The following is a 56,483-nucleotide window of genomic DNA, read 5'->3' as shown; positions in this document are numbered from 1 at the left end:
TCCTGGAAGGCGGCGGCCTTGTCGCCCAGCGGCGCCAGCGATTCGGCCAGGTCCCAGCCCAGCGCGTCCTTGCCGGCCGGGGCGCCGTAGCCGAACACCAGGTCGGCCTGCTCCAGGCTGGCCGGCAGCTGCGCCTTCATCACGCCCAGCTTCATGGTGTTGGAGCGCGGCTCCAGCACCGCCAGGATGCGGGCATCGCCGACGCGGCGGCGCAGCCCGTCCAGCGTGGTCTGGATCGCGGTCGGATGGTGGGCGAAGTCGTCATAAACGGTCACGCCACCCGCCACGCCGCGCACTTCCATGCGGCGCTTGACGTTGGCAAAGCGGGACAGCGATTCGATCGCCTGCGCGGCCGGCACGCCCACATGGCGCGCGGCGGCAATCGCGGCCAGCGCATTCATGCGGTTATGGGTGCCCTGCAGGTCCCACACCACGGTGCCCTGGACGGCATCGCCAAACCAGACGTCGAAGGCATCCTTGCCGGGCGCCGCAGTGGCGGCAGCATCGCTCTCGCGCCAGTCGCCCACGCCGAACTGCTCGACCTCGCTCCAGCAGCCGCGCTCCAGCACGCGTGCCAGGCTTTCTTCCACGCCGTTGACGACGATCCGGCCCTGGCCGGGCACGGTGCGCACCAGATGGTGGAACTGGGTCTCGATCGCCGCCAGATCCGGGAAGATGTCGGCGTGATCGTATTCCAGGTTGTTCAGGATCGCGGTGCGCGGGCGGTAGTGGACAAACTTGCTGCGCTTGTCGAAGAAGGCGGTGTCGTACTCGTCGGCCTCGATCACGAAGAAGTCCGATTCGGTCACGCGCGCCGAGATGCCGAAGTTCTGCGGCACCCCGCCCACCAGGAAGCCGGGGTTGTAGCCGGCATCCTCCAGGATCCAGGCCAGCATCGACGTGGTGGTGGTCTTGCCGTGCGTGCCGGCCACCGCCAGCACCCACTTGCGCGCCAGCACGTGCTCGCCCAGCCATTGCGGACCGGACACATAGGGCAGGTTGCGGTCGAGGATGGCCTCCATCAGCGGATTGCCGCGCGAGACCACGTTGCCGATCACGAACAGGTCCGGCTCCAGCGACAGCTGGGCGGGGTCGAAGCCCCCGATCAGCTCGATCCCCTGGGCCTCGAGCTGGGTGCTCATCGGCGGGTAGACATTGGCATCGCAGCCGGTGACGCGGTGGCCGGCCTCTTTGGCCAGCACCGCCAGGCCGCCCATGAAGGTGCCGCAGATGCCAAGGATATGAATATGCATGGGTTCCCGGAAAGACTTGAAGCCCGCAGGCGTGGGGATTCGGCACCCGGCGTGGCGCTGCGGCACGGCGGCTGTTTCAGGCCGTGTCTTGCGGTGCGGTGGCCGGGCAGGAAGCCTTCGATTGTACCCGAGCGCCCGCGGCCTTCGCTGCACTGCGGCAGCGCGTGCGCCGGTTGCGCGGGAGCCTCCGGTATCATGGGGCATGACCCGACGCACTGCCCCCGATCCCACCCGCCTGCGCGAGGAAATCGCCCAGGCTGCCGCCCGGATGATTGCCGAGGACGGTGCCGACTACGCCACCGCCAAGCGCAAGGCCGCCCGCCAGGTGCTGGGCGAGCAGCGCGTGCCCGGCGAATGGCTGCCCGACAACGAACAGGTCGAAGCCGAGGTGCGCGCCTACCAGGCGCTGTTCCACGCCGACAGCCAGCCCCGCGTGCTGGCGCTGCTGCGCCGGCTGGCGGTGCTGGCCATGGAAGACCTGGCGCCGTTCCGGCCTTACCTGGCCGGCGCAGTGCTCAACGGCACCGCCACCGAGCACTCCGATATCTATCTGCAGTGCTTCTGCGACAGCGCCAAGGATGCGACGCTGCACCTGATCAACGCCGGCGTGGACTTCGAGACCAGCGAGAGCCGGCATTTTGGCGGCCGCGGCGAGGTCGAGACCCTCAGCTTCCTGTGGAAGGGCCAGTGGCCCGACCGCCGCGAGGCCCGGCTGCTCGCCGGCGAGGTGCGCGCGGAACTGGGTGCCCCAGTCGGCATTCATATAGCACTGTATGATGCCGTCGACGAACGCGGCGCCGTGCGTGCCGACGCCTCGGGGCGCCCGGCCCGCGCCGACGTGCAGGCGGTACGGGCGCTGATGGACGCGCCCGGCGATGCCGACCCGGCCTGACGCCCGCCCCCTAATTCACTGGTCCAAGCCATCCCCATGACTGAAACCGTTTCCTCGCCCGCCCGCCGCTCCCGCCTCTGGCTGTGGATCGCCGTGGCCGTGGTCGCCTGCGCCACCGGCGCACTGGCCGGCCATTTCGTGTTCTCGCCCAAGCCCGCCAGCGACCAGGCGGTGGAAACCTTCTTCCAGACACGCCTGCCCGACGCCACCGGCGCCGACCTGGACCTGGGGAAGTTGCGCGGCAAGACCGTGGTGATCAACTTCTGGGCACCCTGGTGCGGGCCGTGTGTCGAGGAAATGCCGGAGCTGACCGCGCTGCATGAGGAATACAAGAGCCGCCAGGTGGAGTTTGTCGGCATCGGCATCGATTCAGCCGCCAATATCCAGCAGTTCACCACGAAGGTCCCGGTGGCTTACCCGCTGGCCGTGGCCGGTTTTGCCGGCACCGAGCTGTCGCGCAACTTCGGCAACAGCGCCGGCGGCCTGCCCTATACGGTGGTGATCAACCCGGACGGATCGGTGAAGTATCGCAAGATGGGACGGGTGACGGCCGAGGAACTGCGGGCCGTGCTGCCACGCGCCTGAGCGTATTCTTCCGCCAAATTCGCTGAATTTCGGTTTTCTTCAGCGATTTGTTTCATCGGGGCATCAAAACGGCCAGAAAGTGCTCAAAGGGCCGCCAGAGCGTCGCACAAGGTCGCCAAGCCTTGTATCGCGCGCTAGACAAATCCCTCTAAGCTACGGTAATCTCCGCGCAATTTCGTTGATCTGGTCGAGCCGCCGTGACTGCAACCCGCTCCATCCGTCGCTCAGCCCGCTACCGCAAGGTGCTGGTCCTGCATGGGCCGAACCTGAACCTGCTGGGCACGCGCGAGCCGGAAACCTATGGGCACACGACGCTTGCCGATATTGACGCGGCCCTGGCCGAACGCGCGGCAAAAGCCGGCGTTTCGCTGGATACGTTCCAGTCCAACCATGAGGGGGCACTGGTCGACCGCATCCACGCCGCACGCGCGGAAGGGGTCGAGTTCATCATCATCAACCCGGCTGCCTACACGCATACCAGCGTGGCGCTGCGCGATGCCCTGGCCGGCGTGGCGATCCCGTTCGTCGAGGTGCACCTGTCCAACGTGCACCGGCGCGAAAGCTTTCGCCACCACTCCTACTTCTCCGACGTGGCAGTCGGGGTGATCTGCGGGCTTGGCTGGCAGGGTTACCTGCTGGCGCTGGACTATGTGCTGGGCCAGGAGCAGCCGCCACCCGAGAGTTCGGGGAGCTGAACTCCCAAGATTTTTTCGACAACCTGCGCGCGCCGCCCGGCGGCCTGCGCCCGTTGGCGTGCCTCGGCACGGCGGGCGTGGATTTCCGGTGGCCGGCAACACGATTCTTCCGCCGCGGCCCGTCCCGGGCAGCGGCCGGATAACCCGATTCAGGAGGATAAAAAGATGGACCTGCGCAAGCTGAAGACGCTTATCGACCTGGTGGCCGAATCCGGCATCTCCGAGCTGGAAGTCACCGAAGGCGACGGCAAGGTACGCATCGTCAAGCAACCGCCGCAAATCATCGCCGCGCCGATGGCCATGCCGCAGATGCAGGCGCTGCCGCCCGCTGCGGCCNGCGGGGGCCGCCGCACCGGCTGGTGCCGCGGCACCGGCTGCAGAGCCCGCCGCCCAACTGCCCGTCGGCCATGTGGTGACCTCGCCGATGGTAGGCACGTTCTACCGTGCGCCGTCGCCGGGCGCCGCCCCGTTCGTCAACGTCGGCGACTCGGTCAAGGAAGGCCAGACCGTCTGCATCATCGAAGCCATGAAGCTGCTCAACGAAATCGAGTGCGACAAGGCCGGCGTCATCAAGGAAATCCTGGTCGAGAACGGCCAGGCTGTCGAATACGGCCAGCCGCTGTTCGTCATCGGCTGATCCTGACCGGCATGCCACGCCGCATGCTGCCACCGGCCACGCAAGTGGCCCCCGCAGCAGCACCCGCGCGGCATGCCATGGCGTTGTTTGGCGCCAGGGACGTTGTGGGCTTCGCGGCCCGTTCCGTGCAGTTCCATGCAGTTCCGCGCAGTATGGCGGCCACGGCGGCGACAGCCCCCGGGCCGCGCGCCCGGCGTGCCGTTGCGGCGCGCAGCGGGACCGCTACTGTTCTCGCAGAGAGAGACCATGTTTGAAAAAATTCTGATCGCGAACCGCGGCGAAATCGCTCTTCGCATCCAGCGCGCCTGCCGCGAACTGGGCATCAAGACGGTCGTGGTGTATTCCGAGGCCGACAAAGAGGCCAAGTACGTACGCCTGGCAGACGAAGCCGTCTGCATCGGCCCGGCCCCGTCGCCGCTGTCGTACCTGAACATGCCGGCCATCATCTCGGCCGCCGAAGTGACCGACGCGCAAGCCATCCACCCCGGCTACGGCTTCCTGTCCGAGAACGCCGACTTTGCCGAGCGCGTGGAGAAATCCGGCTTCGTCTTTATCGGCCCGACCGCCGACAGCATCCGCCTGATGGGCGACAAGGTGTCGGCCAAGCAGTCCATGATCAAGGCCGGCGTGCCGTGCGTGCCCGGCTCCGACGGCGCCCTGCCCGACGACCCCAAGGAAATCCTGGCGACCGCGCGCCGCGTGGGCTACCCGGTGATCATCAAGGCCGCAGGCGGCGGCGGTGGCCGCGGCATGCGCGTGGTGCACACCGAAGCCGCGCTGATCAACGCCGTCAACATGACGCGTGAAGAAGCCGGCCGCGCCTTCGGCAATCCCGAGGTCTACATGGAGAAGTTCCTCGAGAACCCGCGCCATGTGGAAATCCAGATCCTCGCCGACCAGCACCGCCAGGCGATCTGGCTGGGCGAGCGCGACTGCTCGATGCAGCGCCGCCACCAGAAGGTGATCGAGGAAGCGCCCGCACCGCACATTCCGCGCCGCCTGATCGAGCGCATCGGCGATCGCTGCGCCGAGGCCTGCAAGAAGATGGGCTACCGCGGCGCCGGCACGTTCGAGTTCCTGTACGAGAACAACGAGTTCTACTTCATCGAGATGAACACGCGCGTGCAGGTCGAGCACCCGGTCACCGAGATGATCACCGGCATCGACATCGTGCAGGAGCAGATCCGCATCGCCTTTGGCGAGAAGCTGCGCTTGCGCCAGAAGGATGTGCAGTTCCGTGGCCACGCGATCGAATGCCGCGTGAACGCCGAGGACCCGTTCAAGTTCACGCCGTCGCCGGGCCGCATCACCGCCTGGCACATGCCCGGCGGCCCGGGTGTGCGGGTCGACTCGCACGCGTATGATGGTTACTTCGTCCCGCCCAACTACGATTCGATGATCGGCAAGATCATCACTTACGGCGCCACGCGCGAGCAGGCCATTGCCCGCATGCGTATCGCGCTGTCGGAAATGGTGGTGGACGGAATCCAGACCAACGTGCCGCTGCACCGCGAGCTGATGATGGATGCCAACTTCGTTGAAGGCGGCACCAGCATCCACTATCTCGAGCATCGCCTGGCGGAGCGCGCGAAGGCCTGACGCAACGTTACCCGCAATACACAAGCAGCAAGCAAGGAAGCCCGTGGCATTTCAGGAATGTGTGATCGAAGTGGCGCAGGACCAGGCCGAAGCCTGGTCTGATGCCCTGTTCGACCTCGGCGCGCTGTCGGTCTCGGTGGAAGACGCCGATGCCGACACGCCCGACGAGCAGCCGCTCTTTGGCGAGCCCGGGCTGGAACCGAAGCAACTCGCGTGGAACCGCTCGCGCGTGGTGGCGCTGTTCGGCGACGATGCCGATCCGGCCGTGGTGGTGGCGGCAGCCGCCAACCAGCTGGGCATCGACCCGGTGCCGGCCTACCAGCTGCGCGCGGTCGAGGACCAGGACTGGGTGCGGCTGACGCAATCCCAGTTCGAGCCGATCCGCATCGGCGAGCGCATCTGGGTGGTGCCGTCGTGGCACGACGCGCCCGAACCCGATGCCGTGGTGCTGGAGCTCGACCCGGGCCTGGCCTTCGGCACCGGCAGCCATCCCACCACGCGGCTGTGCATGCAGTGGCTGGAGCAGAACCTGAAGCCGGGCGAAACCGTGCTCGACTACGGCTGCGGCTCCGGCATCCTGGCCATCGTGGCGCGCAAGCTGGGCGCGGGCGACACCGTCGGCATCGACATCGATCCCAACGCGGTGGAAGCATCGCGCTACAACGCCGAGCGCAACCGGGTGGACGCCTCGTTCGCGCTGCCCGAATCGGTGTCCGAGGCCAGCTACGACCTGGTGGTCGCCAATATCCTGTCCAATCCGCTCAAGCTGATGGCCGCCATGCTGAGCGCGCGCGTGCGCGCCGGCGGACGGCTGGTGCTGTCCGGCGTGCTGGAGCGCCAGGCGGATGAAGTCGCCGCGGCCTACGCGCCCTGGCTGCCGCTGACGGTGTGGCGCAGCGAGGAAGGCTGGGTGTGCCTGCATGGCACCCGCGGCACCCGTCCCTGATTCACACCGATGGTCGCCGTCAAGCTAGTCACGCGCTGCCCGGCCTGCCGCACCGCCTTCCGGCTGGTCGCCGACCAGCTGCGCCTGCGCCAGGGCCTGGTGCGTTGCGGCCAGTGCGAAACGGTGTTCGACGCGCGCGAGCACCTGATCGAGATTCCGCTGCCTGCCGACGCTGCGTCATCGGCATCATCGGCGCCGTCTGCGGCAACTTCACCGGCCGCCCCTCCCGCCCCCTCGGCGCCGCCCGCATCGGCTGAAGCCGCGCCTGCGCCGCAGCCTGCCTTCACCCCGACCATCGACCCCGGCTATGACGTGCCGGCGCTGGATGCGCCGACGATGCTGATGTCGTCGCCGGAGGACATGGCCATGCCGGCACCCGCCGGCATGGAAGACGCCGAGATCGAGCAGGCGCTGCGCGAAGCCAACGACGCCGTCGCCCATCGCGATGCACGCGAGGCGGAACGCCAGGCTGCCGGCCCGGATGCGGCCGAGCCCGCCCCCGTCACGGCACCGGAGCAAACCGAGGATACGCCGGCACAGCCGGCCCCCGCGTCCGCCTGGCCGGCACTCGATCACGGCGCGCTCGATACCCCCGCCGTACCGGCGGCACCCCCGGCCGCTGCGGCGACACCGGCAGCGTCGCAACCCGCTGATGTTGACGCTGACGCCGATGCCAAGCCCGCGCCAGTGGCACCCGCTGCCAGCATCCCCAGCGCAAGCGAGTTCCTGCGCGCGGCGTCATCCGATGCCGGGTCCGAGCCGACCGCGTGGCCGGATCAGGCACCGGCCCGCCCCGCCGCCTCGCCCGCCTCGTCCGCCTCACCCACCGTTGGCGACGACGACAACGCCCCCGGCCCCGACACCGGCCAGCCCTCCAGCGTCACCGGCGGCGCCGTCGCGCGCGAGCAGACCACGCGCCGCTGGGCGCGCACCGAAGCACCGGCCGGCCCGGTCTTCGCCCCCGACTTCCTGCGCCATGCGCGTGAGCGCGAGCGCGAACGCCAGCCCCGCAAGCCAGTAGCCGTGCCCCGCTCCGCCTGGCGCGTGGCCGCCGTGGTGCTTGCCATCGCCGCGGCCGTGCAAGTGGTCTACCTGGCACGCAGCCAGCTGGCCGGCCAGTTCCCGATGCTGCGCCCGGCACTCGAGGCCGCCTGCGCACCGCTGGGCTGCGACGTGCCGCCGTGGCGCGACATCGATGCGTTGCGCATCGAGACCTCGCAGCTGCAGCGCCAGGATGAAGACGGCGACACCTACCTGCTGGCGGTCACGCTGCGCAACCTAGGCCGCGCCAGCACCGCCCTGCCCGCGATCGAGCTGGTGATGACCGACCTGCAGGATCAGCTGCTGCTGCGCCGGGTGCTGCAGCCCGCGGAGTACCTAGAGCCGTCGCAAAAGGCCTTTGCCGCGCAGGGTCTTCGCGCGGGCATGGAGCTGCCGGTTCGGGTACGATTCCGGACGCAGCAGGCGCCAGCCAACTATCGCGTGCTGATTTTTTACCCCTGAATCCCTGGCCCGCCGCCGGACCGAATCCGAGTCCGGCGGCAGGCCGCGCCCCCCGCTCCGGACACGAACCGGAAATCCATCAGACAACAAGGAGTAGACATGAGCAACGTCACCCTCGGCGGCAACGCCATCGAAGTCGCAGGCAAGTTCCCGCAAGCCGGCGACAAGGCCCCCGCCTTCTCGCTGGTCGGCAAGGACCTGAAGGACGTCACGCTGGCCGACTTCGCCGGCAAGCGCAAGGTGCTGAACATCGTCCCGAGCCTGGACACCCCGGTGTGCCAGGCCTCAGCGCGCAAGTTCAATGAAGCCGCCAGCGGCCTCGCCAACACCGTGGTGCTGACGATCTCGGCCGACCTGCCGTTCGCCATGGGCCGCTTCTGCACCGCTGAAGGCCTGGCCAACGTGGTGCCGCTGTCGACCATGCGCGGCGCCGAGTTCAAGGGCAACTACGGCGTGGACATCAAGACCGGCCCGCTGGCCGGCGTGACCGCCCGCGCCGTGGTGGTGCTCGACGAGAACGACACCGTCAAGTACAGCCAGCTGGTGCCGGAAATCAAGAGCGAGCCGGACTACGACGCCGCCCTGGCCGCGCTGAAGTAATCAGCGGCACGCCCGGGAACCCGCGGGTTCCCGGACGGCAGCGGCCGCCCGCATCCCGGGGCGGCCGCTTTTTGTTTTCTGCCCGACCGATACTGCCCGCAAGGGCTCCGTTTCACCCAATCATCCCAACACCTGGAGAGAGCATGGCCAGCCTGATCTGCGGCTCCGTCGCCTACGACACCATCATGACGTTCGACGGACGCTTCCGTGAACACATCCTGCCGGACCAGATCCACATGCTGAACGTCTCGTTCCTGGTGCCCGGCATGCGCCGCGAGTTCGGCGGCTGCGCCGGCAACATCGCCTACACGCTGAAGATGCTGGGCGGCGATCCCGTGGTGATGGCCACCGTCGGCGCCGATGCCGAACCCTACCTGGACTACCTGCGCAAGCTGGAGATCGCCACCGGCCACATCCGCGTGCTGCCGGAGACCTTCACGGCGCAGGCCATGATCACCACCGACCTGGACAACAACCAGATCACCGCCTTCCACCCTGGCGCAATGAGCCAGTCGCAGCTGAACCACGTCAAGGATGCGCTGGGCGGCGCCAGCGCGCCGGGCCTGGGCATCGTCGCGCCCGACAGCCGCGAGGGCATGCTGCACCATGCGCGCCAGTTCGCCGAGGCCGGCGTGCCGTTCATCTTTGATCTGGGTCAGGCCATGCCCCTGTTCAACGGGGAAGACCTGCGCGAGTTCGTTGAACTCGCCAGTTACGTGACAGTCAATGACTACGAGGCACAGGTCCTGCTGTCCCGCACCGCATGGACCAGCGCCGAGGTTGCCGCCAAGGTTCGTGCCTTCATCGTCACGCACGGCGAGCGCGGCGCCAGCATCTTTGCCGATGGTCGCCAGTACGCGATTCCGGCGGTTGCGGCCGAGCGCATCGTGGACCCGACCGGGTGTGGCGACGCCTTCCGTGGCGGCCTGCTCTACGGCATTGAAAACGGATTAGACTGGGAAACGACTGGCCGCCTGGCATCGCTGATGGGTTCGGTCAAGATCGCGCAACAGGGTCCGCAGAACCACTGGTTGTCGCGCGAGGAAATCGGCAACCGGTTCCAGTCTGCATTCGGGTACCGCTACGCCTGACCTGCGGCCGGCGCGTGGCTTCTTTTCGGGAAACGACATGAACAACAAGCTACGTGGCGGTGCCGTTGCCGTCCTTGCCGTCACCGCCCTGGTTGCCGGCTGCGCTACGCAATCCAACTCCAACAGCGTCTATGGCACAGGCCAGGCGCAGCGCGAACAGACCGTGCGCTACGGCGTGGTCGAAGGCATCCGCGAGGTCACCATCCAGGGTAACCAGAGCGGCGCCGGCACGCTCGCGGGCGGTGCCATCGGCGGCGTTGCCGCCGGCAGCACCATCGGCGGCGGCAACGGCGCGGTGGCGGCCGGGATCCTTGGCGCGGTGCTCGGCGGCATTGCCGGCAGCGCGGCCGAGAACAAGATCAACCAGCGCCGCGGGCTGGAAATCACCGTGCGCCTGGACAACGGCGAGATGCGCGCGATCACGCAGGAGGCCGACGAAGCCTTCCGCCCTGGCGAGCGCGTGCGGCTGCTGTCCTCGGGCGGCGTGACCCGGGTCACGCACTGAGCCCTCGCGGCCCCGCAGGGCCGCGCCAGGGCGCAGCAAAGCGCGCCGCACCCGCAAGGGTCGCGGCGCTTTTTCTTTTCGGCTTTGCAATTCCGTAACATTGCGGCGGACCGCTCCCGCGTGGGCGCGCGCCCATGAAAAAACCCGCCGGGCGGATGCCATCGGCGGGTCGGCAAGACCTGGTGTCTTGCGGACCGGATACGCAGTATCCGGTCATGCAGGCACGCGCTGCGTGCCGGTGCGGTTCCTTGCGGAACGTGTAAGGTCCACTCCGTGGCGGAGCAGCTTACGGACGGTTGCCCGTCGGGAACGGCCAGGCAGCAGCCGGGTTCAGCGCGGTCTTGGCAGCCGAAGCGGGAGCAACGGCAGGGGCCGCGGCAGGCTTGGCGGCAGCCTTCTTGGCAGCCGGCTTCTTGGCAGCAGCCTTCTTGGCCGGGGCCTTCTTGGCAGCCGGCTTCTTGGCGGCAGCCTTCTTGGCCGGTGCAGCCTTCTTGGCAGCAACCTTCTTCACTGCAGCCTTCTTGGCCGGAGCCTTCTTGGCGACAGCCTTCTTGGCCACGACCTTCTTGGCGGCTACCTTCTTCACTGCGGCCTTCTTGGCCGGAGCCTTCTTGGCTGCAACCTTCTTGGTCGCGACCTTCTTGGCGGCTACCTTCTTCACCGCGGCCTTCTTGGCCGGGGCCTTCTTGGCGGCTGCCTTCTTGGCCGGTGCTGCCTTCTTGGCTGCGACCTTCTTCACAGCGGCCTTCTTGGCCGGTGCCTTCTTGGCGGCCGGTGCTGCCTTCTTGGCGGCTACCTTCTTCACAGCAGCCTTCTTGGCGGCCGGCTTGGCGGCCTTCTTAGCCGCCGGCTTTTTCTTTGCAGCAGTTGCCATGGATAACTCCTTCACTAGAGAGTGAATATCGAATGACCTAAGTTGGCGACCCGACCGACCCGAGGCGCACTACAGCAGCGCGGCCCCAGTCGAGCGAGCGATTCATCGGCGTGCGGCCCGACCACTGCTGCACGCTAATGAATTTGGTTGCAGGCGCACCGCCCCTGGCGGTGACTTGGCGGCCGGAGCGAGCCCGCAAGCGGGTCTCGGGCACGTGCCGCGCCCTGGAATATTCGATCAGCCCGCACCGCCCGTTGAGCCGGCGCACGGCCAGAAATGAGGAGATATCGGACAGCTGGCCTGCGGTGCGGGCTTGGCCTCGCGCACGGCAGGCGGCATTCATTCGGTGGTAGCGGGTCCAACCCGTTAATGGACCAAGGGAGACTGCACGCGTTTTAAGAAGCCGATCCGGCCTGGTCTGCGTCAAAGTTCTCGTGCTCCTCAGCTACTACCTTCGTCACTGCATCGAAGCGCGCATCGCGCTCGTCGTTCCATCTTGCTTCCTGCTTCTCTGCAATGAAGTGAGACTCTTGTCAAGGCGAATCATAATTCGTTTGCACGATGATGTTAAGAAAAAAGTGCAAAAAAACTTGCCTGCGTATATCGCTCGAACTAGTTCTCACGCGCAGTGTCACGACGACGTTGCCGATGGCATCGCAACGCGTCGCTCGCACGCCGGTGCCGATGCTCGTTTCGCACGCTCGCGCACGCCGCGCGACACCCCATCGCACGCACCGCGCATCGCAGCTTTTACACACCGCGACAGACCCTGACGACCAGCATCGCAACGCGCGCCTGACGACTGCGCAATGCCGCTGCGCGCGTCATCGCGTTTTCCGAAAAGCCGCATGGACAAAGGCTTTGCGGGCGATGCACCGATACGCGTGCGGCTGCCGTCGACTGGCGCGGACACGTTCCTGATCGCGCGCGCGCCGCGCTGCGCGACACTCGCCCTGCATGCTTTACACAGTCGGCAGCGCACGCACGCGCCGCCATGCGAGCAAGCCTCGGCCATGCTCGCTTCGCGCTTCGCGCGCCACCGTCGCACACACCGTCCAAGAGTGATGCGTGCACGCAACGGTTTGCATCGACGCAACAGCGCGAAGGCATCGCGAGGTCATCAAAGCGTTGCGATCGAGCCAAGCCACGACGCTCGCGAAGCATCGCGGCAACACTTCGGCAGACGCTTCGATCAAGCCATCGGCATGGGTGTTCGATCCGCGCGCTTGCCGTGCGATCCGGATCGCGCGCGCCGTGCCTCACGTGTTCGCGCTCTCACCCTCGCCACTCTCCGCACCACTCGCCTCGCCCTGCCGGCAGCGCGTCGTACGTCCGCTTAGAGGATTGCTTCAGCGCCCGTCCGCCGGCGCCTTTTGCTGCATCACAATAACCCGCAAACGGCGGCTGCATGCGGCTTTCCGGGTAGCAGGCGATGGCGGCGGAAAGGCGCGCGCCGCGCCGCGCCGGATTGCGGCGCGCTCCCGGCGCCAGTAGATTGGCGTGGCTACGAACCTCAAAGGAGACATCATGCGCATCCATTCCCCCCTTGCTTCGACCCTGCGCGCCGCCGTGCTTGCCGCCACCCTGCTCGGCAGCGCCGCGGCGATGGCGCAGGCCACGCCCAGCGGCATTTGGAAGACCATCGACGACAACACCGGCAAGCCGCGCGGGCTGGTGGAGATCACCGAGAAGAACGGCGTCTTCAGCGGACGCCTGGTCAAGACCTTCGTCGAGAGCGACGGCAAGCCGCGCGTGTGCGACAAGTGCACCGACGCACGCAAGGACCAGCCCGTCATCGGCATGACCATCCTCTCCGGCCTGCGCAAGACCGGCGACAACGAGTGGAGCGGTGGCGAGATCCTCGATCCGGAGAACGGCAAGGTCTACAAGAGCAAGATGTCGCTGGCCGAGGACGGCAACAAGCTCAGCGTGCGCGGCTTCATCGGCATCAGCCTGATCGGCCGCACCCAGACCTGGGAGCGCGACCACTGACCCTGCCGGCACGGCGCGGGACTCAGGGTTTCTCCGGGGCATGCCGTTGCGTGTGCTCAGCCGAAGCAGAAACGGCAGTCGAAAAAAAACCGGGCGGTTCATCACCGCCCGGTTTTTTTGTCCACGATGCTGCGCTTTACATCCGGTAGCGCAGGGTGGCCATCACGCTGCGCGGGGCACCCGGCATGTTCAGGTTGGGGCTGGTGCCATGCGCGGACACGACGTAGCCCTTGTCGAACAGGTTGTACAGGTTCAGCTGCGCCTCGAAGGCGCCGCGGCGGTACCAGGCCATCGCATCGGCGGTGACATAGCCGGGCAGTGTCACGGTGTTCAGCGGGTCGGCATAGCGCGCGCCCACCAGGTTCAGGCCAGCGCCAACGCCGAAGCCGTGGCCCAGGTCCTTGGTCAGCCAAGCGTTGCCGGAGTGGCGCGGCGTGATGGTGGCGCGCTTGCCCTGCAGCGCGGCGGTGGACTTGGTGACGGTGGCATCCAGGTAGGCGTAGCCGGCCAGCATGCGCCAGCCGCCGCCGAGTTCAGCCGCGCCGGAGATCTCGATGCCGTCGGTGCGCTGTTCGCCGATCGGCAGCAGCGCCGTGTTGGTGGCGTTGGCGATCTTGATATTGCTGCGCTCCAGCCTGAACACCGAGATCGTCGTGCTCGCCTTGCCGTTCAGCCAGTCGTACTTGGCGCCCACCTCGGTGTTGTTGGTGGTCTCCGGTGCCAGGTCGGCATTGTTGGCCGCCAGCGCGAAAGCCTCGCCGGAGGGCTGGAACGACTTGCTCCACGACACGTAGTACGACTGCGCCTTCGACGGCTGCCACACCAGGCCGGCGCGCGGGCTCCAGGCGGTGTCGGTGCGCGACAGGTTGCGCTGGCCGGCGATGCGGTTCTGCGTCTCCTGCTGGAAGTTGTCGTAGCGCACGCCCAGCAGCGCCTTCCACTGCTCGCTGAAGGTGATCATGTCCTGGGTGTAGAACGCCAGGGTATTGAACACGCCAAGGTTCGACGTGCCCGGCGTGCCGGGTGCCTGGCGCGGCAGCGCCACCAACACCGGGTTGAACAGGTCGAAAGCGATCGGCAGGCCGTTGGCCCCGACCACCGGCTTGGTGTTGTTGACCTGGTCCTTGTTCTGCTGGCCGATCTCCATGCCGTACAGGATCTCGTGCTTCATGCCCAGGAAGGTGGCCTTCTGGGTCAGGTCGGTCTGGTTGAACCAGCCATGTTCCTCGCGGCGGACATTGCCGTGGTTCATGGTGAGGGTGCGCGCCGCCTCGTTCACCGTGTTGGTCAGCGTGTTGTTGCGGTCCAGCGAGTAGTGGTAGTAGCGCGTGGCGTTGCGGATCGACCAGTTCTCATTGAAGCGATGGTTGACCGTGGCGGTGCCGGAGAACACGCGCGACTGCGAATAGTCGGCATCGCGCGCATTGGCCGCGCCGTAGTAGCGCGAGGCCGGCACGTCCACCGGGCGCCCCTTGTAGGCCGGGATGCCGAAGTCGGTCACGCGGCGGTCTTCCAGGTAGTCTGCCTGGAACAGCACGGTGGTTTCGGGCGCGATGCGCAGCTCCAGCGACGGCGCGATCGCCGAGCGGTCCAGGAACTGCTGCGAGCGGTAGCTGTTGGCCTTCTCCACCGCGCCGGTCACGCGGAAGGCGGCGGCGCCATCGGCAAACACGCGGCCCACGTCGGCTTCGGCGCGGCGGTCGGCCCACATGCCGTAGCTGAGCGCAAAGTCGGTGACGTCGATGCCCGGCTTCTTGCTCACGCGGTTGATCAGGCCGCCCGACGAGCCGCGCCCGTACAGCACCGCCGCCGGTCCCTTGATGACTTCGACGCGGTCGACATTGGACATGTCGCGGAAGTACAGCGCATCGTCGCGGATGCCGTCGACGAACTGGTCGGCAATGGCGGAAAAGCCGCGGATCGACACCTGGTCGCGCTGGCCGTCGCCGTGGGAGAACGACACGCCCGGCACGTTCTTCAGCGCATCCTGCATCGAAGTGGCGTGCTGGTCGCGCATGACATCGGCGGTAACCACGTTGACGGTCTGCGGGATGTCGCGCAGCGGCGCCTCGGTCTTGGTCGCGCTGACCGCATTGGGCGGGTTATAGCCGGTGCCAAGCTCGCGGCTGACGTCTGCCCTGACCGTGACCTCAGGCAACTGCGCCGAAGCGCCTGGCGCGGCCTGGGCCCACGCCAGCATCGGTTGAAATACGAAGCCCCCCGCCACCGCGGCACAGATCGGGTGAAGTTTTATTCTCATTTCCCTGTAATCGCCTGTAATAGTTTTGAAAACGCGGGCGCATTATCGATTACAGGATTGTCAGGGTCAACGAGATTGCGAATTATTCCCATTCTCGGTCAATATATGTTGCGTTCGGCACAAGCCTGAGCCGGCGCTGCCATTCCTGTGCCGGATCCAGAACTTCAGCAACGCACTCCCTACACCAGCTGCCCGGCAAGTGCATCGCGCGCCTCGGCAACGAACGCTGACTCCCCGCGCCGCGCGGGCAGCAGGAAGAACTCCGCCTCAGGCAGCCGCGGCAGCCCCAGCCGTGCAATGGTGGCGGCGTCCAGCGGCGCCACGCCGGGGCCGATTGCCGACGCATTCAGGCACGACAACCCCAGCCCCGCCGCCAGCGCCAGGTGCAGCCCCGCGACGCCCGACGCCGAGTGCGCAATCTCGAACGGAAGGCGCTTGCGCAGCAGCAGCTGCACCACGTACTGATGCAGCGAGCAGGTATCGGGCAGCACCACCAGCGGCAGCGTCGCGGGCAGGCTGTCGGCCTCGACAGGCGCGGCGACCCAGGCCAGCGGCTCACGCCGCAGCACCGTGCCGCGCGTGCCCTGCCCGCGCGTGCCCGGCAGGCGCATGCTGAGGCCGATATCGAAGGTGTCCATCTCCGCGGCGGCATCGATCGCCGCGCTCTTCATCACCGTCACGTGCAGGCGCAGGTACGGGTAGCGCTCGCGCAGTCGCCGCAGCATGCCGGCGATCTCGCCCGGGCGGAAGTAATCGGTCACGGCCAGCCGCAGTTCGCCCGCCAGCGCGTGGCCGCGCAGCTCCTGCAGGGCCAGCTCGTTCAGCGCCAGGATGCGCCGCGCGTGTTCCAGCAGCCGCTCCCCTGCCGGCGTCGGCACCGCGCCATGCCGGCCGCGCGACAGCAGCGGCACGCCGGCGCGCTCCTCCAGCTTGCGCAGCTGCTCGCTGACCGAGGACTGCGACAGGAACAGCCTGGGCGCCGCCGCCGACAGGCTGCCGCTGTCCGCGACCGTGACAAAGGTGCGCAACTGGTCGGTTTCGAATCCACGCATGGCAAGGCTCCGGCAAGGGTGGCGTTACTTCGGATAATCCGATGGTTTTCATCGAATATTCCCGCTTTTCCGATATTACACCGCCGCCTACCATGGCATCACCCACCCACGAAAAACCAAGGAGCCAGCCATGCCCCACATCGTCCTGCACCTGTCCGGCCAACCCGACGCCGCCCTCACCCGCCGCAGCGCCAGGGCGATTGCGGACCTGACCGAGCGCGTGCTCGGCAAGAAGCGCGACGTGATTGCCGTCACGGTCCAGTACATCCCGCACGACAGCTGGATCATCGCCGACGTGCCGCTGTCGGAGCAGGGCCGCAACGCCTTCCACCTGGACATCAGCGTGACCGATGAAACCAACACCAAGGCGGAGAAAGCGCAGTTCATCGAGGCCGTGTTCGAGACCATGTCGGGGCTGCTGGGCAAGCTGCATCCAGTGTCCTACGTGCACGTGATCGACGCCCGCGCCGCGGCCTACGGCTACGGCGGGCGCACGCAGGAGTATCGCCACCAGCACGGGTGAAACGGGACACCTCCTTCATGCCGGCCGCTGTCATCTCAGTGCCGCGGCGAGACCAGAGGTTTCGCCGCGGGCCAAGCTGTGGCACAGTCGCCCGCTGATCCCTTTTCCTGACGGACTGACAGAGACAAGGCGCCACAAGCGCCAGCCCCCGCGCGGCAAACGGACCGCACCTCAGGACAAGGCAACCCTGAAGGAGATCCGATGTCGTTTCTGATCGTGCTGGCAGCCCTTGCCTTTCTGATGTTCGCCGCGTACCGCGGCTACAGCGTGATCCTGTTCGCGCCCATCGCCGCGCTGGGCGCGGTGCTGCTGACCGACCCGTCCGCGGTCGCACCGGTGTTCACCGGCATCTTCATGGAGAAGATGGTCGGCTTCGTGAAGCTGTATTTCCCCGTGTTCCTATTAGGCGCGGTGTTTGGCAAGGTGGTTGAGCTGTCCGGCTTTTCCGAGTCCATCGTCGCCGCGGCGATCCGCTATATCGGGCGCTCGCGCGCCAATGCGGTGATCGTCACGGTGTGCGCGCTGCTGACCTATGGCGGCGTGTCGCTGTTCGTGGTGGTGTTCGCGGTCTATCCGTTCGCGGCCGAGCTGTACCGCCAGAGCAACATCCCCAAACGGCTGATGCCGGGCGCGATCGCGCTGGGCGCGTTCTCGTTCACCATGGATTCGCTGCCGGGCACGCCGCAGATCCAGAACATCATCCCCACCAACTTCTTCAACACCACCTCCTGGGCCGCACCGGTGCTGGGCGTGGCCGGCTCGCTGTTTATCCTGGTGGTGGGCCTGAGCTACCTGGAATGGCGCCGCCGTGGCGCCGCCGCGCGTGGCGAAGGCTACGGCACCAACCTGCGCAACGAGCCCGAGCGCAGCCAGTCCGGCAAGCTGCCGCACCCGCTGCTGGCGCTGCTGCCGCTGGTGGTGGTGGGCGTGGCCAACTTCTGGCTGACGCGGATGATCCCGTTCTGGTATGGCCCTTCCAACAGCGTGGCGCTGCCCGGCCTGCCCAATCCCGTGGAAACCAAGATCGCCAGCGTGACCGCGATCTGGGCAGTGGAAGGCGCGCTGCTGCTGGGCATCGCCGTGGTGCTGGTGACCGCCTTCGGCGCCCTGCGCGAGCGCTTTGCCGAGGGCACCAAGGGCGCCGTCGGCGGCGCGCTGCTGGCGTCGATGAACACCGCATCGGAATACGGCTTCGGCGGGGTCATCGCCGCGCTGCCCGGCTTCCTGGTGGTCAGCGACGCGTTGCGCGCGATCCCTAACCCGCTGGTCAATGCCGCGGTCTCGGTCAGCACGCTGGCCGGCATCACCGGCTCGGCCTCCGGCGGCATGAGCATTGCGCTGGCGGCGATGTCGCAGACCTTTATCGCGGGCGCGCAGGCCATGCAGATCCCGCTGGAAGTACTGCACCGCGTGGTGTCGATGGCCAGCGGCGGCATGGACACGCTGCCGCACAACGGCGCCGTGATCACGCTGCTGGCGGTGACCGGCCTGACGCACCGCGAGTCCTACCGCGATATCTTCGCCGTCACACTGATTAAGACTGCCGCGGTGTTCTTCGTCATCACCGTGTATTTTCTGACCGGACTGGTCTGAAGCAATCCCGGCCCACGCGGCTTGTACATTCCAGGTGTTGTTAACTAGTGTGGTTGGGTGCCGCCCGGCACCTGACCCGGCAAACCAGGAAGCCGACACATGAAACAAGTCACCCTGCCCGACGGCGAGCGCGTCCCGGCGCTCGGCATGGGAACGTGGAATATGGGCGAGTCGCGCGCCGCGCGCGCCGAAGAAATCGCCACGCTGCGCCTGGGCCTGGACCTTGGAATGCGGCTGATCGATACCGCCGAGATGTATGGCGAGGGCCAGTCCGAGGAGATGATCGGCGAGGCCATCGCCGGGCGCCGCGACGAGGCCTTCCTCGTCAGCAAGGTCTATCCCTTCAACGCCAGCCGGCGCGGCACCGTGCAGGCCTGCGAGCGCAGCCTGAAGCGGCTGCGCACCGACCACATCGACCTCTATTTACTGCACTGGCGCGGCGGCGTGCCGCTGGAAGAGACGGTGCAGGCCATGGAGGCGCTGCAGCGCGACGGCAAGATCCGCCGCTGGGGCGTGAGCAACCTGGACCTGTCCGATCTGCAGGAGCTGTGGGACGCGCCGGGCGGCGACCGGCTGGCCACCAACCAGCTGCTGTACAACCTGGGCCGGCGCGGCATCGAGTGGGACCTGCTGCCGTGGCTGCGCCAGCGCGGCGTGCCGGTGATGGCCTATTCGCCGATCGAGCAGTCACGCCTGCTGGGCAACCCCGGGCTGAAGCGCTTTGCGCGCGACCACGGCATGACGGAGGCACAGGCGGCACTGGCCTGGCTGCTGGCGCAGGACGGCGTCATCGCCATCCCCAAGACCGGCCGGCGCGAGCGCCTGCAGGAGAACCTGGGCGCGCTGTCGCATACGCTGTCGGCCGCCCAGCTGGCCGAACTCGACCGCATCTTCCCGCCGCCCGACGGCCCGGGCCCGCTGGAAATGCTCTGACCAGGCTGCCGGGCGCGTGCCCTCAGGGCACGCGGGCCACGTAGCGCTCGCGCTCGACGTAGCGCACCAGGTAGCTGCGCGCCTTCTCGCGGGTGTCGGTGGTCACGCGCGCCGCTGCCTGGCGGGCGCTGCTCTTGCCGTGCGACGACGACATCTGCGCATCCAGGTAGGTGCGGAAGGAATCATGCATGGCGTCCAGCTCAGGCTGGCACGCGGCCAGCGCCAGGTTGGCCACATCCTTGGGCTGGCCCTTGGCCGACAGGTTGTCGTTGGCCTTCTTCTGGGCGCAATCCATGTATTTGGCGCGCAGCGCCTGCCAGCCGCTGCTGTCGGCGGCCGACTGTGATCCGGCACCCGCGGCGCCGGCGTCATTGGAAGAACCCGAAGGATGTGAAGCGCACGCGGCCAGGAAGGCCAGCGGCAAGGCGGTCAGGAGTTTTTTCATGGCGGGATGATGCTGTCACGGCGCATTGGCCACCCCATGTTTAGCCATGGGACGTTCCGGGCGCAAGACTGGCTATTCTTGCCGCGAATGGCCCCCCGCACCACCTTCGTCACAAATGGAAACGTCTCTGCGCGGTCCGGTATTTGCCCGGGTGCTTCCGGCGCCTATGCTTCAAAGACGACAACAACACCAAGGAGACGAGATGAAACGTCGAACCTTCCTTTCGGCCAGCGCGGGTCTGGCCCTCGGCAGCCTGGCCCTGGGTGCCTGCACCACCACCAAGCCCGACGCCCCCAGCGACAAGGCCGCGCGCCGGCGCGAGCTGGACTCCGGCGTGGACGGCACGCTGTCGCGCCTGTACAGCTCGGTCCAGGGCTCGCGCGAGCTGGGCAACCGCGCGCGCGGCATCCTGGTGTTCCCGAAGACGCTGTCGGCCGGCTTTATCGTCGGCGGCGAGTATGGCGACGGTTCCCTGCGCTCGGGCGGCGCCACGCGCGGTTATTACCGCCTGGTCTCCGGCTCGGTCGGCTGGCAGATCGGTGCGCAGTCCAAGTCCGTGATCCTGATGTTCCTGACGCAGGACGCCTACGACAAGTTCGTGCGCAGCGAAGGCTGGACCGCGGGCGTCGATGCCACCGTAGCCGTGGCAACGGTTGGCGCCAGCGGCGTGCTGGACACCAACACCGCCCAGCAACCCATCGTCGGCTTCGTCATGACCAATGTGGGCCTGATGGCGGGCCTGAGCCTCGAGGGCAGCAAGATCACCAAGCTCGACCTGTAAGGGCGGGCTTCCGGTGACCGCCGCGTGGCCTGCGTGCCGCGCGGCGCCCTTATTTTTCGCGTCCGCGCGCCGCGAACGGATAGAATTCGTCCCTTTGGCCGAATTCCCATGTGGTTCAAGAATCTGCAGGTCCATCGTTTCTCCGCCCCGTGGTCGCTGAGCGCCGACGAGGTTGAAGCCAGCCTGGCGAAGCACGCCTTCTTCCCCGGTACCAGCCTCGAAATGCAGACGCAGGGCTGGGCCTCGCCGCGTGACAACGGCCAGCTGGTCCATACCGTCGGCCGCCAGATGCTGCTGACGCTGCGCACCGAAAAGAAGCTGCTGCCCACCACCGTGGTCAACCAGGTTACGCGCGCGCGCGCCGCGGAAATCGAAGAGCAGCAAGGCTACAAGCCGGGCCGCAAGCAAATGAAGGAACTGAAGGAGCAGGTCACCGAAGAACTGCTGCCGCGCGCCTTCAGCATCCGCCGCGACACGCGTGTGTGGATCGACCCGGACAACGGCTGGCTTGCCATCGACGCCGCCGCCACGGCTAAGGCCGATGAAGTGCGCGGCATGCTGTTCAAGGCGCTGGATCCGCTGCCGCTGGTCAACCTGCACGTCAACCAGTCGCCGGTGGCGGCCATGACCGAATGGCTGGCGGGCGATGCGGCACCGGGCGGCTTCAGCGTCGACCAGGAAATCGAGCTGCAGTCCGGCGCGGAAAGCAAGGCCACCGTGCGTTACGTGCGCCATCCGCTGGACCCGGAAGACCTGCGCCGCCATATCGCCGCCGGCAAGCGCTGCACGCGCCTGGCGATGACGTGGAACGACCGCGTCTCGTTCGTGCTGACCGACGGGCTGGTGGTGAAGAAGGTGGCGCCGCTGGACGTGATCAAGGAACAGGCCGACGGCACGGCGCACGATGAAGACGAGCGCTTCGACGCCGATTTCACCATGATGGCCGGCGAACTCTCCGGCATGCTCAGCGACCTCACCGAGGCGCTGGGCGGCGAGCGCAAGGCGTAAGCCGAGTCTCCTGCAGGAACCGTGGCGCTGTTGAAGGACAGCGCCACGCAGGCGGTTACTCCACCCAGTTCACCTTCGGGAACCGCTTTGCGAATCCCTCCGGCATCGCCACCACTTTCTTTCCCACGTAGTCGAAGAAGACAAAGCCCGACTTGGCCATCGCGATCAGCGTGCCGTCGGCCGGCCGCGTGATGCGGAAGATGATGTCGCCGCCGTACTTGTTGAAGTCCATCACCCCCACCTCGAACTGCAGCTGGTCGCGCGCATGCGCCTCGTTGCGGTACATCGTGGCCAGGTCGGTCACGATGATGCCGACGCCTTCCTGCCGCACATCCTCGCTGCCGAATTCATACAGGAACCGCGCCCGCGCCTCGGAGATCATCGAGATCATCGAATCGTTGGCAAGGTGGTTGGCCGAGTTGATGTCGGTCACGCGCACGGTCAGGTGCGTGGCGTAGCAGAACTGGTCGGCAGGCAGGTCGAGTTTGAGGCGGGCCATGATGGAACAAGCAAAAAATGGATCGAACGTCGCACGGGATCATGCAGGCAAAACGCAAGGCCGGCGGCAAGGCGCCCATCATAAGGGATGCGCCGATTCGGATTGAGGCACTGCAGCATAGGCTGCCGCGCCCCTCATCCGGGTAAGTACCCCCCAACGTTTTCGTCCATCCCGCCGATGCCGCGGCCTGGCGCAAACTCGTACGCTGCATGTTGCTGTGGCCCTGGCGCATTGACGCTCTGTGCCGCGCACCGACACGTTGTCAACGACTGGAGGAAACACGATGCAAGCCGACCGCCGCAAAGCCCTGCACTGGCTGGGAGCAGGTTCCCTCGCCGCCACCGCCTCGACCCTTGGAATCAGCCGGGCGTGGGCCCAGCAGGCTTACCCGTCGCGCCCGGTGCGGCTGGTGGTGCCCTACCCGCCCGGCGGTGCCACCGACGTGCTGGCGCGCGCGCTGGGCGATCCGCTCAGCAAGCTGTGGCAGCGCCCGGTGATCGTCGAGAACCGACCCGGCGTGGGCGGCATGATCGGCGCCGACGTGGTCGCCAAGGCGCCGGCGGACGGCTACACCCTGCTGCTGGCGCTGCCCAGCCTGGTGCAGACGCCCTATATGGTGGCCAAGCCGCCGTTCGACCCGCTGCGCGACCTGACCGCCATCGGCCAGCTGTGCACCACCAGCCTGGTGCTGACCGCCAGCAGCACCATGCCGCGCACGCTGCCGCAGATGATCAGCCTGGCCAAGTCCCAGCCCGACAAGTATTCCTATGGCACCTATGGCATTGGCACCGGCGCCCATCTCTACATGCAGGTCTTCCTCAAGGGCGCGGGCGCCCAGCTGGTCCATGTCCCGTACAAGGGCGAAGCCCCCATCGCCACCGACCTGATCGGCGGCCAGATCTCGCTGGGAACGCTGTCGCCGATGACCGTGCGCCAGCATGCGCGCACCGGCAAGCTCCAGCCGCTGGCCGTTACCGGCAATACCCGCGCGCCGATGCTGCCGGATGTGCCGACCTTCCAGGAACTCGGCTACAAGGGGCTGGACGGCCCGGCCTGGTTTGGGTTGTTCACCACCGCCGGCACGCCGCAGGCCATCGTCGACAAGGTCTCGGCCGATGTGGAAACGGTGATGGCCGCGCCGGACATCCGCCAGCGCCTGGCCGAGCTGGGGCTGATCGTCAAGACGACGCAGCCTGCCGCTTTTGCGGCTGCGACCCGGGCGGATCAGGCGTACTGGGGCAACGTGATCAAGGAGAACAATATCCGGCTGGACTGAGGCATTGCGCCGCTGGCGTCTGCTCAGATGCCGGCTTCCCCGCACCAGCGCACCAGCGCGTCGCGGAAGTCGCGGCACAGCGGCGACAGGTAGGCGCTGGATCGCCAGAACACGGCCAGCTCATACTGCCAGCACATGCCGTCGCCCTCTACCGCCTCCAGCCCCTGCGCCACCGCCTGGCCCAGCAGCCGCTGCGGCATGATGCCGAGCAGGTCGGTGTTGCGCAGCAGGTCGGCAAACGACACCGATGAACTGGTGCTTTCCACGGTCACGCGCGGCGGCGGCAGGCCCCGGCTGGTGAAACGCCCCTCGAAGCCGCTGCGCACATAGAGCGAGGTGGCGGGCGCCACCCAGTGCTCGTCCACCAGATCGGCCAGCGAGCGGAAGCGCGCACGCCGCGGATGTCCCGCGCGCGCCACCACCTGCAGCGTCAGCGCGCCCAGCGGCAGGTACTCGAGGCCATCGGTTTCGCCGTCCGGCATGGCGGCGCAAACCAGGTCCACCTCGCCGCCCTGCAGCGCGGCCATCAGTTGCGGGCTCAGGTGCGTGACGATCGAGAACCTGGCCAGCGGCCGGCTGGCCAGGAACTGCTCAAGCAGCGGCGAGAACAGCGACGGCACCACGTGCGGCAGCGTCGCCACGCGCACCTGGCCAACGCGCGCCTGGCGCTCGTCGTTGATCTCGCTCTCCATGTCGTCATTGGCCAGCACGATGCGCCGCGCGTGCGCCAGCAGCTTGTGGCCCACCGGCGTCAGCATGACGCCGCGCGGCATGCGCTCGAACAGCTGCAGCCCGGCCTCTCCCTCCAGCCGCGCCAATACCTTGGACAGCGACGACTGGGTCAGCCCCAGCGTGCCGGCCGCCTTGTGCAGGTTGCCGTGCTCCGCCACCGCCAGGAACAGTCTGAGGTCTTCGGTCTTCATGCGGCGATTCCTGTGGTTGGCCGATATAGCGCGATGTTGCCGGGGTGGCGGGAGCATTTTAGTCCGCGATTCCGGTTCGGAATCGGTTTGCCGGGCGCCGGCATCAATGCGCGCGGACATGAGCCATAGACTTTTCCGCACGCAGCACAGGACGGCGATCACGCAGAGCCCGGACCACACGGGACGCTTCGAACGCATCCGGCAACCAGCCCGCCCGCGCTGCCGCAGACCAGACAAGGAGACCACATGCCCCGCCCACCCGACGCCCGCCGGCGCGCACTGCTCAAGGCCATGCCGGCCGCTGCGCTCTTCCCGGCCATGCTCAGCCTGCCCGCCACCGTGCGCGCCCAGGCCTGGCCCGCGCGCCCCATCACCCTGATCGTGCCCTTCACCGCCGGTGGCGCCACCGACGTGCAGATGCGCGCGCTGTGCCTGGCGGCGTCGAAGACCCTGGGCCAGCCGATCGTGATCCAGAACCAGCCCGGCGTCAGCGGCACGCTGGGGCCGGCCGCGATGGCGCGCAGCGCGGCGCGCGACGGCTACACGCTGGCGCTGATCACGCCGGCGCTGTTCCGCCTGCCGCACCTGCAGCCGGTGAACTACGACGCGATCAAGGACTTCACCTACATCATCGGCCTGACCAGCTATGTGTATGGGATCTCGGTGCCAGCGGGCTCGCCTTGGAAGCGCTTTGGCGACTTCGTCAAGCACGCGCGCGCCAACCCCGGCAAGGTCAACGTGGCATCGGTCGGCACCGGCTCGCTCGGCCAGATCACCGTGCGCCGGCTGGAACAGCAGGCCGGCATCAAGCTCAACTTCATCCCCTTCAAGGGCGGCGCCGATGCGTTGTCCGCGCTGCTGGGCGGCCATGTCGACGTGATGATCGAAGCCGGCTGGGGCGCCATGGCCGAAGCCGGCAAGGTGCGCCTGCTGGCCGTGGCCGAGCCGCAGCGCCTGAAGCGCTGGCAGGCCGTGCCCACGCTGCGCGAGCTGGGCTACGACATCACGGTGCAGTCCGAAGTCGGCATCGCCGGCCCGCGCGCGCTGGACCCCGCCGTGGTCGCCACGCTGCACGATGCCTTCCGCCAGGCCACATCGGACCCGGCCTACCTGCGCGCGCTCGAATCCGAATCGATGCCCAACCGCTACATGAATACCGCCGATTACCAGCACTACGCCGCGTCGCAATTCGCCAGCGACAAGCGGCTGGTGGCCGAACTCGGCATCCGGCTGGACTGAGCCCCACGCACGCCAAGGAGCCATCGCATGAGCGAAGCCGATCCCATCCGCCCCGCCGCCATCTCTGACGCGGAGTGGGCCACCCGCATCGAGCTGGCCGCGCTGTACCGCGCCATCCACGGGTACGGCATGACCGACCTGATCTACAACCACATCACCGCGCGCGTGCCGGGCGAGCCTCATCACATCCTGCTGAACCCCTACGGGCTGCTGTACCAGGAAGTGAACGCGTCCAGCCTGTACAAGATCCACCTGAACGGCGATATCGTCTACCGGCCCGAGGGCGATGCCGGAGAGCTTGGCCTGAACCCAGCCGCCTACGTGATCCACACCGCCGTGCACGCCGCGCGCCATGACGCGCTGTGCGTGCTGCACACGCATACGCGGGCATCGTCGGCGGTATCGGCGATGGCCTGTGGCCTGCTGCCGGTGTCGCAGCATGCGCATATGTTCTACGGGCGCATTGCGTACCACGACTTCTCCGGCCCGGTGGTCGACCTGGCCCAGCAGGGCCAACTGGTGCAGGACCTGGGCCAGCACAACGCGATGATCCTGCGCAATCACGGCCTGCTGGTATGCGGGCGCACCATCGCCGAAGCCTTCTTCAACATCTACTGGCTGGAAGCGGCCTGCAAGATCCAGGTCGATGCCATGGCCGGCGGCGAACTGGTGATGCCGTCGCAGGAATCGCTGGAAGCCAGCCGCAAGGCCTTCGGCCGCGTCGCCATCCGCGGCGACCGCGAATGGGCGGCGGTGCGGCGCGAGCTGGACCGCATCGACCCGTCCTACCGGAACTGACCCCGCATTCGAGCTGATCACAAGACTGGAGACAACATGACCCAAGCCACCACCGCCGCCGATGCCGCAACCTTCGCAGTAGCCGTGCCCGCCCTTGGCGCCGATGTGCGCTGCCACGTTCTGCAGCCTGGCCGCCCGCCGCTGTTCATCGAACCAGCCGGGAAGCGCCTGCAGGACCGCGCGCAGTTCCGCCAATGGTCGCGCACGGTGCGCCCGGCGCTGGACGCACTGATCCTGGAGCATGGCGGGATCGTGCTGCGCGGCTTCCCGACCGCCGCCACCGAGGACTTTGCCGACTTCATCGAGCAGTTTCCCGCCTTTGACGGCGGCTATGCCGGCGGCCGCGCTCCGCGCGAAACCATCAGCGGCCGCGTGATGGAAGCCACGCGGCTGTCGGCCAGCGTGCGCCTGGCGGTGCATTCCGAAATGGCTTACCGCCGCGACTACCCGCGCCGCATCGCCTTCTTCTCGCGCAAGACCGCCGAGGTGGGCGGAGAAACCCTGATCACCGACATGCGCCACCTGGCCGAGCGCATGGACCCGGAACTGGCCGGCAGGATCGCCTTGCTGGGCAGCCGCACCGCGATCAACTTCGGTCCGCGGCGCGATGCCGACGATGCCTCTTACTCCCATATGGACGAGCGCGGCTGGAACCAGTCGTTCAATACCGAGGACCCGGCCGAGGTGAACCGGCTGTGCGCCGAGCGCGGGCTGGAGCCGGTCTGGCATGAAGACGGCAGCTTGACCGTGCTCAATGCGCTGGAGCCGTTCGTGGTGCATCCGCAGACCGGCCGCAAGCTGTACCGGTCGATCCTGCATATGCTGCCGCAGGTGGAGGACCCCGAGCAGGACCTGGAACTGCGCAAGCGCCAGAAGTACCCGACCGGCGCCACGCTGGGCAATGGCGAACGCCTGACCGATGCCGAACGCGCGCATATCGACCAGCTGTGCGACCAGACCACCTACAGCTGGCCCTGGCGCGATGGCGACGTGATGGTGCTGGACAACCTGCAGGTCTGGCACGGCCGCAATCCGTACCAGGGCACGCGCGACGTGCAGGTGGCGCTGCTGGACTAAAGCGCCGCAGGCTGCGCCGGACATCGTAGCGCCTGGCGCCGTCCCCGAACATCACTCAATTGCAGCAATTTGCCCGCAGTGTTGCGCGGCTGCGCCATGGCCTGTCGCAGCCGGTAGACGTCGCTATAATCAGCCGCGCAACACTATAAAGTAAGACATTAGAACAATAAGCCATCAGGCGAACGGGGTGCAGCGTCTTCTCGACTTACGCTGCGAGGGAACCATGACCAGCGCTGACCACGCCCTGACCGGACGGCTGTCCGCGACCATCCCTGCCCGCCGTGCCGCGGGCAGTTCCGTTTCTGCGCCAGCCGCGCCGCACACCCCGCTGCTGCAAGGCGTGCACCGCCGCGCAGACCAGCTGATGACGGCCATGCTGTGGGTGCTGGGCCTGCTGTCGCTGATCGTCGGCAATCACTATGGGTCGACCGGGCTGACGCTGACGCTGGGCTTGCCGATGGCCCTGCTCGGCACGCTGATGGCGGTCACCCTGCCCGCCCGCCTGGCTACACGACTGGCGATGTCCATGCTGCTGATGCTCTTCGTCGCGCTGCTGATCCACCAGGCGCACGGGCAGGTGGAATTCCACTTCCTGGTGTTCGTCTCGCTGTCGCTGCTGCTGGCCTACCGCGACTTCCGCGTGATCCTGCTGGCGGCGGCGGTGATCGCGTTGCATCACCTGAGCTTCAACTTCTTCCAGCAGTGGGGCTGGAACACCATCTGCTTTACCGACCCCAGCTTCAATATGGTGCTGTTCCACGCCGCCTTTGTCATCGTGCAGACCGGCGTGCTGTGCGTGATCGCGTGGCGGCTGGAGCGCGATGCCCACTCCACCGATGAACTGAGTGCGCTGGCCGCGGGCATCGAGCGCGAACCCGGCTATCTGACGCTGACCGCCGACGGCACCCACCCGGACAGCGACTTCGCCCGCGCCTTCCGCAAGACGCTGGACACCGTGCGCCAGACCTTGCTGCAGGTACGGAATACCGCAGGCACTGTGGCTGACGCGGCCGGTGACATCCTGGACACCAGCGCCANGCCCCCCCGCCGCCCGCCACACCGATGAACAGGCGCGCACCGTCGCGCGCACCATGCAGGACATGCAGGCGCTGACCCAGGCCGCCCGCGCCAGCGCCGACCAGGCCCGCGGCGCCTGCGAACTGGCCGGAGCATCCAGCACCGTGGTCGCGCGCGGCAGCGGCGAGATCCTGTCGGTGATCCACACCATGGGCGAGATCAACGAGGCCTGCGGGCGCATCACCGAGATCATTGGCGTGATCGACAGCATTGCCTTCCAGACCAATATCCTGGCGCTGAACGCCGCCGTGGAGGCCGCGCGTGCGGGCGAGCACGGCAAGGGCTTTGCGGTGGTGGCAGGCGAGGTCCGGCAACTGGCGCACCGCTGCGGCGCCGCGGCCAAGGAGATTCGCGGGCTGATCAATACCTCGGTCGAACGCGCCCACGCCGGCACCGAGTTGGTCGGCCATACCGGCGAGACCATGAACGAGGTGGTGGCCAGCATCGGCAGGCTCGCCACGCTGGTGGAAGAACTGGCGACGCTGGGCGACGACCAGCGCAGCGGCATCGAGGGGATGGCACGGCGCGTGGCGGAGATCCAGGCGGCGTTCGAGGAGAATGCGGAACTGGTGGCCGGTGCGGCCGAAGCTGCGCGAGTGCAGCGGGAGCAGACTGAGGGGCTGAACCGGGCGGTCGGGGTGTTCCGGCTGGGCTGACACCCGCCCGGCTCAATCCTCTTTCTCGTCCCCCGTGGGGAAATGCACGCCGGCACGGCGCGCCGCCAGCATGATGTGGCGCTCCATCGCGCGCTGCGCCTGCTCCGGCTGGCGCGCGGCCAGCGCCTCGATGATGGCGCTGTGCTCGGTGAAGGTGGCATTGCGCGCGCCGCGCCGGTAGTACGGCAGGCGCTGGCTCTCGCGCATCACCTCGGCGCTTTCACGCAGGATCTCGCGGATGACCTGGTTGCCGGACACGGTGACGATCAGCGTGTGGAATTCGTAGTCGAGCTGCGAGGCTTCGTCATAAGCGTCAGCCTCGATCGCGCGCTGCATCGTGGCCGCGTTCTGGCGCAACTGTTCGATCTCGTTCTCGGAGATGGCCAGCGCAGCCAGCCGCGCGGTCAGCCCTTCCAGCGCAAAGCGCAGCTGGTAGATATCGATCAGCGAATGCGTGGCCGCAAAGCGCCAGGGCGGCGTGGCCGCGGCGCTGTCGCCGGCGGCCGTCACATAGACGCCCTTGCCCGGGCGCGACACCACCACGCCCATCCCCTGCAAGGTAGAGATCGCCTCGCGCAGTGACGCACGGCTGATGCCGACCTTCTCCGCCAGCTCCCGCTGCGCCGGCAGCAGCGCGCCCGCGGGAAACGTGCCGTCGCGCACCCATTGCTGGATAAGGCTGACAGCCTGGTTGGCGACGGAGGTGGAAGATCCTGTCATACGTTAGGGGGTGACCAGTAAGAGGTGACGCACAAGGGGCGCGAAGCCAGTTGCCGGAAATTCTAGCCGACAAACCGGCCTGCCCCGCCCCTTACTTGTTGACCAGCTTCGCCGGCACCGAATAGGTCAGCAGCGCGCCGCACAGCAACACCGCCGCCAGCACGAACATCGCGGCGTCCGTGCTCTGGGTGGCATCCTTGATCAGGCCGATCATGTACGGACTGATAAAGCCGGCCAGGTTGGCAAACGAGTTGATCAGCGCAATGCCCGCCGCCGCGCCCACGCCCGACAGGATGGACGTCGGCAGGCTCCAGAACAGCGGCGAGGTAGCCAGGCTGCCGCCGGCGGCAAGCGCCAGTGCGGCCAGCGACAGCGCGGTGTTGTGGCTGAACACGGCGCTCAGCACCAGGCCCGTGGCCGCGCAGCAGAACGGCACGATCAGGTGCCAGCGGCGCTCGCGCATGCGGTCAGAGCTGCGGCTGACCAGGATCATCGAACACACCGCCACGCCAAACGGGATCGCGGTCAGCAAACCCACGTCCAGCACGCTCTTCACGCCGGTCTGCCTGATCAGCGTGGGCAGCCAGAAGGTCAGCCCGTACTGGCCCATCACCGTGCAGAAGCAGATCATGGTCATCTTCAGCACGCGCGGGTCCGTCACCACCGTTCGCAGCGACATATGGGCGGACTTCTGCGCGTTTTCGGCGGCGATATTGCGCTCCAGCAGCGCCTTTTCATCGGCCGTCAGCCAGCGCGCGGACTGGATGTTGTTGTCCAGGTACCAGAGCACGGCCACGCCCACCAGCAGCGACGGCACGGCCTCGATCACGAACATCCACTGCCAGCCGCGCAGGCCGTTTACGCCGTTCATGGCCTCCATCACCCAGCCCGACAGCGGCCCGCCGAAGATGCCCGAGATGGGAATCGCCGCCATGAACAGCGCCACCATGCGCGCACGCCGGTGCGACGGGAACCAGTAGGTCAGGTACAGGATCATGCCGGGATAGAAGCCCGCCTCCGCCGCGCCCAGCAGGAAGCGCAGCACATAGAACTGCGTGCTGGTCTGCACGAACATCATCGCCGCGGAGATCAGGCTCCACAGGATCATGATGCGCGAGATGGTGGCCTTGGCGCCGATGCGATGCATCAGCAGGTTGCTGGGCACCTCGAAGAAGAAATAGCCGATAAAGAACAGCCCTGCACCCAGCCCGTAGACCGCCTCGCTGAACTGCAGGTCGGCCAGCATGCTCAGCTTGGCAAAGCCCACGTTGACCCGATCCAGGTAGGCCACCACGTAGCACAGCATCAGGAACGGCAGCAGCCGCCAGGCCACCTTGCGGTACACCGCGTCCTCCCTCGCCTGTGCCTGCGCCTGCGGCACGGAAATGGCATCCGGCCCGGCATGGGCGGTTTCAGTCGGAATCATGGAAGTCTCCTTGGTTTGTTCGAGTCATCGGCGTGGCAAAGCCTGGATTGCATCCGGCACGACGCCATATCGTCATACCGGTCTGATCAGTAGATGCCGAATGGTAGGGAGGCACCCTGCCGGTGTCAAGGAGCGATTGGACTGGGGAAAGCCCGCATCTGAAGGCCGATTTCGGCGAGAATGCCCGCTGACTGGAGGATTGCACCAACATCCGTCGCTTGTGCGGAATCGAGACTTGCTGCAAAATCCGGCCTAACTGGTCAGACCAGTTAAGGCTGGCCCGCATGATGCATGCCGCAGGGCAGCCAGCCGCTTGCAGGCCGACATTCAGCTAGGAGACTTTGATGGATACCACGCCCCCGCCCATGGCATCAGCCATGGTGCGCCTGCATCCGCAGCCGCTGAGCGCGGCCGCCTTTGCGCCCTTCGGTGACGTGATCGAGGCGCGCCCTGCCGGCGACCCCGGCGCCTTTCCGATCAACGGCGGCATGGTCACGCGGCACCATGACCTGGCTGCCGTGGAACTGGAAGGTGGCCGGGCCCTGATCAACCTGTTCGAGGCCAAGCCCTACGCGTATCCGCTGGAGATCGCAATGCTGGAACGCCATCCGCTCGGCAGCCAGGCCTTTATCCCGTTATCGGAGCAGCCCTTCGTGGTAGTGGTGGCGCCAGCTCGCGACGTGCTGGATCCCGCTTCGCTGCGCGCCTTCATCACCAACGGGCGGCAGGGCGTCAACTACCGCCGCGGCGTCTGGCACCACATGCTGCTGGCCGTGGACGCGCCAGCGCGCTTTGCCGTGATCGATCGCGGTGGGGATGGCAACAACTGCGAGGAGCGCACGCTGGCGCAGCCGTTGCTGCTGGAACTCCCGCCGGCGCTACACGCCGCGTGAGTGTGTGGAGGCGACCGCGACAGGCCGCGGTTACACCAGGCCCGTTGCAGCCCGTCGCGCTTACTTGGCGTCCGGCCAGGAGACCTGCTTCCAGTAGGCCTCCTTCGAGCGGATCTTGCCATTCACCACCCGGTAGACCTCCAGCCCGGCCGCGTCCACCCTCTTGCGGCTGCCGCTCGCCGGCACCCGCACGCGAAAGCGCATGATGGCCAAATCACCGCAGTACTCAAGCTTGACGTCCGACAGCACCGGCGCATTGGCCTTGTCTTCAAAGAAGCGCTGCTTCAGGTAGTCCGTGGCGGCAGCCTTGCCGCGCACAACCAGGCCATGTGGGTCGGATTCGCCGGTGGGCAGGGTCCAGACGAACTCATCATCCAGGCACGCGGCGATGCGCTCCATGTCTGCGCGGGCAAAGGCGGCGAAGAATTCGCCCATCACTGCTTTCACGTCTGATTCGGCCATCTTGTCTCCACTTCTGGTTATGGTCGCCGGCTAGGGCGGGTTGTCCGGGCATCTTGGCCAAAGGCCGGGGTTCGTACCACCACCCGAAAAGGATGGGCCGGGAAGCGGATTCGACGGCCGGTCGCTAAGCCACCAACGACCGGAACTCCCGCGCCATCGCCGGGGCCACCTGGCTGGCGCACTTGGCCAGGTTCACCTGCATCGCCGTGGCCGCGATTTCAAGAAGCGCCGGTTCAATGTCGTAGCCGCGCTGCCCCAGCCACACGATCACATCCAGCAAGTGCCACAGCGAACTGCTGCCTTCATGCACTGGCACCGGGAAGGAATCTGGGTAGCCAAGCATCAGCTTGCGCATGTTCTGGCGAGACACACCAACCATCTCGGCAATATCCGTCAGCCCCACCAGGTCGGGCGCCGCCTCGATCAGCGTGGCCGACGGCATGGCACGGCGGGCATCGGCCAGGGCACTCACCATGGCCGCGCGCGCCGACTCTGCTTCGCGGACAAACGCCAGTGCCACGCGGCCCGGCAGGCCGGTGCCCACCAGCGCGTCATCACACCCCGCCTCGGCCAGGCGTTCGACCAGCGCATCGGTATCGCTGTCCGCCTGCGACAGGTGAAACTTCAGGGTGAAGGCGTATTCCATGGTCATGTCCTGAATTGCAGTACGCGCAGCGTTGTCACGTCCCGCTGATGCGAGCAGTTGTCCACGATCCGCCTGATGGCGTTGGCGTGGTTGCCCGGATTCTTCGGCGTGCTCCAGACGCTGGATACACAGAACTCGCCGCAGCGGCATTCCTTGTCGTTGTCGGGGCAGTAGATGCGCCCCCACGCATGACCGTTGCCCTTCGCCTGCTCGACACGCCAGGCATGCAGCTCTGCATGCCTGAGTGCGGCTTCAATCTCCTTCTTTGGGTGCCTGGCGCGGGTCATTCGTGTCTCCGAGACTAGATGCGCAATGACTGGTTGTCAAGTGACAACCAGAAAATAGGCACAATCCGAGTGGATCGGAGAATTGTCTTTGGACTGGCCCGAGTGGGAGTTGAGAGGACTCTGGAATCGGCGGAAACGAAGTCGTAGCCGGGTGATGCAGGTGTCAGGGCGCACTATTCACGCGGGGTGACAACGACTCCGCGCAACGCGGCGCGTTCGATCGCCGCCTCAACCAAGCCTTCGGATTTCGCGCTCTCGACAAACTTGCGCGCGTAGGCAGCGCTGTAATCCCGTCCTTTCGGCGTTGCCATCCCGGCCTTCTCCCCGCCGGACCGGCCCTCTAGCACGCGCGAACCCGCGAGTTTCTCAGCCTGGCTGTACATACCGGCCTTGGTTCCGAAAATGACATCTGCCCTTTCGGCCCGCAGCGATTCAACCATGTCTGCAATAGTTGAAGACCGAACCAGCGTGGCACTCCGTATAGTGCTGGCAAGATAGGCATCCGGCGAGCTCTTTTCCACCACGCCAATCCGGATACCGGGCCTGTCGACGTCCGCCAGCGTGGTGATGCGCGAACCCTGCGGAACGAGGTAGCTGAACTCGACCTCCATGTATGGCGCGGTAAAGTCCACGACCAACGCGCGCTCGGCACTGATCCCCATTGTGGCGACATCCCACTCCCCGGTTTTTGCGCCGGCGATCAACGCCGGGACCGAAGTGTAGGCAACGGGTTCGAACGAAACGCCGAGACGCCGCGCCATTTCCTTGCCGAGGTCAACGGCAACCCCTCTGAACTCCCCTGACGCAGCATCCTTCGTCGCATGGATCGGGGATCCCGATATGAATCCGACGCGGAGTTTCCCCGTCGGCGCCAATGCGCTCCGCGCATCGGGCGTGGGTGCCGTCCGGGTTCCCCCACAGCCAGCGAGTACAAGTGCAAGGATTACCGCCAGCCGTTGAATCGCGCGCATGCTATGCCAATTGCCGCAAGCCACCGCCTCTCCATCAGGTATTTGCCACGTCCGATGCCTGCTATGGTCCTGCCCGCGGCTTGCACCGCTTTGAGACATCCATAGCCCCGCACCAGGCATCACTTCTTCCTGGGATCATCAGCCGGGTTGACGAAGTTGAAAGCCCAGGGCCCCGACGCATTGATCTGGATAACGGTTTCCTCCTTAGTCCAGCCAAAGTGGCGCATCTTGGGTGGCATGACAAGCAGGCTGCCGGGGCCGAGCGGTGAGGTTTTTTCCGGGTCGAGCTTGGCCCATGCCATAGTTGAACGTCCCGGAAAGCACCGTCACCCGCTCCACGCCTGGGTGCCAGTGCGCCGGCACCTTAGCATCCGCGGGCAGCTTGATCCGGGCCGTGAACGGCTCTTTCTTGTCCATCTTCCCCTCGAGGACGGCAAGTTTGGCACCCGGTATCAGTGGCAGGTCCGCCCATTTGACCTCTTCGGGGGTGACCATGACCATGCCGCCCGGCGGGGCAGCAACTGCCGCAGACATCGTCAGGCAGACGCCGAAGGCCAGTGTGGCAATCGGGGGAAGCTTGTTTTTCATGGCGCGCTCCTTGCTGAGACGGCTACCAGACGGTAGAAGCGGCGCGGCAACGGCACAGACCTCACTGATGCCATCTTGCACCCGATTCCGCCGCCAGCCGCGCTGGTGACACCCACTGCATGGCACAGGTTCAGGCATGCAGGCTCGAGCGTCTTAATCGCCCAAAGCAATAATGTGATGCATATCGCGGGCCCCCCTTGTTAGGAGGCTGACGAGCGGGCGCGTGACGCTCGCGCGATGTGTCGGTTGCACGGTAAATCAGCCAGATCGTTTCAATTGTGAAACACCGGCTAGCGTACGAGGCCCCGACATTCAACTCCCCTTCCATACCGGCGACCGCCGGTTCACAAACGCATCCACCCCTTCGCGAAAGTCGTTGCTGCCGTAGCACAACCGCACCAGGTCATCCGTGTCAGCCACCGACTGCACCGTCTGGCGCCGCAACGCCTCCTTGACCACCAACTGCGTGACAGGCGCCAGCGCGCCAAGCCGATCGCAAAGCGAGGAGACCTCGGCCTCCATCACCTCGGCGCTATACACACCCTCAAGAAACCCGCACGCCAGCGCAGCATCGGCGTCGAGGATCTGCGCCAGCAGCAGCATGCGGCGCACCGGCTGCAGCCCCCAGGCCGCACGCAGCTTGGCAAGGTTCAACGCCGACAGCGTATTGCCCAGCGTGCGCGCAATCGGCACGCCGAAGCGGGCCTTGGGAGTAGCGACGCGGAAGTCGCACGCAGTAGCGATGGCCAGGCCGCCGCCCACCGCCCAGCCTTCGATAACCGCTACCGTTGGCATCGGCAGTTGCTCGACAAGGCGGACGCCTTCGTCGATGCGCGCTTCGTAGGCAACCCCGTCCTCGCCGCTGGAGAACTGCTGGAACTGCGCAATGTCAGTACCTGCAACAAAGGCCTCCCCACCCGCGCCGCGCAGCACCACCACACGCGCACCCGCATTGCCTTGCGCCGCAAGCGTGCGGCAATGCGTGGCGAGTTGCTCGTACATGGCCCACGTCATCGCATTGCGCGCGGCCGGGCGGTCGAACGTCAGCGTCGCGACCTGCCCCTGCATCGTGAGCGTGACCTGACCGTCGGTGCCGGGACCGCCCTCCGGCGGCAGCGCGGCCTTCATGATCCGAATGCGCCGGCTACAGTCGGCGACTGTTGTTCGTCCTTCGGGATACCCAGCTCGGCCAGGATTTCTTCCGTGTGCTGGCCAAGCAGCGGCGGCGGGCGCCGTACCTGCTGGGGCGTGCCGCCCATCTTCACCGCGAAGCCGATATTGGGCACCTTGCCCTCGATCGGATGATCGATTTCGATGCGCATCTGGCGGTGGCGGCCGTGCTCGCTGTCAAAGGCCTGCGGGTAGGTCAGGATCGGCCCGGCCGGGATGCCGACGCCGAGCAGGCGTTCGATCCAGTAGTCGCTGCTCTCCTTGACGAAGCTCTCCTCCAGCATCGCGATCAGTGCCTGCCGGTTGGCCAGGCGCAGCGCCACGGTGGCAAAGCGCTCGTCCGCCAGCAGGTCGGGCCGGTCGAGCGTGTTGCACAGCAACTGCCACAGCTTCTGGTTGGTGGCCCCCATGACGAAGTAGCCATCGGCGGACTTCATCGCCTGGTAAGGCGCGCTCATGCGGTTGGCCGTGCCCAGCGGCTCGGGCTCGCGGCCCGTGCCCCAGTATTCGCAGGTGTCCCACACCGAGAACGCCAGCGCGGAATCGAACAGCGACGCATCGACATACTGCCCCTTGCCCGTCTCCCTGGCGCCGATGTAGGCAGACAGCATGCCGTAGGTGGCGAACAGCGCGCAGCCGATATCGGCCACCGGCACGCCCGCCTTCACCGGCGCGCCGCCCGGGTAGCCGGTGACGCTCATCACGCCCGACATCGCCTGCGCCATCAGGTCAAAGCCCGGCCGCCCGGCCCATGGCCCGCTCTGGCCAAAGCCCGAGATGCTGCAGTAGACCAGCTTGGGATTGATCCTGGCGAGGGTCTCGTAGTCGATCCCCAGCCGCTTCATCACGCCGGGGCGGTAGTTCTCAACCAGGATGTCGGCCGTTTCCGCCAGGCGATAGAGCACCTGCCGGCCGGAATCGGTCTTCAGATCCAGCGTGACGCTGCGCTTGTTGCGGTTCATGTTGAGGAAGCCCATGCTGTCCGGCCCCTTCATCTTGAAACCCATGGCGCTGCGCGTTTGGTCGCCTCCCTCAGGCGGTTCGATCTTGATCACATCGGCGCCCAGATCAGCCAGCAGCATGCAGGCGTAGGGCCCGGCCATGACCTGGCTGACGTCGAGCACGCGCACGCCGGCCAGCGGCAAGTTGGAGGCAGGCGCCTGTGCGCCGGAGTCGCGGAAATCTGTCATGGGGTGCTTCTTCCTGGATAAATGGATGGGGCAGCGTGCGCGCGTGCGTCGGGTCTCGGCCATCGGCTTGCAGCGCTCAGCTCTCGGCCTTTACGCCGGCGTCTTTCACGACCTTGGCCCACTTGGTGGACTCAGAGGCGATGAAGGCGGCGAACTGCTGGTTCGATCCGCCGGAGTCCTCGGCGCCAAAGCTCTTGAGCCGCTCGGCAACATCGGGCATGGCCAGCACGCGGTTGACGTCGGCGTTCATGCGCTGCACCAGCGCCGGCGGCATGTTCTTCGGGCCCACCAGGCCGTACCACGACGCCGCGTCCAGTCCGGGGAAGCCGGACTCCGCCAGCGTCGGCACATTGGGGTGGCTGGCCGCGCGCTTCAGGCGGGTCTGCGCAATCGCGATCACCTTGCCCTGCTGGATAAACGGCGTGGCGGCGGTCATGGTGTCGAACGCATAGTCGATCTGGCCGCCGATCAGGTCCGCGACCAGCGGGCCCGAGCCCTTGTAAGGCACGTGCACCACGTCGAGCTTGGCCTGCAACCGGAACATCTCCAGCGCCAGGTGCTGCGCCGAGCCGATACCGGACGAGCCAAAGGAAATCTTCCCCGGCTTCTGCCGGCACAGCGCCACGATGTCCGAAACGCTGCGCACCTTTTGTTCCGGACGGCAGGTCAGCATATTGGGCGTGACGCCCACCATCGAAATCGGCGTGAAGTCGGTGCGCGGGTCGTACTTGACGTCCAGCAGCGCCGGGGCGATCGCGTGGCTGTTCACATGCGCCATCAGCAAGGTAGTGCCATCAGGCGGCTGCTTGGCCACATAGGCGGCGGCAATGGCGCCGGTGGCGCCGGGCTTGTTCTCCACCAGCACGCTGGTGTTCCACATGACCCCGAGCTTCTGCCCGATCACGCGTGCCAGCACATCAGTGCCGCCGCCGGGGGCGAAGCCCACCACAATGCGCACCGGGCCGGCGATGTCGGCGGCGCGCACCAGGCTGGGTATCGCCAGCCCGGCCGCTGCCGCCAGAATGAATTGTCTGCGCTGCATTGCGTGTCTCCGTCCTGTAGTTATGGAGCCATCATCCGCAATGCATCCGCCGCGGGCTATCGCTATTTGGGGGATTCTGGTTTCGCGTTTTGCGCAAGCACCTCCAGCACGCTGACTGCAGCCGAGGAAAGTGCCCCATGGGGCCGATGGCACAGCACAAACTGCCGCTGCGCCCAGGGCGCGGCGATGGGCAGCCGCACGAATCGGCTGCCGGCCGCCACCTCACGCGCAATCGCCTCCGGCATCACCCCGCCGCCCAGGTTCTGCGCCACCAGCGCGGCCATGCTGTCGAATCCGCCCACGCGCATGCGCATGCGCAGCACGCGGCCGGCCTCCTCCGCCAGCCGCTCCAGCACGATCGAGATCGCCGAGCTCTCGCTGAGCACGATCAGGTCGCAGTCCAGCACGTCGTCCGGCGTGACCTTGCGGCGCCGCGCCAGCGCATGGCCGCGCGCCACCACCAGCACCAGTTCGTCGTTCCGATAGGGCGCGGTCGGCAGGTCGATCACGCCCAGGCTGCCGTCGTAAATGCCGATGTCAACGGTGCCGCGGCGCAGCGACTGCTGGACTTCCGCGCTGTTCATTTCCTGCAGGTCGATGCGCACGCCGGGGCAGGCGGTGGCGCAGCGTTGGATATCGAAGGGGAGGAACTGGATGACGGCGGATTTGGGCGCTGCTACCCGGACCACGCCCAGGTCGCCGCCGACAAAGGAGGCGGCGTCGTCCTGCATGCGCTGGACGGTATGGGTGATGCCGCGGGCGTGAGCCAGCAGTGCGCGGCCGGCTTCGGTCAGGGCCATGCCGTGGGGGAGGCGTTCGAAGAGGGAGACGCCTAGTTGGGCTTCCAGTTCGAGGATGCGGCGGGAGGCGGCTGCGGGGGCCAGATGGAGGCGTTCGGCGCCGCGGGTGATGCTGCCGAAGTCGGATACGGCGATGAAGAGCTGGACGGTGGTGAGGTCGAAGTGCAGGCGGGGGGTGCGTGAGGGGGGTGAGGACGTCACGATGGTCGGCGCTTATGCAGGCGTCGTCGCAGGGGGCGAGCTACGGATTGAGGGAAGAGGAAACCGTTACGGGCGCCTTGGAATGCGGTACCGCGCGCCACCTGATTCTCCACTTATCAAGCGGCGTCAGCAACTGCGGATTTCCCGCGCAACCCTTGCGAGGGTGTCCGGCGTGACAGGCAGACCAGACCACGCGTCGACGGTGGAACTGTGAGCTTTCGCTCAGGCAATATGGAGAACCTCCGCGATCTTGTCGACGACCTTTACCCCGAGCTTTCCGTAGCCGTCCGCAGTCGGGTGAATCTCGTTCTCCCAGTCCGCCGTGGCGCCATCGTCGTCTGTCCCGGCCGGGTCCAGCGTGTCGCGCGTGTCGGCCACATGAAAATTCGGGATGCCGGCCTGGCGAATGACGTCATCGGCAAGTCGGTCGGTGAATTCATTGGCCAGGGCAATCCAATCATCCTCGGGAATGCCATAAACCTGCAGCGCCGGAAACAACCATGGCCCACGGCCCAGCCCCGCACCGCTGTCACGCGGCGTGGCGTAGTCGTAGGTGTGCGTGATGATCGGCGTGTTCTGGTTCTGCGCGCTGATCCGGCGCAAGAAATCCAGGGCCCGGTACTGGTCCAGCATATACCGTGTGAATGCAGTCCAGCCCGGTCGCGAGATAAATGTACTGATCGCGTCAGGGCCATCCCATTCATCTTCCGTCAGCAGCAGTCTGTCGTTGGGCGGCCTGCGATGGCCGTTGGCATCGTTCGGCGTGGTCTGGATGGCGTCGATCAGGTCATTGCCGCCACCGGACAACAGGATGACGCTCCAGGCCTGGTCGTGCGGACCGACGAGGAAACTGTAGAACAGCGGATCCTGGCGGCTGTCGAGCATATGCGCCAGGGTATCGCCAGGATCCGCGCAATCCACGGCGATGGCGCTGCGCGACAGCCACATGTTCATCAGCAAATTTGAGCCGCTAAACGGCCTCAACGTATTAATGGAGAACCAGGAGTCCCCCTGGGCCAGGCATTGCAGGTCGAAGTCGCTCAGGATCGGCGCGCCTTCGCGCATCATCTCAAAGGACTGCACCGGCTTGAGTCGGTTGGGGCGTTCAGCTGATCCCGGCATCGCACTTCTCGCTCTACTCTCTACAACTTTCCAGACCCGCCTGGCCGGTAGCGCTGCCATCAGCAACAGGCTGGTCCACACCGCTTTCTTGTCGTTGAAGGAAAGCGTAGGCGCTGCCATGGCAATACCAAGTCATCGCGCTTGAAGTCTGGTCTGCACGGAATTAAGAATGCTTCAGTCATGAAACACCTCGCACGTGCAGCGAGCATTATTTACACGGCGCATCGATCGTCCCAGGTGGCAGCCGGGGCTCCACCTGAACACAGCGTTAAGCAGTCGCCGGGCAAGCGCCTGTGGCTCGCGGTGCCCTGGCCGCTGCCTGCTTCTATTCCACTTGCCTTTCTCGTGAAACCCAATAGCTTTGTACTAAACAGAGCTCGATGGCCCACTAGTGACAAGGCAACTGTCAAGGCTGCGGTGCCGGGCGCGGGAAGTCGAGCAAGCGCGCATAAAGACTTTGCTGACTGACAGCAAAGTGGCTTTCTTTGTCTGTTACGTCATACAAGCGCGTTTCACTCCATTGGCGTCTTGATGGGCGCGAACGACCGGGGCACTTACCGTTGGCCGGTTCCTATGAAAGCACGCCATCAATCCCTTTTCGATCTCGTCCGCTCAGGGCTTCTATGTGTCACTGTGGCACTGTTCGCCGCCTGCGGCGGGGGTGACGACGGCAAACCAGCGACCAATCCGCCTCTCCGATTCCAGGTGGTGTCGTTTGGCGACAGCATTTCTGATGTAGGAACCTATGCGCCAGTTGCGCAACTGGTCGGCGGCGGGCGTTTCACCACCAACCCTGGACAGGTGTGGACCCAAAATGTTGCGAACTTCTTCGGCGGGACGCTGACCGCGGCGCAAACCGGCGGCTATGGGGCACCGGTACGGGATCACGCTGACGGACTGGGTTACGCCCAAGGAGGCGCCCGTGTAACGGATCCCAACGGCATCAATTTCAAGGCCAGTGGACTCGGCGCGTTGACGGTACCGATTGCAACGCAGCTACAAAACCACCTTTCAGCGCACGGTAACTTCAATGACGGCCAGCTTGTTCTGGTCCAGGGAGGCGGCAGCGATATCCTGATCCACGCCGGCGCAGTTACGGGAGGAAGTGAGACAGCCGCTGACGCGGATCAGGCCGTGACGCTTGCCGCGCAGCAATTGGCGGCAATCGTCGGAAAGATCCTCCAATCCGGAGCCAAGCATGTCGTTGTCTCAAACGTTGGCAATATCGGCGTCTCACCGCTGGGGGTCAGCGACAACAGCCTCGGGTCCCTTCTCACCGGGATGACGTTAACCTTCAATTCAGCGTTGACGAACGCGCTCCAGGCCGCAGGCATCCAGAACCAGGTCATCAACATTGATCAGTTCGGCTTCATCAACGATGTCCTGGCCCATTTCAAGGAGAAGGGATTCCAGGTCAGCAATACCGGGACCGGCTGCAACCTGCAGCTTCTGTCCAAGGAGATCGAAGTGAGTTCGCTGTTCTGCTCACCAAAGACCTACACGGTGCCGGACGCTGATCAGACCTACATGTTTGCTGATGAGGTCCATCCGACCACGCATCTTCATGCGCTGTTTGCGACGCTGGTGGAGGAGGCGGTGCAGGCGGCGAGCAAATAGGAGAGCGAATGGGGGCAAATCGATCGTTCCGCAACTTGTTGCCGTGCTCCACATGCTTTAGCCGCGCACCGACACTGGCACGCATCGGAGCCTCGACCCAGTCCCCCACTTGTCAACCGGCACAAACAATTGCGGCTTTGCTCAGCTGCGGTGTCACTTTTGTGCGTAGCCGATCCGAGCCGTCGTAACGTACCGCCGCACCGCCGTGACGATGGCATGGACAATGCGGGCCTGATTTCCCGGATCACTAACGTAACCCTCGTCAGCGGGATCAACAATCACACCCGCTTCCAACAGCACGGCAGGCATCTCGGCTTTTCGGAGGACAACCAGATCGTCGAATCGGTAGATGCCGAAATCGGGCGCCAGCAACTCCCGTGATTCGCCTTCGATTGGCTCCGCATGATGCAGCGTCGGTGGCCGGCCCAGCTTGCGCATTTCCGTCCCTAGCATCTGCGCGACGGCGAGGCTTTGCGCGTAGTGCGCGTTGCGTTGCGACACGAAGATGGAATAGCCGGAAATGGGCCGGGTGGTCCGATACGCGTCCTGGTCGCCAACTGCGACCTTTTCGAGGTACTGCAACTGCGCCGAGTCGTGGTGGATCGACAGGAACAGGTCGGCCTGCCGCTCGTTGGCGAAGCGGGCGCGCTCTTCCAGCGACACGTTGTCGCCCGGCCCGCGGGTCAGCACCACGTCGAACCCGGCCTGTGTGAACGCCTGTACCAGCAGCGAAGCGAGGCCGTCGTTGTAGCGGACCTCGCGGATACCACGCACGCCCAGTGCGCCGCCCTGCGCCGGTGTGTGGCCGGGATCGATGACGATGCGGGCCGGACGCGTGCCGATGGCTGGCGGCGACGCGATGGCGAGGGCGGGCAGGCAAGCTGCCAGCCATGCCAGCACCGCGCGGCGCCTGGCGGAGATCACCGGCGCCATCGGATCAGTTCCAGGCCTTCTTGGCGATCATGTCGTTGCGGCAGGTGCCCGCCTTGCATTCGCGCACCCGGTCGCGCAGGTATTCAGCACGGTCACGGTTCACGCGGTAGTTGCAATCCACGTCAATCGCGCCGCCCTGCTCGCATGACGCGTCGCGGTACTTGATCCATTCCAGTTGGGTGTCCTTCAGCTTCTGTTTCACGCTGTCTCCAACCATGCCACGCAGTTCGTTGTAGCTCCCGTTCAGTTCTTTGTCGGATTCCAGAAACAGCTTGGCAAAGCAGTAGGTCTTGTCGTAACTGGTGCGGTACTTGTCGCATTCGTTGGCGGCCTGGGCAGCGACCGGGGCCAGCAGAGCAAGAGTCAGAGCAGAAAGAATGGCTTTCATCGGTTTCGTATGGAGAAAAGGTTGGATTTCCTGCATGTACCCGAGCGGTACCGCCTGGCTGGCTGAACGGGTGCGCGTAGTGTATCTGCGGCAACTTGCCGCCGCATCTGGTGCTGTGGTGCCTTTCATACGCGCGGTTCTCAACCGAGACATACCTATGCCTTACTGCTTCCTTGGATATGGCAGGCATACGGCAGTGACCGTACGCCTACCTCTAGCCTGCGCAATTACAACGCATTCGCGCGTACCAAATCCAACGATTCACACACAATTGCCAATTGCTCGGCGAGCGCGGTTGAAGCCGACGTCATTGGCAAACGCAGCTCATCAGACAGCCAGCCATGCCTGGCCAGTAATGTCTTGACCGGACTTGGGTTAGGTTCTGCAAACATAAGCCGAATCAGCGGCATCAGGACATGGAAAAGGTGGCGGGCGACACTCAGGCGCTGGTCAGCCACAGCGCGCCACAACGCCGAGAAGAGATCAGGCCGAATGTGCGCGGACGCAACGATTGCCCCCTGACCGCCCATACACAGCGTGGCAAGCAGTTGGTGGTCCTCTCCCGCGAGGACAGCCAGGCGGCCATCGGCGATCAACGCCTGTGTAGTTTCAGCGTTACCGCCGCAGTCCTTGATACCCCGAATATTGCCGTGATCCGCCAACGAGAGCAGCGTTTCGGCGCTCAGCGTCACACCGGTTCGGTAGGGGATGTCATACACCACCAGTGGTGCCCGAGATCTATCGGCCAGCGCGCGGAAGTATTCCCTCAGTCCTTCCTGCGACGGTCTTATGTAGTACGGTGCAGGCGCCAAGACCCCGGCCAGCGGGCGTTCGCCAATCCTGTCCAGACGGCTCAGCACATTCCGGAGATTGTTGCCAGCCAAGCCCATCATGACCGGCAGCCCCCCGGCCTCGGCCAGCACGGTATCCAGAACGGCCAACTGTTCCGCCTCATCGAGCGCGGCGGCTTCGCCGGTGCTGCCGCACACCACCAGCCCCGCCAAGCCGCTGCTGCGGTAGTGGGCAACTAGCCGCCGCAGCGCGACGTGATCCACCTCATGGTTGTGAAAAGGGGTGACCAGGGGTAGCCAGATACCACGATAGAGATAATCCACTTCTTGCATTGCATGCTCCGGATCGACCGATTCGGAAACCGCACAGGCAAGCGACGGAGCAAGATGCGCTCAAGACGGTAAGGGAGGGATTGGCAGACCGTCTTCTACACTGATGCTGTTCCGTCGCTCAACTGACGGAACAGCACGCTCCGGTCAGATGAGCGACTGTTTTTTGGATTTGGCGCGCGCGCCCCACTGCGGCTGGTTCGCAGTGAGATCAAGAGAGAGGGAGGCGGGGCGGCGGCTCATGATTGCGTCAATCTATCCGCTTCTCGGCAATTTCGTCAAGCCTGGCTTGGAAGGGACTCTCTTCCAAGGGGCTATCGAAATCAACGCCCCAACCCGGGGCTTCGCGGTACTCCATCCAGCGAAAGCAACTCCATTCGCGCGTTATCGAAGCGCGCACACTCTACCTTGAGCCACGTCGAGAAAATGGTCGTGCGCCGATCCTCAGGATTACGAGAAAGCAGCATGTAGCGCGCCGGCGCACGTACGTGCTTGCCGAAGACATTCACCAGCCGTCCGCTCCTGATCTCGTCATAGACCAGGGCCGTACGCCCCATCGCCACCCCGTGGTGGTTCAACGCCGCGCTGATGGCAAGGCTCGACAGATTGAATTGCGGCCCCTCCAGATGCGCAATCCATGTCGGTTGAAAGGCCTCAAGCCATGTCCGCCATTCCACAAACTCGGCTGCGCCGACCCACGGCGATGCGTCATGCAGCAACACGACGCCGTCGAGCGAAGCGCCGTCAGATAGCCCAGGATGTTGGGTGAGGTACTCGGGTGTGGCCACCGGAATCAGGTACTCGTCCAGCAAAACGTCAGCTTGCAACTGGCTGTAGCGGACGGGGTCGTAACGCACTGCCACGTCAATGTCTTCCGCCTCCATCGATTGCCTGTCCAGGGCCTGGAACTCGGCTTTCAGGCGCACGGATACATCCGGCTGCTCGCGGTGGAACTCAGTCAGGCGCGGCATCAGCCATTGCAGCGCATACGACGGCAGGCAATTGACCTGCAAGGGCGCATTTGGCAGGCCGAGTCGCTGGATCGTCTGCTGAATCTCGTGCAGTGCGCGCGTGGTCGTCTCGAACAGCGCCTCACCCTTTGGCGTCAGTTTCAAGTTGCGCGGCTGGCGCACGAAGAGCACGTAGCCGAGACGGTCTTCCAGATGGCGAATCTGCTGGCTCACCGCGCTTTGGGTGAGGCTCAGCGATTCGGCAGCCTTGGTAAAGCTCAGCAAGCGCCCCGCGGCTTCGAAACACCGCAGCGCGCCGAGAACAGAGGAATCGAGCTGCATTCGTATTAGCCTGACTAATGCATGCGTTAGAAACGATCGCTATTTTTGCACGATTACAGCGTCTACGATCACGGTTCATAGGGAATTCCTTGGAGAAAGACGTGATGGCCACCCTGCCGCTCACTCGTGATCTATTAGCAATACTTCAATTGAGACAGCCGCTGCTTTGGCTGAATCCGAGGCTGGGGCAACCCCTGCCGGCTTCCGCCCCATCGACGGAACTGATCGCATCGGCCGAGGCGCGCCTTGCGCGCTGTGCACCGCTCATGGCGACGCTGTTTCCCGAACTGGGTTCAAGCCATGGGCAAGTGGAATCCCAATTGATGCCGGCCACCGCACTCCAACACGCGATCGCCGGCAACGATGGCGCCGAGGGGGCATGGTTCATCAAGCGGGACGACGAACTGCCGATTGCCGGTTCCATCAAGGCTCGCGGCGGCTTTCATGAAGTGCTGGCGATTGCCGAATCCATCGCGATCGAGCACGGTGTCCTGAAGCCGGAGGGTGATCGCCGCCTGCTGGCGACGGCGGCAGCGCGCGCGCTGTTCTCGCAATACTCGGTGACGGTCGGCAGCACGGGCAACCTCGGCTTGAGCATCGGCGTGATGGCGGCGGCTCTCGGGTTCGATGCGGTTGTACATATGTCCGCGGACGCCAAGGCGTGGAAGAAGGACCGCCTGCGCAAACGCGGCGTACGCGTCGTGGAACATGAAGGCGACTACGCTGAAGCCGTGGCAGCGGGCCGGGAGCAGGCGCTGGCTGCGCCGCGCTGCTATTTTGTTGATGACGAGCGCTCCGCCATGCTCTTCTTCGGATACGCTGCCGCGGCACGCCACCTGGCGCGCCAGCTGGCGGAAGCCGGCCGCGTCGTGGATGCCGCGCATCCGCTCTTCGTCTATCTGCCCTGCGGTGTCGGCGGCGCTCCCGGTGGGATCACTTACGGGCTCAAGGCACTGTTCGGCGAACATGTGCACTGCTTCTTCGCCGAGCCCGTGGCCTCGCCGTGCGTACTGGTGCAGTTGGCCTCAGGTGCGCAAGCTCCCGTATCCGTCTACGACATCGGCCTGGATAACCGGACCGACGCCGATGGCCTCGCCGTCGGCCAGGCATCCCACCTGGTCAGCCGGTTGATGGCTTCCCAACTCGCCGGCGTGTTCACCGTCCCCGACGATCAACTCTACGTTCAGTTGCTCGCGCTCAAGACGTCGATGGGCGTGGAAGTCGAGCCGTCAGCGGCCGCCGGCATCGGAGGCCCGGGCTGGCTGCGTCGCTCGCCCGAGGGCCAGGCGTATGTGCGCGATCACGGATTGCACATGCACGACGCCACGCATGTGATCTGGGCCACCGGCGGCTCGCTCGTCCCGCCCGAGGAGCTTCGCCGGTTCCAGGATTACGCCGCAACACTGGCCGGCCATGCTTCTGGCGCGATGCAACAGGCAGCCTGACCCTCTCGTCGTCGCCCCCCACAATACAAGGAGACCCTTTTATGGAGCAGCACGCCGCGCTTTCGCCCGATGTTCAGGGGCGACCTGACACTTACGCATTTGAAGACGCCACCTACCGCAAGGTCGCCCTGCGCTTCATCCCGTTCCTGATGCTGTGCTACGTCGTCGCGTATCTCGATCGCGTGAATATCGGCATCGCCAAGCTCAACATGCTGGCCGACCTGCAATTCAGCGAGGCGGCCTATGGGCTCGGCGCAGGGCTGTTTTTTATCGGCTACATGCTGTTCGAGGTACCGAGCAACCTAATCATGCATCGTGTCGGCGCGCGACGCTGGATTGCCCGCATCATGATCTCCTGGGGCCTGCTCTCGGGAGTCATGGCATTTGTCACGACACCGTTGCAGTTCTACACGGTACGCTTCCTGCTCGGCGTCGCCGAAGCCGGCTTCTACCCCGGCGTAATCCTCTATCTGACGTACTGGTTTCCGAATCGCCGCCGCGCCAAGGTCACGGCCATATTCCAGGCGGGCATTCCAATCGCCGGCTTGCTCGGCAGTCCTTTGTCGGGCTGGATCCTGGAGCGCTTTCACCTGGTCGGCGGTCACGCCGGCTGGCAATGGGTGTTTGTGCTCGAAGCCCTGCCGACGCTCCCGCTGGCGATCGGCGTACTGTGGATCCTGACGGATCGCGTCAAGGACGCCAAATGGCTGACACCGGCGCAACGCCAGTTGATCGAGAACGATATCGCGCAGGATGATCATGGCCGGGAACACATCCCGCTGACCGGCATTCTGCGGGACATGCGGATCTGCAAGATCATCCTGATGACGTTTCCCGCGATGATGGCGTTGTACACACTCGGCTTCTACCTCCCCACGCTGATCAAGGACGCTGGGGCGGTCAGTGGCGTACAGATCGGCCTGCTCAGCGCGATTCCGTATTGCGTGGCCGTGGTGGCCATGGTGCTGGTGGGACGAAGTTCGGATAGGCATGGAGAGCGTCGCTGGCATCTTGCCAGCATCATGCTGGTGGGCGCTTTCGGGCTCGTGGCGAGCGTTTTTGCGGGACAGAATCTCGTACTCGCCGTGATCTCGCTGTCGATCGCGGCGGCGGGGATCATCAGCTTCTCGCCGATCATGTGGACGTTGCCGACGGCATTCCTCGGCGGGGCGACGGCAGCAGCATGCATCGGCGCGATCAACAGCCTGGCGAACCTCGGCGGCTTCGTCAGCCGGCATAGCGCCGCACAAGTTGAACTTCTTCCTAAAAATCCGTGCAGCCTTCCCCGGAATTCTTCGAAGAACCTTTTTTTGTTGCCATCGGACTCCTGTTCCCCGGCCTTGCCGTCCTCTCACTGGTAATGGGTGCATTCACTACTACCAGTTTCCAGGTATTGCACAGGGCCTGGTGCGGACTCATGATGGACTACCTTCGCTGAGCCAATAGCGCTGCGCGAAAGCCGGCGCTAGCACTGCTCATCATTCCAGTCTACAAGAGGCACCACATGAAACCCACCCTGATCAGTCTGGAGGCATTTAAGAGTAAGACTGCGCTTTCTGGCTTTCGAGGCAGGAATAAGCTACTGAAAATCGACTTTCTGCTGGAGACATGGGTGACCAATCCACCGCCGACAGCGGATGGGCGTATGCAGCATCTTGGCACCCTCTTGGTTGCGTGTGACGAGTGGATGAAAATTAAGGAGGGGAAAGAATCGAAGAACAGCGCGTTGCGAAGCGTTGCTGTGCAGGACCTTCGCAAGCAGGTGCTCTTACTTATGAACTACGAGCAATTCCAACGCAAGAAGCAACTCTCCGGCCCCCGTATGGGCGTTCCCCTTCAACCTGGCTACTCCGTCGAGCGAGTGCTGTTCAATCAAGCTAGGAACCAGTTTCGCGATGCGAGAACGTATGGATTGGACGTGACGATTTCGCCGGTGGGCGGAAGCTTCGCCCATGATGCTCACACAAGGCAGCCATCTCCGTTGGTCCAAGGTCGACAGTTCGATCAGTTCACGCCAGAGGACTTCACTGCCTACGAGAAGCTGGCTCCCATCTCGAGCCAAAGCATGTATGTCCACTATATGCGCAAGCATGAGCGCCTTGGAACGATGCTTACCGTGTCAAATGGGCGGCTTAGCCGCAACGGTGCCTGGTATTCGACGCCCAGGGGCATCACGATCTATGCCATGGATCTCTACGGAAACCTGTTCGTGCAGAACAGCACCGAAAACGGGCGCCTGGTCGGCAACGTCAGCTCGCAATTCAATCACTCGTCGCTCAATGCTGGCAATAGTGTGATCTGCGCTGGCGAGATTGTGGTCAAAGATGGCATCCTTCGCGAAATCTCCAACGCCAGTGGGCACTATCGCCCTACCAGAGAAAATCTAGTCGAATGCCTGCGCGTACTAGCGGATGATGACCTGAACATGGACGAAGCAATAGCGATCGTCCATACGGCTACAGGGGACGAGCACGATTCTGTCGCCGCCCTTTGCGCGCCGGGGCAAGTGACCGCTTCGACCCCGCCGCCTGGCAGGCCGCGAGCGAACCGCCACGCGCCGCCGCCTCGATTTGAGCCTGCCGCCGAGCCAAGTCGCGGATGGACGAGGGGCACGAAGCCTCAGACCCCGCCGCCTCAATCAGAGCCCGTCGCCGAGCCGAGCCGCGGATGGAACAACGGCAAGCCATCGTAAGGTTGAGCCTACAAATGGCTGAGGGCTACCTAAGCCCATGGACAGCCGCTTGCGATCGGTCACAGCCGGGGGGTGTAGTGGTCAAGTTATTTCGGACAGGCTCCATGGAAAACACTTGTGCCTTTTGCTGCAACCGTCGGAACGCTGGGCAAAACAAAAGTCGTCCTCGGTCACTTTCCGCCTCCAGAATAACATTACGATCTTTCACAGTCGACTCACGGAATCGTTCCGTCGAAAGAAGATTGCCGTAAGCGTTTTGTTTATTTTTTCTATTCTGGGCGGGACGGGGCATTTTTTTGAAGTATGGATTGCTAGGTTGACAGATCAGGCGGACCAAGCCTGAGGAAAAAGGCAAATTCTAAATGATTAGGTTGGGCATGGCGATCAAGAGTAACGCCTTACCAAGCGGGGTCTATTTTTGGATTCGATTTCGCAAAAAAAAGGAGCCCTCTGGGCTCCCTTCCTTGCTTAAGGCCATCTCAATCCCAGCTCAACGCCCCACCCGTCTGATACTCAATAACCCGAGTCTCAAAGAAGTTGCGTTCCTTCTTCAGATCGATCATCTCGCTCATCCACGGGAACGGATTCTCCTCATTCGCGAACAACTGATCCAGCCCAATCTGCTGGCAACGGCGGTTGCAGATGAAACGCAGGTAACCCTTAAACATCGGCGCATTCAACCCCAGCACCCCACGCGGCATCGTGTCCTCAGCGTAGCGATACTCCAGATCCACCGCCTTCTTGAACAACTCAGTAATCTCAGCCTTGAACTCCGCCGTCCACAGATGCGGGTTCTCCAGCTTGATCTGGTTGATCAGGTCGATACCAAAATTGCAGTGCAGCGACTCATCGCGCAGGATGTACTGATACTGCTCGGCAGCCCCAGTCATCTTGTTCTGCCGCCCCATCGCCAGGATCTGCGTAAAGCCCACATAGAAGAACAGCCCTTCCATGATGCAGGCGAACACGATCAGGCTCTTCAGCAGCTTCTGGTCGTTTTCCGGCGTGCCAGTCTTGAACGACGGGTCGGTCAGCGTGTCGATGAACGGGATCAGGAACTCGTCCTTGTCGCGGATCGACTGCACTTCGTGGTACGCGTTGAAGATCTCGGCTTCGTTCAGGCCAAGGGACTCCACGATGTACTGGTAGGCATGGGTGTGGATGGCCTCTTCAAAGGCCTGGCGCAGCAGGTACTGGCGGCATTCCGGCGCGGTGATCTGGCGGTAGGTGCCCAGCACGATGTTGTTGGCGGCCAGCGAGTCGGCGGTGACGAAGAAGCCGAGGTTGCGCTTGATGATGCGGCGCTCGTCTTCGGTCAGGCCGTTGGGGTCTTTCCACAGGGCGATGTCGCGGGACATGTTGATTTCCTGCGGCATCCAGTGGTTGGCGCAGCCGGCCAGGTATTTTTCCCACGCCCACTTGTACTTGAACGGCACCAGCTGGTTGACGTCGGTCGAGCCGTTGATCACGCGCTTGTCGGCGGCGTTGACGCGGCGGTTGCTTTGCGCGGCGGCGGCGTTGGGGTTGTCGCCCAGGATGCCGGGCTGCGTGGCGGCCGGCGGCAGAACGCCTTGCTGGTCGGCCGTGGCGGCAACAGCAGCGGGTTGCAGGGCAGGCTGCGGTGCGGCCTGCGGGGTGGCTTGAACGTCGTCGTCCCAGCTCAGCATGATGTGGTTCTCCGTGATTCGATTTGGGGGCGGCGGTTTGGTCGGTTGACGCTTCACTTCGTGGTGGCGCCGGCCCTCACCCCCGCCCCTCTCCCGCAAGCGGGGGAGGGGAGCAAACCGAGGGTGGCTTTTACTCTCTTACGTTATTGGCAGGCTTCGCATTCTTCAAAGCCAGGGTCGCCCGGGCGCATCGTGCAGACCGCGCCTTCGGCTTCCGGCATGGCCGGGGCCGATGCGGCGGCTGCGTCCAGGGCGGAGCCGCTGTCGCTGCCCGACGACACTGCGTTCAGCGAGCCGCGCGACACGGTGGACTTCTCCACGTGGGTCGCAGCCATGGTGCGCAGGTAGTAGGTGGTCTTCAGGCCGCGCAGCCAGGCCAGCTTGTAGGTGTCGTCCAGCCTCTTGCCCGAGGCACCGGCCATGTAGATGTTCAGGGACTGGGCCTGGTCGATCCACTTCTGGCGGCGGCTGGCGGCTTCCACCAGCCAGGTCGGCTCCACTTCAAACGCGGTGGCGTAGATGTCGCGCAGGTCTTGCGGGATGCGGTCGATGCGCGACAGCGAGCCGTCGAAGTACTTCAGGTCGGCAACCATCACCTCGTCCCACAGGCCGCGTTCCTTCAGGTCGCGCACCAGGTAGTCGTTGACCACCGTGAACTCGCCCGACAGGTTGGACTTGACGTACAGGTTCTGGAAGGTCGGCTCGATGCAGGCCGACACGCCGATGATGTTCGAAATGGTCGCGGTCGGGGCGATCGCGATGCAGTTCGAGTTGCGCATGCCGTGCTGCTTGATGCGGGCGCGCAGCGCGTCCCAGTCCATGGTGGCGGACATGTCGACATCCAGGTAGCCGCCGCGCTCTTCGGCCAGCAGCTTGAGCGAGTCTTGCGGCAGGATGCCACGGTCCCACAGCGAACCTTCATAGGTGCTGTAGCGGCCGCGCTCTTCGGCCAGCTCGGTCGAAGCCTTGTAGGCGTAGTAGCACACCGCTTCCATCGAGGTATCGGCAAACTTGACGGCGGCGTCGCTGGAGTACGGCGTGCGCAGCACGTGCAGGCAGTCCTGGAAGCCCATGATGCCCATGCCGACCGGACGGTGGCGCAGATTGGAATTGCGCGCCTTGTCCACGGCGTAGTAGTTGATGTCGATCACGTTGTCGAGCATGCGCATGGCGGTGCGCACGGTCTTCTGCAGCTTGGCGTGATCCAGCGCGTAGGTGCCGTCGGCCTGCTTGGCCATGTGGGCGACCAGGTTGACGGAGCCCAGGTTGCACACGGCGATCTCGCTCTCATTGGTATTGAGCGTGATTTCCGTGCACAGGTTGGAGCTGTGCACCACGCCCACGTGCTGCTGCGGGCTGCGGATGTTGCACGGATCCTTGAAGGTGATCCACGGGTGGCCGGTCTCGAACAGCATGCCCAGCATCTTGCGCCACAGTTGCAGCGCCGGCAGCTTCTTGAACAGCTTCAGTTCGCCGCTGGCGGCCTTGGCTTCATAGCCCAGGTAGGCCTTCTCGAATTCCTTGCCGACCTTGTCGTGCAGGTCCGGGCAGGTGGCGGGCGAGAACAGGGTCCATTCGCCGGCTTCCATCACGCGCTTCATGAACAGGTCCGGAATCCAGTTGGCCGTGTTCATGTCGTGGGTGCGGCGGCGGTCGTCGCCGGTGTTCTTGCGCAGTTCCAGGAATTCTTCGATGTCCAGGTGCCACGTTTCCAGGTAGGCGCAGACGGCGCCCTTGCGCTTGCCGCCCTGGTTCACCGCCACGGCGGTGTCGTTGACCACCTTCAGGAACGGCACCACGCCTTGCGACTTGCCGTTGGTGCCCTTGATGTGCGAGCCCAGTGCGCGCACGTTGGTCCAGTCATTGCCCAGGCCGCCGGCAAACTTGGACAGCAGCGCGTTTTCCTTCAGCGCTTCGTAGATGCCTTCCAGGTCGTCGGAGACGGTGGTCAGGTAGCACGACGACAGCTGCGAGCGGCGGGTGCCGGAGTTGAACAGGGTCGGCGTGGACGACATGAAGTCGAACGACGACAGCAGCTGGTAGAACTCGATGGCGCGCGCTTCACGGTCCTTCTCGTTCAGCGCCAGGCCCATGGCCACGCGCATGAAGAAGGCTTGCGGCATTTCGATGCGGGTTTCATCGATATGCAGGAAGTAGCGGTCGTACAGGGTCTGCAGGCCCAGGTAGTTGAACTGGAAGTCACGGCCGGCGTCCAGCGCCGCGCCCAGGCGGGCCAGGTCGTAGGTGGCCAGTTGCTCGTCCAGCAGTTCGGCTGCGATGCCGCGGGCGATGAACTTGGGGAAGTACTCGGCGTAGCGGCTGGACATCTCGGACTGGGTCACTTCGGTGCCCAGGATTTCCTTGCGGATGGTGTGCAGCAGGATACGGGCGGTGACCTGGCTGTAGTCCGGGTCCTTTTCGATCAGGGTACGCGCGGCCAGGATGGCGGAGTCGTACACCTGCGTCATCGGCACGCCGTCGTACAGGTTCTTCAGGGTTTCCTTCAGGATCGGCTCGGCGCTCACTGCATTGCCAAGGCCGCTGCAGGCGTTGTCGATCAGGTCGTGCAGCGCGGCGATGTCCAGCACGTGCGTGACGCCGCCATCGGTCACGTTGACCGAGATGCCGCCTTCCTGCACGCGGGCCACGGCCTGGGCGTTGGCCTGGGCGCGCTCGTCCTTGCGCTTCTCGCGGTACAGCACGTAGGCGCGGGCCACTTCATGCTCGCCCGAGCGCATCAGCGCCAGTTCCACGTGGTCCTGCACGTCTTCGATATGGATGGCGCCGCCGTTGGGGCGGCTGCGCACCAGTGCGCGCACGACGTTGTCAGTCAGTTGCTCGACGATCTCGCGCACACGCGCGGACGCGGCGCCCTGCCCGCCGTTCACGGCGAGGAAGGCCTTGGTCATGGCAACGGCGATCTTGGACGGCTCGAAAGCCACCACGGCGCCGTTGCGTCGAATGATCTTGTGATCCGGGTAGTTCGTATTGGCGGCGTTGGCGGGGGTCTGCTGCGCGGTCGGTGCGATACCGGCGGCGGCGCCACCCGTGGTGATTTCGTTCTGGGCCGTTTGCATGAGAACTCCTGTTTTTACCCTGGAAATAAGAGACAAAAGAGTCCCTGGCGAAATGCGGCGAAAAGAACGTCCCTCCCGGCGTGAAGTCGGGGGCGGACAGACTGCCTTTACGTGAACATTTCGCCAGGGACTCTTGTGATTCGCTGGCCTTAGCGGGCGGTTTCGAGACGATGCACGAACTTCGTGATCCCTGACTCGCCCTTGGGCCGGCTCCCCGGTTTGACTACTAGATATAGTGTGTGATGCGTGAAACTGGGCTAAGTATAGTGAAACGAATCCGAATGACCAGTCTTGACAAGCGCTTTTTCGGGGGCGGGTGCGCCGATGCGGCAGCGCCACATGCCCGCAAGCCTAATACTCGCAAGGGTTTTCGCCAGACCGTTCGCAACTGCACATTTCACAAAAATTTTTTTGATTGTTGCGACGTTGCGATAGCCCCACCCGGAGGTAGGGCATGTGCGCCGGAACGGGGCGCACGGGGATGGGGAATGAGGTTAAGGATTCGTCACCTGGCCAGCCGCGCCAGGGCACTGGTAGGGCAACATGCCCGGCGCCACGCCCGCCTGCCTGGCGAAGCGCGCCCAGTCGAAATGCGGGCCGGGATCGGTCTTGCGCCCCGGGGCGATGTCGCTATGGCCGGCAATCGCGCGCACCGGGTAGGCGGCCAGCAGCGCCGGCACCAGCGCGGCCACGGTGTCGTACTGGGCCAGGGTGAACGGCAGGTCGTCGCAGCCCTCGATCTCGATGCCGATGGAAAAATCGTTGCAACGGGCGCGGCCGAAGAAGTCCGACTGCCCGGCGTGCCAGGCCCGCTGCGTGCACGGCACGAACTGCACCAGCTCACCCTCGCGCGTGACCAGGAAGTGCGCGGACACCTGCACCTGGTGGATGGTGGCAAAGAACGGGTGCTTGTTGGGATCGAGCCGGTTCTGGAAGAAGGCCTCGATGTCGCCGCTGCCGAACTGGCCGGGCGGCAGGCTGATGTTGTGCAGCACCACCAGGTCCACCGGCATGCCGGCCGGGCGCTCGTCGAAGTTGGGCGACGGCACGCGGCGCGCGGCGGGGACCCAGCCGTCGGCATCGGGCAGGTAGCGGTGCGTGGGCTTGGTCATGACGTGCCCTCGCCTTCCACGGCGCTGCGATCGGCGGCGTCCATGGCCTCGCGGATGCCCAGCTGCTGGATGCGGTAGCGCAGCTGGCGCAGGTTCAGGCCCAGCAGCGGCGCGGCCGCGGTGCGGTTGAAGTTGGTCTGCGCCAGCGCCTGCAGGATCAGCTCGCGCTCCACGGCTTCCAGCCTGGCCGGCAGGTCGATCGGGAAGACGATGCCGCGGCAGGCACGCTCGGCGGGGTCGCCGGCGGGCTCAGGTTCGGCCGCGCTGGCCGGGGCCGGTGCCACGGGTGGCGGCTCTGCCAGGGCCGGC

Annotated in this window: 52 protein-coding genes and 1 pseudogene (1 of these 53 cut by a window edge); 26 read left to right on the top strand and 27 right to left on the bottom strand. The window is 65.3% G+C overall.

Annotated features, from left to right (window positions below):
• Positions 1-1,253 carry the 5' portion of a UDP-N-acetylmuramate:L-alanyl-gamma-D-glutamyl-meso-diaminopimelate ligase gene (gene mpl, locus CF68_RS07720; RefSeq protein WP_035817174.1) on the bottom strand. The gene continues 133 nt to the left of window position 1, outside the view, so the window shows 1,253 of its 1,386 coding nt (coding positions 1-1,253); it begins with the start codon at positions 1,251-1,253; its stop codon lies off the left edge, out of view.
• 202 nt (positions 1,254-1,455) lie between these two features.
• On the opposite strand from mpl, the gene CF68_RS07715 reads away from it, so the two are divergent.
• The 10 genes and pseudogenes from CF68_RS07715 (at position 1,456) to CF68_RS07670 (ending at position 10,306) form a co-directional block, all read left to right on the top strand.
• The gene (locus CF68_RS07715; RefSeq protein WP_035817172.1) at positions 1,456-2,145 is read left to right on the top strand and encodes a hypothetical protein; all 690 of its coding nucleotides are present in this window, start codon (positions 1,456-1,458) and stop codon (positions 2,143-2,145) included.
• 36 nt (positions 2,146-2,181) lie between these two features.
• Entirely contained in the window at positions 2,182-2,730 is a 549-nt protein-coding gene (locus CF68_RS07710; RefSeq protein ID WP_035817170.1) for a TlpA disulfide reductase family protein, read from the top strand.
• Between the two features lie 197 nt (positions 2,731-2,927).
• Positions 2,928-3,425, top strand: coding sequence for a type II 3-dehydroquinate dehydratase (gene aroQ / locus CF68_RS07705; RefSeq protein ID WP_011616025.1), 498 nt, complete (start codon positions 2,928-2,930; stop codon positions 3,423-3,425).
• A gap of 165 nt (positions 3,426-3,590) precedes the next feature.
• Positions 3,591-4,062, top strand: a pseudogene (gene accB, locus CF68_RS07700) (acetyl-CoA carboxylase biotin carboxyl carrier protein).
• Between the two features lie 246 nt (positions 4,063-4,308).
• Positions 4,309-5,661: an acetyl-CoA carboxylase biotin carboxylase subunit gene (gene accC, locus CF68_RS07695; RefSeq protein ID WP_018312111.1), complete on the top strand. Its 1,353-nt coding sequence runs from the start codon at positions 4,309-4,311 to the stop codon at positions 5,659-5,661.
• Positions 5,662-5,704: 43 nt separating this feature from the next.
• Complete coding sequence (gene prmA, locus CF68_RS07690) at positions 5,705-6,607, top strand: 50S ribosomal protein L11 methyltransferase (RefSeq protein ID WP_035817167.1); 903 nt, start codon at positions 5,705-5,707, stop codon at positions 6,605-6,607.
• Positions 6,608-6,616: 9 nt separating this feature from the next.
• Complete coding sequence (locus tag CF68_RS07685; RefSeq protein ID WP_035817165.1) at positions 6,617-8,110, top strand: DUF3426 domain-containing protein; 1,494 nt, start codon at positions 6,617-6,619, stop codon at positions 8,108-8,110.
• A 99-nt stretch (positions 8,111-8,209) separates the two neighbouring features.
• Positions 8,210-8,710, top strand: coding sequence for a thiol peroxidase (tpx, locus tag CF68_RS07680; protein WP_018312108.1), 501 nt, complete (start codon positions 8,210-8,212; stop codon positions 8,708-8,710).
• Positions 8,711-8,853: 143 nt separating this feature from the next.
• A complete protein-coding gene (locus tag CF68_RS07675; protein ID WP_035817163.1) occupies positions 8,854-9,801 on the top strand; it encodes a carbohydrate kinase family protein in 948 nt (315 codons plus the stop codon).
• A gap of 37 nt (positions 9,802-9,838) precedes the next feature.
• Positions 9,839-10,306 carry a membrane protein gene (locus CF68_RS07670; protein WP_035817161.1) on the top strand — a complete coding sequence of 156 codons (468 nt, stop codon included), beginning with the start codon at positions 9,839-9,841 and terminating at the stop codon, positions 10,304-10,306.
• A 286-nt stretch (positions 10,307-10,592) separates the two neighbouring features.
• On the opposite strand, the gene CF68_RS07665 is transcribed toward CF68_RS07670, so the two are convergent.
• A complete protein-coding gene (locus tag CF68_RS07665) occupies positions 10,593-11,180 on the bottom strand; it encodes a histone H1-like DNA-binding protein (RefSeq protein WP_035817158.1) in 588 nt (195 codons plus the stop codon).
• A gap of 1,527 nt (positions 11,181-12,707) precedes the next feature.
• Here CF68_RS07665 and CF68_RS07660 point away from each other — a divergent pair.
• A complete protein-coding gene (locus tag CF68_RS07660; RefSeq protein ID WP_035817156.1) occupies positions 12,708-13,172 on the top strand; it encodes a DUF2147 domain-containing protein in 465 nt (154 codons plus the stop codon).
• A 136-nt stretch (positions 13,173-13,308) separates the two neighbouring features.
• On the opposite strand, the gene CF68_RS07655 is transcribed toward CF68_RS07660, so the two are convergent.
• Positions 13,309-15,432: a TonB-dependent siderophore receptor gene (locus CF68_RS07655; RefSeq protein ID WP_035817154.1), complete on the bottom strand. Its 2,124-nt coding sequence runs from the start codon at positions 15,430-15,432 to the stop codon at positions 13,309-13,311.
• 179 nt (positions 15,433-15,611) lie between these two features.
• A complete protein-coding gene (locus CF68_RS07650) occupies positions 15,612-16,484 on the bottom strand; it encodes a LysR family transcriptional regulator (protein ID WP_035817152.1) in 873 nt (290 codons plus the stop codon).
• A gap of 130 nt (positions 16,485-16,614) precedes the next feature.
• Here CF68_RS07650 and CF68_RS07645 point away from each other — a divergent pair, with 130 nt between their 5' ends.
• From CF68_RS07645 to CF68_RS07635, 3 genes are all read left to right on the top strand, one after another.
• Positions 16,615-17,007, top strand: a complete 393-nt coding sequence (locus CF68_RS07645) for a 4-oxalocrotonate tautomerase family protein (protein WP_035817150.1) — start codon at positions 16,615-16,617, stop codon at positions 17,005-17,007.
• Positions 17,008-17,208: 201 nt separating this feature from the next.
• A complete protein-coding gene (locus CF68_RS07640; RefSeq protein WP_035817148.1) occupies positions 17,209-18,600 on the top strand; it encodes a GntP family permease in 1,392 nt (463 codons plus the stop codon).
• A gap of 99 nt (positions 18,601-18,699) precedes the next feature.
• Entirely contained in the window at positions 18,700-19,533 is an 834-nt protein-coding gene (locus tag CF68_RS07635) for an aldo/keto reductase (RefSeq protein WP_035817146.1), read from the top strand.
• Between the two features lie 22 nt (positions 19,534-19,555).
• Here the strand turns inward: CF68_RS07635 and CF68_RS07630 are convergent, their stop codons facing one another.
• Entirely contained in the window at positions 19,556-19,978 is a 423-nt protein-coding gene (locus CF68_RS07630; RefSeq protein ID WP_035817144.1) for a hypothetical protein, read from the bottom strand.
• A gap of 202 nt (positions 19,979-20,180) precedes the next feature.
• Here CF68_RS07630 and CF68_RS07625 point away from each other — a divergent pair, with 202 nt between their 5' ends.
• Positions 20,181-20,759 carry a YSC84-related protein gene (locus CF68_RS07625; protein WP_035817143.1) on the top strand — a complete coding sequence of 193 codons (579 nt, stop codon included), beginning with the start codon at positions 20,181-20,183 and terminating at the stop codon, positions 20,757-20,759.
• 108 nt (positions 20,760-20,867) lie between these two features.
• On the top strand, positions 20,868-21,767 hold the full coding sequence (locus CF68_RS07620) for a recombination-associated protein RdgC (protein WP_035817141.1): 900 nt from the start codon (positions 20,868-20,870) through the stop codon (positions 21,765-21,767).
• 55 nt (positions 21,768-21,822) lie between these two features.
• Here the strand turns inward: CF68_RS07620 and CF68_RS07615 are convergent, their stop codons facing one another.
• A complete protein-coding gene (locus tag CF68_RS07615; RefSeq protein WP_035817139.1) occupies positions 21,823-22,266 on the bottom strand; it encodes a thioesterase family protein in 444 nt (147 codons plus the stop codon).
• Positions 22,267-22,549: 283 nt separating this feature from the next.
• Between CF68_RS07615 and CF68_RS07610 the strand changes: the two genes are divergently transcribed.
• Complete coding sequence (locus CF68_RS07610) at positions 22,550-23,542, top strand: tripartite tricarboxylate transporter substrate binding protein (protein ID WP_035817138.1); 993 nt, start codon at positions 22,550-22,552, stop codon at positions 23,540-23,542.
• 23 nt (positions 23,543-23,565) lie between these two features.
• Here the strand turns inward: CF68_RS07610 and CF68_RS07605 are convergent, their stop codons facing one another.
• Positions 23,566-24,465, bottom strand: a complete 900-nt coding sequence (locus CF68_RS07605) for a LysR family transcriptional regulator (RefSeq protein ID WP_035817136.1) — start codon at positions 24,463-24,465, stop codon at positions 23,566-23,568.
• A 246-nt stretch (positions 24,466-24,711) separates the two neighbouring features.
• On the opposite strand from CF68_RS07605, the gene CF68_RS07600 reads away from it, so the two are divergent.
• The 4 genes from CF68_RS07600 to CF68_RS36075 all read left to right on the top strand — a co-directional run bounded on the left by CF68_RS07600 (position 24,712) and on the right by CF68_RS36075 (position 29,312).
• Positions 24,712-25,704, top strand: a complete 993-nt coding sequence (locus CF68_RS07600; RefSeq protein WP_035817135.1) for a tripartite tricarboxylate transporter substrate binding protein — start codon at positions 24,712-24,714, stop codon at positions 25,702-25,704.
• 27 nt (positions 25,705-25,731) lie between these two features.
• On the top strand, positions 25,732-26,502 hold the full coding sequence (locus tag CF68_RS07595) for a class II aldolase/adducin family protein (protein WP_035817134.1): 771 nt from the start codon (positions 25,732-25,734) through the stop codon (positions 26,500-26,502).
• Between the two features lie 36 nt (positions 26,503-26,538).
• Positions 26,539-27,579, top strand: a complete 1,041-nt coding sequence (locus tag CF68_RS07590; RefSeq protein ID WP_035817133.1) for a TauD/TfdA family dioxygenase — start codon at positions 26,539-26,541, stop codon at positions 27,577-27,579.
• Positions 27,580-28,670: 1,091 nt separating this feature from the next.
• Complete coding sequence (locus tag CF68_RS36075; RefSeq protein WP_051591452.1) at positions 28,671-29,312, top strand: methyl-accepting chemotaxis protein; 642 nt, start codon at positions 28,671-28,673, stop codon at positions 29,310-29,312.
• Between the two features lie 12 nt (positions 29,313-29,324).
• On the opposite strand, the gene CF68_RS07580 is transcribed toward CF68_RS36075, so the two are convergent.
• Both CF68_RS07580 and CF68_RS07575 read right to left on the bottom strand, forming a co-directional pair.
• Positions 29,325-30,032: a FadR/GntR family transcriptional regulator gene (locus tag CF68_RS07580; protein WP_035817132.1), complete on the bottom strand. Its 708-nt coding sequence runs from the start codon at positions 30,030-30,032 to the stop codon at positions 29,325-29,327.
• A gap of 91 nt (positions 30,033-30,123) precedes the next feature.
• On the bottom strand, positions 30,124-31,458 hold the full coding sequence (locus CF68_RS07575; RefSeq protein ID WP_035817131.1) for an MFS transporter: 1,335 nt from the start codon (positions 31,456-31,458) through the stop codon (positions 30,124-30,126).
• Positions 31,459-31,802: 344 nt separating this feature from the next.
• Here CF68_RS07575 and CF68_RS07570 point away from each other — a divergent pair, with 344 nt between their 5' ends.
• Complete coding sequence (locus CF68_RS07570; protein WP_084187116.1) at positions 31,803-32,351, top strand: ureidoglycolate lyase; 549 nt, start codon at positions 31,803-31,805, stop codon at positions 32,349-32,351.
• A 60-nt stretch (positions 32,352-32,411) separates the two neighbouring features.
• Here CF68_RS07570 and CF68_RS07565 read toward each other — a convergent pair whose 3' ends face one another.
• The 10 genes from CF68_RS07565 to CF68_RS07520 form a co-directional block, all read right to left on the bottom strand.
• On the bottom strand, positions 32,412-32,813 hold the full coding sequence (locus tag CF68_RS07565; protein WP_035817130.1) for a nuclear transport factor 2 family protein: 402 nt from the start codon (positions 32,811-32,813) through the stop codon (positions 32,412-32,414).
• Between the two features lie 124 nt (positions 32,814-32,937).
• On the bottom strand, positions 32,938-33,459 hold the full coding sequence (locus CF68_RS07560; RefSeq protein ID WP_035817129.1) for an AlpA family transcriptional regulator: 522 nt from the start codon (positions 33,457-33,459) through the stop codon (positions 32,938-32,940).
• 2 nt (positions 33,460-33,461) lie between these two features.
• Complete coding sequence (locus tag CF68_RS07555) at positions 33,462-33,746, bottom strand: hypothetical protein (RefSeq protein WP_035817128.1); 285 nt, start codon at positions 33,744-33,746, stop codon at positions 33,462-33,464.
• A gap of 173 nt (positions 33,747-33,919) precedes the next feature.
• The gene (locus tag CF68_RS07550; protein ID WP_035817127.1) at positions 33,920-34,717 is read right to left on the bottom strand and encodes a transporter substrate-binding domain-containing protein; all 798 of its coding nucleotides are present in this window, start codon (positions 34,715-34,717) and stop codon (positions 33,920-33,922) included.
• Between the two features lie 204 nt (positions 34,718-34,921).
• Positions 34,922-35,305: a cupin domain-containing protein gene (locus CF68_RS07545; RefSeq protein ID WP_235205696.1), complete on the bottom strand. Its 384-nt coding sequence runs from the start codon at positions 35,303-35,305 to the stop codon at positions 34,922-34,924.
• A 312-nt stretch (positions 35,306-35,617) separates the two neighbouring features.
• Positions 35,618-36,433, bottom strand: coding sequence for an enoyl-CoA hydratase/isomerase family protein (locus CF68_RS07540; protein WP_035817126.1), 816 nt, complete (start codon positions 36,431-36,433; stop codon positions 35,618-35,620).
• On the bottom strand, positions 36,430-37,665 hold the full coding sequence (locus CF68_RS07535; protein ID WP_035817124.1) for a CaiB/BaiF CoA-transferase family protein: 1,236 nt from the start codon (positions 37,663-37,665) through the stop codon (positions 36,430-36,432). The genes CF68_RS07540 and CF68_RS07535 overlap by 4 nt, the downstream gene beginning before the upstream one ends.
• 76 nt (positions 37,666-37,741) lie before the next feature.
• Complete coding sequence (locus CF68_RS07530; protein WP_035817122.1) at positions 37,742-38,707, bottom strand: tripartite tricarboxylate transporter substrate binding protein; 966 nt, start codon at positions 38,705-38,707, stop codon at positions 37,742-37,744.
• A 62-nt stretch (positions 38,708-38,769) separates the two neighbouring features.
• A complete protein-coding gene (locus tag CF68_RS07525) occupies positions 38,770-39,708 on the bottom strand; it encodes a LysR family transcriptional regulator (RefSeq protein ID WP_051591451.1) in 939 nt (312 codons plus the stop codon).
• 222 nt (positions 39,709-39,930) lie between these two features.
• On the bottom strand, positions 39,931-40,950 hold the full coding sequence (locus CF68_RS07520) for a GDSL-type esterase/lipase family protein (RefSeq protein WP_235205695.1): 1,020 nt from the start codon (positions 40,948-40,950) through the stop codon (positions 39,931-39,933).
• 453 nt (positions 40,951-41,403) lie between these two features.
• Here CF68_RS07520 and CF68_RS07515 point away from each other — a divergent pair, with 453 nt between their 5' ends.
• Entirely contained in the window at positions 41,404-42,447 is a 1,044-nt protein-coding gene (locus CF68_RS07515) for an SGNH/GDSL hydrolase family protein (RefSeq protein ID WP_035817320.1), read from the top strand.
• Between the two features lie 153 nt (positions 42,448-42,600).
• On the opposite strand, the gene CF68_RS07510 is transcribed toward CF68_RS07515, so the two are convergent.
• The 4 genes from CF68_RS07510 to CF68_RS07495 form a co-directional block, all read right to left on the bottom strand.
• Positions 42,601-43,380 (bottom strand): N-acetylmuramoyl-L-alanine amidase, encoded by a 780-nt coding sequence (locus tag CF68_RS07510; RefSeq protein ID WP_051591449.1) that lies wholly within the window; start codon positions 43,378-43,380, stop codon positions 42,601-42,603.
• Positions 43,381-43,384: 4 nt separating this feature from the next.
• The gene (locus CF68_RS07505) at positions 43,385-43,897 is read right to left on the bottom strand and encodes a lysozyme inhibitor LprI family protein (RefSeq protein ID WP_161786859.1); all 513 of its coding nucleotides are present in this window, start codon (positions 43,895-43,897) and stop codon (positions 43,385-43,387) included.
• 98 nt (positions 43,898-43,995) lie between these two features.
• On the bottom strand, positions 43,996-44,892 hold the full coding sequence (gene dapA / locus CF68_RS07500; RefSeq protein WP_035817117.1) for a 4-hydroxy-tetrahydrodipicolinate synthase: 897 nt from the start codon (positions 44,890-44,892) through the stop codon (positions 43,996-43,998).
• 320 nt (positions 44,893-45,212) lie between these two features.
• The gene (locus CF68_RS07495) at positions 45,213-46,187 is read right to left on the bottom strand and encodes a LysR family transcriptional regulator (protein ID WP_051591448.1); all 975 of its coding nucleotides are present in this window, start codon (positions 46,185-46,187) and stop codon (positions 45,213-45,215) included.
• A gap of 98 nt (positions 46,188-46,285) precedes the next feature.
• On the opposite strand from CF68_RS07495, the gene CF68_RS07490 reads away from it, so the two are divergent.
• From CF68_RS07490 to CF68_RS07480, 3 genes are all read left to right on the top strand, one after another.
• Positions 46,286-47,626, top strand: coding sequence for a D-serine ammonia-lyase (locus tag CF68_RS07490; RefSeq protein WP_035817115.1), 1,341 nt, complete (start codon positions 46,286-46,288; stop codon positions 47,624-47,626).
• A gap of 41 nt (positions 47,627-47,667) precedes the next feature.
• Positions 47,668-48,987 carry an MFS transporter gene (locus CF68_RS07485; protein WP_200872538.1) on the top strand — a complete coding sequence of 440 codons (1,320 nt, stop codon included), beginning with the start codon at positions 47,668-47,670 and terminating at the stop codon, positions 48,985-48,987.
• A 143-nt stretch (positions 48,988-49,130) separates the two neighbouring features.
• A complete protein-coding gene (locus tag CF68_RS07480; protein WP_035817113.1) occupies positions 49,131-50,318 on the top strand; it encodes a hypothetical protein in 1,188 nt (395 codons plus the stop codon).
• Positions 50,319-50,797: 479 nt separating this feature from the next.
• On the opposite strand, the gene CF68_RS07475 is transcribed toward CF68_RS07480, so the two are convergent.
• The 4 genes from CF68_RS07475 to CF68_RS38110 all read right to left on the bottom strand — a co-directional run.
• Positions 50,798-51,985, bottom strand: coding sequence for a ribonucleotide-diphosphate reductase subunit beta (locus tag CF68_RS07475; RefSeq protein ID WP_035817111.1), 1,188 nt, complete (start codon positions 51,983-51,985; stop codon positions 50,798-50,800).
• A gap of 143 nt (positions 51,986-52,128) precedes the next feature.
• The gene (locus CF68_RS07470) at positions 52,129-55,062 is read right to left on the bottom strand and encodes a ribonucleoside-diphosphate reductase subunit alpha (protein WP_035817109.1); all 2,934 of its coding nucleotides are present in this window, start codon (positions 55,060-55,062) and stop codon (positions 52,129-52,131) included.
• Positions 55,063-55,556: 494 nt separating this feature from the next.
• The gene (gene ampD, locus CF68_RS07465) at positions 55,557-56,174 is read right to left on the bottom strand and encodes a 1,6-anhydro-N-acetylmuramyl-L-alanine amidase AmpD (protein ID WP_035817107.1); all 618 of its coding nucleotides are present in this window, start codon (positions 56,172-56,174) and stop codon (positions 55,557-55,559) included.
• A partial coding sequence (locus tag CF68_RS38110; RefSeq protein WP_035817105.1) for a helix-turn-helix domain-containing protein occupies positions 56,171-56,483 on the bottom strand: 313 nt, incomplete at its 5' end. The genes ampD and CF68_RS38110, both read right to left, overlap by 4 nt.

This window comes from Cupriavidus sp. SK-4 (genome assembly GCF_000611125.1).
GTDB lineage: Bacteria > Pseudomonadota > Gammaproteobacteria > Burkholderiales > Burkholderiaceae > Cupriavidus > Cupriavidus necator.
This window is presented reverse-complemented; position numbering and strand designations above follow the sequence as displayed.

Coding starts and splice junctions, on each gene's coding strand:
- CF68_RS07470 (WP_035817109.1), bottom strand. CDS start 55,062: ATGCAAACGGCCCAGAACGAAATCACCACGGGTGGCGCCGCCGCCGGT.
- CF68_RS07480 (WP_035817113.1), top strand. CDS start 49,131: ATGAAACCCACCCTGATCAGTCTGGAGGCATTTAAGAGTAAGACTGCG.
- CF68_RS07610 (WP_035817138.1), top strand. CDS start 22,550: ATGCAAGCCGACCGCCGCAAAGCCCTGCACTGGCTGGGAGCAGGTTCC.
- CF68_RS07645 (WP_035817150.1), top strand. CDS start 16,615: ATGCCCCACATCGTCCTGCACCTGTCCGGCCAACCCGACGCCGCCCTC.
- CF68_RS07650 (WP_035817152.1), bottom strand. CDS start 16,484: ATGCGTGGATTCGAAACCGACCAGTTGCGCACCTTTGTCACGGTCGCG.
- CF68_RS07620 (WP_035817141.1), top strand. CDS start 20,868: ATGTGGTTCAAGAATCTGCAGGTCCATCGTTTCTCCGCCCCGTGGTCG.
- CF68_RS07575 (WP_035817131.1), bottom strand. CDS start 31,458: ATGATTCCGACTGAAACCGCCCATGCCGGGCCGGATGCCATTTCCGTG.
- CF68_RS07640 (WP_035817148.1), top strand. CDS start 17,209: ATGTCGTTTCTGATCGTGCTGGCAGCCCTTGCCTTTCTGATGTTCGCC.
- CF68_RS07590 (WP_035817133.1), top strand. CDS start 26,539: ATGACCCAAGCCACCACCGCCGCCGATGCCGCAACCTTCGCAGTAGCC.
- CF68_RS07615 (WP_035817139.1), bottom strand. CDS start 22,266: ATGGCCCGCCTCAAACTCGACCTGCCTGCCGACCAGTTCTGCTACGCC.
- CF68_RS07485 (WP_200872538.1), top strand. CDS start 47,668: ATGGAGCAGCACGCCGCGCTTTCGCCCGATGTTCAGGGGCGACCTGAC.
- CF68_RS07665 (WP_035817158.1), bottom strand. CDS start 11,180: ATGGCAACTGCTGCAAAGAAAAAGCCGGCGGCTAAGAAGGCCGCCAAG.
- ampD (WP_035817107.1), bottom strand. CDS start 56,174: ATGACCAAGCCCACGCACCGCTACCTGCCCGATGCCGACGGCTGGGTC.
- CF68_RS07570 (WP_084187116.1), top strand. CDS start 31,803: ATGGATACCACGCCCCCGCCCATGGCATCAGCCATGGTGCGCCTGCAT.
- CF68_RS07595 (WP_035817134.1), top strand. CDS start 25,732: ATGAGCGAAGCCGATCCCATCCGCCCCGCCGCCATCTCTGACGCGGAG.
- CF68_RS07510 (WP_051591449.1), bottom strand. CDS start 43,380: ATGGCGCCGGTGATCTCCGCCAGGCGCCGCGCGGTGCTGGCATGGCTG.
- tpx (WP_018312108.1), top strand. CDS start 8,210: ATGAGCAACGTCACCCTCGGCGGCAACGCCATCGAAGTCGCAGGCAAG.
- CF68_RS07550 (WP_035817127.1), bottom strand. CDS start 34,717: ATGCGCGCGATTCAACGGCTGGCGGTAATCCTTGCACTTGTACTCGCT.
- dapA (WP_035817117.1), bottom strand. CDS start 44,892: ATGCAAGAAGTGGATTATCTCTATCGTGGTATCTGGCTACCCCTGGTC.
- CF68_RS07685 (WP_035817165.1), top strand. CDS start 6,617: ATGGTCGCCGTCAAGCTAGTCACGCGCTGCCCGGCCTGCCGCACCGCC.
- CF68_RS07670 (WP_035817161.1), top strand. CDS start 9,839: ATGAACAACAAGCTACGTGGCGGTGCCGTTGCCGTCCTTGCCGTCACC.
- CF68_RS07535 (WP_035817124.1), bottom strand. CDS start 37,665: ATGACAGATTTCCGCGACTCCGGCGCACAGGCGCCTGCCTCCAACTTG.
- CF68_RS07625 (WP_035817143.1), top strand. CDS start 20,181: ATGAAACGTCGAACCTTCCTTTCGGCCAGCGCGGGTCTGGCCCTCGGC.
- CF68_RS07655 (WP_035817154.1), bottom strand. CDS start 15,432: ATGAGAATAAAACTTCACCCGATCTGTGCCGCGGTGGCGGGGGGCTTC.
- CF68_RS07605 (WP_035817136.1), bottom strand. CDS start 24,465: ATGAAGACCGAAGACCTCAGACTGTTCCTGGCGGTGGCGGAGCACGGC.
- accC (WP_018312111.1), top strand. CDS start 4,309: ATGTTTGAAAAAATTCTGATCGCGAACCGCGGCGAAATCGCTCTTCGC.
- CF68_RS07490 (WP_035817115.1), top strand. CDS start 46,286: ATGGCCACCCTGCCGCTCACTCGTGATCTATTAGCAATACTTCAATTG.
- CF68_RS07560 (WP_035817129.1), bottom strand. CDS start 33,459: ATGGAATACGCCTTCACCCTGAAGTTTCACCTGTCGCAGGCGGACAGC.
- CF68_RS07635 (WP_035817146.1), top strand. CDS start 18,700: ATGAAACAAGTCACCCTGCCCGACGGCGAGCGCGTCCCGGCGCTCGGC.
- CF68_RS07630 (WP_035817144.1), bottom strand. CDS start 19,978: ATGAAAAAACTCCTGACCGCCTTGCCGCTGGCCTTCCTGGCCGCGTGC.
- CF68_RS07710 (WP_035817170.1), top strand. CDS start 2,182: ATGACTGAAACCGTTTCCTCGCCCGCCCGCCGCTCCCGCCTCTGGCTG.
- CF68_RS07660 (WP_035817156.1), top strand. CDS start 12,708: ATGCGCATCCATTCCCCCCTTGCTTCGACCCTGCGCGCCGCCGTGCTT.
- CF68_RS07540 (WP_035817126.1), bottom strand. CDS start 36,433: ATGAAGGCCGCGCTGCCGCCGGAGGGCGGTCCCGGCACCGACGGTCAG.
- CF68_RS07555 (WP_035817128.1), bottom strand. CDS start 33,746: ATGACCCGCGCCAGGCACCCAAAGAAGGAGATTGAAGCCGCACTCAGG.
- CF68_RS07565 (WP_035817130.1), bottom strand. CDS start 32,813: ATGGCCGAATCAGACGTGAAAGCAGTGATGGGCGAATTCTTCGCCGCC.
- CF68_RS07545 (WP_235205696.1), bottom strand. CDS start 35,305: ATGAAAAACAAGCTTCCCCCGATTGCCACACTGGCCTTCGGCGTCTGC.
- CF68_RS07675 (WP_035817163.1), top strand. CDS start 8,854: ATGGCCAGCCTGATCTGCGGCTCCGTCGCCTACGACACCATCATGACG.
- CF68_RS07715 (WP_035817172.1), top strand. CDS start 1,456: ATGACCCGACGCACTGCCCCCGATCCCACCCGCCTGCGCGAGGAAATC.
- CF68_RS07515 (WP_035817320.1), top strand. CDS start 41,404: ATGAAAGCACGCCATCAATCCCTTTTCGATCTCGTCCGCTCAGGGCTT.
- CF68_RS07580 (WP_035817132.1), bottom strand. CDS start 30,032: ATGACAGGATCTTCCACCTCCGTCGCCAACCAGGCTGTCAGCCTTATC.
- CF68_RS36075 (WP_051591452.1), top strand. CDS start 28,671: ATGCAGGACATGCAGGCGCTGACCCAGGCCGCCCGCGCCAGCGCCGAC.
- CF68_RS07530 (WP_035817122.1), bottom strand. CDS start 38,707: ATGCAGCGCAGACAATTCATTCTGGCGGCAGCGGCCGGGCTGGCGATA.
- CF68_RS07475 (WP_035817111.1), bottom strand. CDS start 51,985: ATGCTGAGCTGGGACGACGACGTTCAAGCCACCCCGCAGGCCGCACCG.
- CF68_RS07520 (WP_235205695.1), bottom strand. CDS start 40,950: ATGGCAGCGCCTACGCTTTCCTTCAACGACAAGAAAGCGGTGTGGACC.
- CF68_RS07600 (WP_035817135.1), top strand. CDS start 24,712: ATGCCCCGCCCACCCGACGCCCGCCGGCGCGCACTGCTCAAGGCCATG.
- CF68_RS07505 (WP_161786859.1), bottom strand. CDS start 43,897: ATGAAAGGCACCACAGCACCAGATGCGGCGGCAAGTTGCCGCAGATAC.